The following is a 55,902-nucleotide window of genomic DNA, read 5'->3' as shown; positions in this document are numbered from 1 at the left end:
TCGCCGCCCGCGCGCAGGCGCTGACACACGGCCCCACCACCGGCGGCAAGGGCTCGAAGGTCTTCGGCATCGAAGAGCGGGTGGCCCCCGAATGGGCGGCCTGGGCCAACGGCGTCGCGGTCCGTGAACTCGACTACCACGACACCTTCCTCGCCGCGGACTACTCGCACCCGGGTGACAACATCCCGCCGATCCTCGCCGTGGCCCAGCACGTCGGCTCCTCCGGCAAGGACCTCATCCGCGGCATCGCCACCGGCTACGAGATCCAGGTCAACCTGGTCAAGGCCATCTGCCTGCACGAACACAAGATCGACCACGTCGCCCACCTCGGCCCCTCCGCCGCCGCCGGCATCGGCACCCTGCTGGGGCTCGACGTCGAGACCATCTTCCAGTCCATCGGCCAGGCCCTGCACACCACCACCGCCACCCGGCAGTCCCGCAAGGGCGAGATCTCCACCTGGAAGGCCCACGCCCCGGCGTTTGCCGGCAAGATGGCCGTCGAATCCGCGGACCGTGCCATGCGCGGCCAGACCTCCCCGGTGCCGATCTATGAAGGCGAAGACGGCGTCATCGCCTGGATGCTTGACGGCCCCGACGCCAACTACACCGTGCCGCTGCCCGAAGCCGGCGAAGCCAAGCGCGCCATCCTGGACACCTACACCAAGGAACACTCCGCCGAATACCAGGCGCAGGCCTGGATCGACCTCGCCCGCAAGCTGCACGGCGAGCATCCTGAGCTGAAGGACCCCGCCAACGTGGAGTCGGTGCTGATCAAGACCAGCCACCACACCCACTACGTGATCGGCTCCGGCGCCAACGATCCGCAAAAGTACAGCCCCACGGCCAGCCGCGAAACGCTGGACCACTCTATCCCGTACATCTTCACCGTCGCGCTGCAGGACGGCGCCTGGCACCACGTCGATTCCTACGCCCCCGAACGCGCGGCGCGTCCGGACACCGTGGAACTCTGGCACAAGGTCACCACGGTCGAGGACCCGGAATGGACCCGGCGCTACCACTCCCTCGACATCGCCGAGAAGGCCTTCGGCGGTTCCGTGGAGATCACGCTCAAGGACGGCACCGTCGTCACCGATGAGATCGCCGTCGCCGACGCGCACCCGCTGGGCGCCCGGCCGTTCGCCCGGGAACAGTACGTCAACAAGTTCCGCACCCTCGCCGCCGGCCTCGTGGCCGACGAAGAAATCGAACGCTTCCTCGCCGCCGCCGCCAGGCTGCCCGAACTCGCCGCCGGTGAACTGGACCAGCTGAACATCCAGGCGGCCGACGGCGTGATCGATTCCGCCGCCGCACCGAAGGGGCTCTTCTGATGCTGTACTCGAAGGTCACGCCGGAGCAGAAGCGGCTCCGCTTCCGCGAGCTCCTGGCCTCCGGAACCATCCAGCAGTTCCCGGGCGCGTTCAACCCGCTCTCGGCACGGCTGATCGAGGAGAAGGGCTTCGCCGGGGTCTACATTTCCGGCGCCGTCCTGGCCAACGACCTCGGCCTGCCGGACATCGGCCTCACCACCCTCACCGAGGTCGCCACCCGCGCCGGGCAGATCGCCCGGATGACGGACCTGCCCAGCATTGTCGACGCCGACACCGGCTTCGGGGAGCCGATGAACGTGGCCCGCAGCGTGCAGGAACTCGAGAACGCCGGCCTGGCTGGCTGCCACATCGAGGACCAGTTCAACCCGAAGCGCTGCGGCCACCTGGACGGCAAGAACGTGGTGGACCTGGACACCGCCACCAAGCGCATCCGCGCGGCGGCCGACGCACGGCGTGACCCCAACTTCCTGATCATGGCACGGACCGACATCCGCGCCACCGACGGGCTGCAGGCCACCCAGGACCGGGCGCGGGCGCTCGTCGACGCAGGGGCGGACGCCATCTTCCCCGAGGCGATGAAGGACCTCAGCGAGTTCCAGGCGATCCGCGACGCCGTCGACGTGCCGATCCTGGCCAACATGACCGAATTCGGCCAGAGTGCACTGTTCACGGTGGAGCAGCTGGCCGGCGTCGGGGTCAACATGATCATTTATCCGGTGACGCTGCTCCGTAGTGCCATGGGCGCTGCGGAGCGTACTCTGGAATCGATTAGGGCCGACGGAACGCAAGAGGCACAGGTTGGAAACATGCTGACCCGTGCGCGTTTGTATGACCTTGTGGACTATGAGGCCTACAACCGCTTTGACACCGGGGTCTTCAATTTCCAGATCCCCGGTAAGTGATCCCCGCATCCAATTTCCGGCTCCGGCCGGCACACAGGCGACAGGAACAAAGGAGTTTCAGCATGGCTGAACAAGACATCAAAAAGGGCCTCGCCGGCGTCGTAGTGGACTACACCGCGGTGTCCAAGGTAAACCCGGACACGAATTCGCTGCTCTACCGTGGCTACCCCGTGCAGGAGCTGGCCGCCAGGTGCAGCTTCGAGGAAGTTGCCTACCTGCTGTGGAACGGCGAGCTGCCCACCCCGGAGCAACTGGCGGAATTCTCGGCCAGGGAACGCGCCGGACGTGCGCTTGACCCGGTGGTCAAACAGGTGATCGACGCCCTGCCCATCACCTCGCACCCGATGGATGTCTGCCGGACGGCGGCCTCCGTGATGGGTGCCCGGCACTCCCTCGCAGAGGACTCCTCCCGCGAGGCCAACCTGGCCAAGGCCATTGATCTGTTCGCGGCAATGCCCGCCGTGGTCGCCTACGACCAGCGCCGCCGTCACGGCCAGGACGTGGTGGAACCCCGCGAGGATCTGGGTTACGACGCCAACTTCCTCTGGATGACGTTCGGCGAGGAGTCCGTCCCCGAAGTAGTCGACGCATTCAATGTCTCCATGATTTTGTACGCCGAGCACTCCTTCAATGCCTCGACTTTCACGGCGCGGGTGATCACGTCCACGCTCTCGGATCTTCATTCGGCCGTGACCGGTGCCATCGGTGCACTCAAGGGCTCGCTGCATGGTGGAGCGAACGAGGCCGTCATGCACACCTTCGACGAGATCGGCATCCGGCCGGAGGAGTCACTGGAGGAGGCAGCCACCCGGGCCAAGGCCTGGATGGAAAACGCCCTGACCCAGAAGAAGAAGGTCATGGGCTTCGGCCACCGCGTCTACAAGCACGGCGACTCCCGCGTGCCCACCATGAAGTCCGCCCTGGACAAGATGATCGCGCACTACGGCCGCCCCGAACTGCTGGGCCTGTACAACGGGCTGGAAGCGGCGATGGACGAGGCCAAGGCGATCAAGCCGAACCTCGATTATCCGACCGGTCCCACCTACCACCTCATGGGTTTCGACACCGCGACCTTCACTCCCCTGTTTGTCGCCAGCCGCATCACCGGCTGGACCGCGCACATCATGGAGCAGCTGGACGCGAACTCGCTGATCCGTCCGCTGAGCGAATACAACGGCGTCGAGGAACGGCACGTGCCGTAGCAACAGGGCCGCTGAACGGACGACACCGCTGAACGCACGACGGCGGGCCGGTCACCTGGACGAGGTGGCCGGCCCGCCGTCGTATGTCCCAACCGAGGCCACGGTCTCGTTGTCATCGTTCAGGACCACCACGATATCGAGCATCTCACCTGCCAGCGCCGCCGGCAGCCAGTGATCGGCATCCTGCCACATGCGGTCAACCGGGAGGGACGCCGTGTCGAACCACTCCGGGGCGATCTCCGCGCTCTCGGATGGCTCGCCCTGCCAGCTGCGGGTAATGAAGAGACGTGTGGACATGTCCCACTCCGGCCGCGCGGGAAACCGGAACTCCACCACGCCCGCGTCGCTCAGGTCCGCCAGCCGAACGGTCACGCCGGCTTCTTCGTCGACCTCCCGGCAGGCTGCCTCGGCATCGCTCTCGCCGGGCTCAACGTGGCCTCCGAGTCCCACGATCTTGCCTTTGCCGAATCCGGTCTTTTTCAGGCCCAGCAGAACCTCAGTTCCGCCGTCGGGCGTATCCCGAAGCAGGAAGCACAGCGTGACGGGGGCGGAGGTCATGAGTCCAAGACTAGCGTGGCAGGGGCCCCGCACCGCTGCCCCCATTCGCGTGGGTCTGGCCCCCGAGGGCGTGCGCCGCGGCCATCGAGGAGAGGTCCTCTGGACCGACGTCTACCTCGATCGGTCTCCGCCCTACGATTGGAGCGTCACATCAGGCGACGTGGCATTCGTTCCGGTCCATGCACCGATCCAATTGGCAAGGAGATCATGATGCCCGGAGAGCAAATCGGGGAATTCAACGGACAAACCATCAGCACGCGGGTTCTGGAAGACATTGGTCTCGGTCCGCGCAGCGAAGTGACCGATCATCAGGTCGGCACGCTCTGCGGTGTCCAAGTTGACATCACGGTCACCTACCTCGGCACGATTCGTCCCAGCGGCACGGTCGCCGGCATCGGAAACGGTTTTGTCGTCACCGCAAGCGGGCAGACTGCGACCTTCACCGGCAGCGGCGTTGGTAGATTCACCGGTCCGGGCCAACTCACCTGGCGGGGTGCATTGTTCTACGAAACCACCTCCGACGAGTTGAGTAGCCTCAACGGGATCGCGGTCTTGTTCGAGTACCAGGTGGCCGACGGCAAGTCCGAAGGCCGCCTGTTCGAGTGGAAGTAGCGCTGCACACTCGGAAATCGACGCAGTAGGGCCCGGATTCCCGCGGCGGAGCAGCTGGCCGCCTGGGGACAGCGCCTCGGCTTTCCGACGGTGAAGTCCGACGTCGACGGTGCCGATCGGGGACAGCGGCAGTGGAGCTCGGTGCTGCCCCGGAGGGGCGTCACGGACCTTGAAATGCAAGTGACCTGCCTGACCCCCGAACGCTTCGAGTTCGAGGACGGCGCCAGCGGCTGGGCCCGGAACACAGCCCACCAGCGCAGCCATGGCACTAGGGGCCGCCCTCTGCCCTCCGAGGGTTGGACTTACGCCCCGGGAACTTCCATCTCGACCTGTGTGCAGAGGACTTCGAACATTCCGTGCAGACGACTTCGAAAAATGACAAACGACGCGGCGGCCGATTCTCGATTCGCAGCCTTCCCGGAATCCTTCGTTATCGAGAACGCCAAGTAGTGCCGGTCACTGGCCTTCCCGGACGCCCGCGACAGCCTGGACGGCACGGCGGACCTCGATCGGGGCGTCGGAACCCGTCAGGAAGCCAATCCTGCCGACCGACCGTTACGATTTCGGGTTACCCCGCACCGCCGCGCAGGTGCTGAACATCGCCTATCTGAACCCGAAGGGTTCTTCCCCGACGTAGTCAACGGATCCATCAACAGAAGTCTCGGCCATCGACCTGCCCCCAGACCGCATCATCCACCGCAACAGTTAGCAGCGTGCCTGATCCCCGGATGGATCTGTCGGCGTGAAGTTCGCTCTCAGCCCTTCGAACTCGGTGCCATGGGCGCGGCCGTCCTTTCCCGGGCGATTTGCGTGGGGCGATGAGCCAGGAAGAACGAATGAATAGCAGGTAAATTCGTCCTCTTTTGTGGAAGGACGACGATGCTTAGCCCGCCGTCGCCCGATCTGTCGTCCGGCGGCGGGTGTGGTCAGTGGCTGGGGTCCGGGCCGGGGCTGATGGCGTGACCGAGGATGTGGGTGACTGGTGGTGCCAGCGGGTGGCCGGAGAAGCCGAACCGCTGGCGGTCCTGGACGCGGAATCCGGCGGCGGTGATGGCCTGCAGGGTGTCCCGGTTGGGGTGGCAGCCCCCGGCCATGTGCTGCCAGGCGGGGGTCAGCAGGTCCTGGGCTGCGGCGAGGATGCGGTGGCCGGAGCGGACGTGTTCGTAGAAGGCCAGCGTTCCGCCGGGCCGCAGGACCCTCTGGATTTCGGCCAGGACCGTGGCCTGGTCGGCGACGCTGCACAGGACGAGGCTGGTGACCACAGCGTCGGCGCTGGCGTCGGGGGCCGGGATCCGTTCGGCGGCTCCCGGCACGACCCGGACGGGAACCGGGGCGGACGCCGACCTGCCCCGCGCCAGGCTTCTGAGGTAGTCGTCGGGTTCCAGGGCCAGGACGTCCGTGACCGCGTCGGGGTAGAGCTCGAACGTGGAGCCGTCGCCGACGCCGATTTCGATGACACGACCGTGCAGGCCGGCAAGCAGGCTGCGCCGGTGTTCGGTGCCGCCGCGGCGGTTCATCCCGGCGACCGCCCGGGCGTAGGCACGCGCAAATCGGGGGTGTGCTGCAGTTCCGCGGGGCCCGCCGGGTCCTGGCCGGTCATCGCGGGGCATCCGCGGTACTGGAGGCCGGCGCGACGCGGAGGCCGGAGTCGTCGGCGATGCCGGCCATTTCCGGGCCGGTGCTGGGCTGGACCGCACCCCGGGGGCCGATGGCCTCGACGGCAGTGTGCCGGGACCGGGTCCCACGGCGGATCGCGACGTTGCAGGGCGGCAGCGGCCGGGTGCAGGGATCCGCGGTTATCGGCCGGCGGGCGAGCGTCGGGTTGCAGACGGCCCGGATCAGGTAGTCCCCTACCTGGGCCGCTGCCTCGTCCCCGGGCTGGGCGGCAAGGGCCGCTTGGATGTCGATTTCGGTCAGGATCCCGGGTTCTTCCCTGGCCGGGGCGGCACGGGTCTGTGCGGCCGCCTGGTTGGGTGGGATCCGGACAGGCCGGCTGTCTCCGCAGGGCATGTGGTGCTCCTAGCTCGGTATACGGGGCGCTGGTCCAGTTACTACAGTGTCGGCCCAACCCGTGTCCGTCAATGGCGGCCCCCGCGCGTGAGGGCGGTGGCGGTGTTAGGGGACGGGTTCGCCGGCCTGACGCAGGACTTATCCGCTCACTCACCCTCGAGGCTCCGGTAGAGGCGGGGCTGGTTTGCTGGTTGTGGCATGGGTCCGCCGTCCGGGTGTTCAGCTGACCCGTGCGAGGAATGAGACGCTCATGACACCGTATTTCGCGGCCGCGGCGCGGGCGCTGTCGGACAGGAATTCGTACTGGTTCCTCCTCAGTTGTTCAAGGACGAACCCGCTGTCAGTGATCGCCTGTTGGTAGGTATCGGTCTGGGCGGCGCCGCCGATGCAGGCGGCCCACAGGTCGGCATTGCAGACGATCTGTGGGGTAAGTTGCCTTTCGGTGACGATGTCGGTGATGGCGAGGCGTCCGCCGGGGCGCAGAACGCGTGCCGCTTCACGGAAGACCGCTGATTTGTCCGGGGAGAGGTTGATGACGCCGTTCGAGATGACGCAGTCGAAGCTTGCATCCGTGAAGGGGAGTTCTTCGATGTGGCCCTGGGTGAACGTGACCTGGGGAAAGTCCGCCGATTTCCGGAGGCCTTCGGCCTTCGCGTTCTGCTCCTCGGTCATGTCCAGGCCGACCACCCGCCCGCGGGGGCCCACCTTGACGGCTGCGACGAAGGCGTCCATGCCGGAGCCGGAGCCCAAGTCAAGGACTTCTTCGCCCTGGTTCAGGTCTGCCAGATCGAAGCTGTATCCCACGCCGGCGAAGGACTCGATGGCCCCGGCGGGGATCAGGTCGAACAACGCGAGAGGGTAGCCCAGCCGTTCGGCGAGGCTGCGCCCCATGGGGAAGTGGTAGCGGCCGGCGGGGTTCTGGGCGACCGCCCGGTAGATCTGCTTGACTTTGGTCTCAAGCTCGGCGCGGTCGATGGTTGCGGCCTCGGATGGTGTGCTCATGTCGTTGCCGGCGCTTCAAACGACTTCGAGGGTGGTTTCGACCGGGACCGGGTTGGCCAGGCAGTCACGGACCGGGGAGCTGTCCTGAACGTACTGGCATAGTGACTTCAGTTGCTCAACGGTGGCGTTCGGGCTCGAGACCCGGGCCCGCGCACGGATCGCCGTGAAGCCCGGCCGCGGGCCTGAGAGCCCCAGGAATTTCCCGACATCCAGGTCCCCTTCAACCTGCATCTGCAATGAGGCGATCTCGATGCCCTGGGCCGCCGCATTCGCGACATAGCCGACCGCGTAGCAAAAGCCCAGAGCCTGCAGGAGAAGCTCGACGGCATTGGGACCCGCGTTGTTTCCCAGGAGCACGGGAGGCTCATCCCCCTCCAGGGTAAAGCTCTGGCTCCGGCCGGTGTCGTCAACACCGGCGTGGGTGAATCCGTGGATCTGCCCGACGTTGTGCGTGCCTTCGCTCCAGGTGCTGGTGGCACTGAAGGTGAAGCTGCCCTGTACGGGATCTGATTCGATCGCCTTGATCGTCTCCAGCAGACGGTCGACGTCGATGCCGTTGCGGACGGTAGCTGTGGTACCCATTGCACTGCGCCTCTTTCCGGTAGTACCCGGGCATTCATCCCGGACAGATCGTTCAAGCAAATGCTTGAATACTTGAATAGCACACCCGGACCGTGTATCTTGTCAAGTACCTACTTGAATTCAGTCGAAGCGAGGGGAAAGCATATGGGTGACAGGGCGGCAAAGGACGCATTGTTCGACGCACTCGCCTCCGTGGCCAAGGTGCTGGGCAGCGGCCGCCGGGCCGAGATCGTGGACGTTCTCGCCCAGGGCGAACGCGCCGTCGACGAGATCGCGGAGGAGATCGGGCAAAGCGTCGCGAACACCTCGCAGCACCTCCAGCACCTGCTGCGGTCCGGGCTGGTGCTTTCGCGCCGGGACGGCACCCGGATCTACTATCGCCTCAGCGGGCCCGGGGTGGCCCAGCTCTGGGCGGCCGTCCGCCTTGTGGCTTCGGATCATGTGGCAAAGCTCAACGAGCTGGCGGCCGCGTACCTCGGAGACCGGTCGGCGCTGAGCACCCTGACCCGGACCGAGCTGAGGGACCGGATGGCGGGAGGCGACATCGTCGTGCTCGACGTCCGGCCCGAGCCTGAATTCCGGTCCGGGCATATCGCAGGCGCGGTCTCGGTCCCGGTGAAGGAGCTGGCGGAGCGGCTGCGGGAGCTTCCGGATGGCCACACCGTCGCCGCCTACTGCCGTGGCCCGTACTGCGTGTTTGCCGACGACGCCGTGAGGACGTTGCGCCGGCACGGCATCCCCGCCGTCAGGCTCGAGGACGGGTATCCCGAGTGGGAAGCGGCGGGCCTTCCGGTAGAGACAAATGTGTCAGAAACGCCTGCGCGCGGCGCCGTTAACCTGACCGAGACGGCGTAGGTCCAGGCTGTGCAGCAGATCCCGGAGGTCCTGGTCCGGTCTTACTCCGTCTCCCCGCAGCGCCGCCAGGCGCTGTATCGGCGCACGCTCGTCGTCGTGATCCTCTCCCAGGTCTTCGGAGGCGCAGGCCTCGCGGCCGGCGTCACCGTGGGGGCGCTCCTGGCCCAGCAGATGCTCGGAACCGCCGGTCTGGCGGGCATGCCAGCGGCACTTTTCACCCTCGGCTCGGCCGGAGCTGCCTTCCTCGTCGGTCGCATTTCCCAGCGTCGCGGCCGCCGGACCGGGCTGACCGCAGGATTCATCGCCGGCGGCATCGGCGCCGCCGGTGTGGTCCTGGCAGCAGTCATGAACAACGTGGTCCTGCTATTCATCGCCCTTCTTGTTTACGGGGCAGGTACGGCGACGAATCTGCAGGCGCGGTACGCGGGAACCGATCTCGCTCCGCCGCAGCGCCGCGCCACAGCGGTCAGCCTGGCCATGGTCTCCACCACCCTAGGGGCAGTCGCCGGCCCGAACCTGGTCACCCCGATGGGCGCCGTCGCCACAGCCCTGGGGATCCCGGCCCTGGCCGGACCGTTCCTGCTCGCCGCGGCCGCCTACACCGTGGCCGGTCTGGTGCTGTTTGTCTGGCTCCGCCCCGACCCGCTCCTGCTGGCCACCGCGATCAGTGCCCAGGACAGGTCAGAGGCTGCAGCGGCGGGGGACGTAGCGCCGGCATCGGAAAGCCACCGGAACGGCCGCGGCGTCACCGTCGGCACCGCGGTCATGGTCCTGACCCAGGTCGCGATGGTCGCCATCATGACCATGACCCCGGTCCACATGCAGGCGCACGGGCACGGTCTCACCGACGTCGGGCTGGTGATCGGCATCCACATCGGTTTCATGTTCCTGCCCTCGCTCGTAACGGGCGTCCTGGTCGATAGAATCGGCCGGTTCCCCATGGCGATCGCCGCCGGTGTGACCCTGCTGGCAGCCGGGATCGTCGCGGCCACGGCCCCGGCGGAGTCCATGACGCAGCTGATGATCGCCCTCGCGTTGCTGGGCCTGGGTTGGAACTTCGGGCTCATCAGCGGCACCGCCCTCATTGTTGACGCGACCCCGCTCGAATCGCGGGCCAGGACGCAGGGGTCCGTTGATGTTCTGATCGCCCTGGCCGGCGCCAGCGGCGGGGCCCTGTCCGGGATGGTCGTCGCCGGCACCAGCTACGCCATCCTGTCCCTGGCCGGAGGAATCCTGTCGCTCCTGCTGGTCCCGGTCGTGATCTGGTCACAGCGCACCGCCCGCACAGTGGGGTGAACCCGTGCACCGGAGCAGCAAGCAAGCCCGGGGCCTCGCGGTGAGCGCCGAAGCACCCCGGCGGAGAGAGAGCATCCGCCAAGGCGAGGGTATCGGGCTGGGGCTGCGCCGGAATATCACCCAGTTCATGCTCCTGGTCGCGGTCAATGCCCTGGTCGGCGGCACGCTCGGCCAGGAACGTACGGTCCTGCCCCTGCTCGCGGACCGGGTGTTCCACCTGGACCTCTATACGAGGGCGCTGACCTTCATCCTGGCCTTCGGACTGGCCAAGGCGTGCACTAACTACTTCGCGGGAACCCTTTCGGACCGGTACGGCCGTAAACCCGTGCTTGTTGCCGGCTGGCTGATCGCCCTGCCCGTTCCGCTGATGCTGATCCTCGGCCCATCCTGGGAATGGATCGTGGCGGCCAACGTCGTCCTGGGCATCAACCAGGGCCTGACCTGGTCCACCACGGTGATCATGAAGATGGACCTCGTCGGTCCGGAGCGCCGGGGCCTGGCCATGGGCTTCAACGAGGCCGCCGGCTACCTCGGCCTGGCCGGGACCGCCGTGGCCACCGGCTACATCGCAGCGGATTACGGGCTCCGGCCCGGGCCGTTCCTGCTAGGAGCCGCCTACATCGCCCTCGGCCTGGGTTTGTCCGTGCTGGCCGTGAAAGAAACCCGCCAGCACGCCAGACTGGAAGCCGCAAGCCATCCCGACGCGCATTCCGTCGCCCCCGCCGAGCTGAGCAACCGGGAAGTCTTGACCCTGACCAGCTTCCGGGACAGATCCCTCTCCGCGTTGAGCCAGGCCGGGCTGGTCAACAACCTCAACGACGGCCTGGCCTGGGGCCTGTTCCCCGTCCTCTTCGCCGCCGGCGGCCTGACGGTCGACAAGATCGGCCTCCTCGCCGCGGTGTACCCGGCCGTGTGGGGCGCCGGCCAGCTGGTCACCGGTGCCCTGTCCGACAGATACGGGCGCAAGCCGCTGATCGTCGCCGGCATGCTCGTCCAGGCCGCAGCCCTGGGCCTGGTCGCCGTCGGAAGCGGCTTCGGGATCTGGCTCATGGCGGCCATCCTGCTCGGGGCCGGAACCGCGATGGTCTACCCGGCGCTGCTGGCAGCGGTCGGCGATGTCGCCCACCCGGCGTGGCGCGCCCGCTCAGTCGGGGTATACCGCCTGTGGCGCGATAGCGGATTCGCCGTCGGCGCCCTGCTCTCCGGACTCCTGGCCGACGCCTACGGCATCCCCGCGGCTGTCGCCGCCGTCGGCGCGCTCACCGCGGCCTCAGGCATCATCGTCGCCGCCCGCATGCGGGGCTCCGACCACACAGCGTCCCCTTCACGGGAAGAATCGCCAGGGAGCGGTGAGCCGTAGCCAAAACCCGGACCGCTGTCAGCTGGCCAGGGTTTCTGTAATGAGCGCCTTCAACGTCGATTTGTCGGCGACCCCCAGGATCCTGGCAGCGACGCGGCCCTGCTTGTCCAGCACAAGCGTTGTTGGAACGGCCTGCGGAGGAACAAAGCTGGCCATCGCCAAAAGGACGCCGCCGTTCCGGTCATAGAAACTGGGGTAGGTCACGCCGAAGGTGCGCTCATAGGCGGTGGCGGTGGGAACTTCATCCCGGATGTTCACGCCGTAGAACTGTGCTCCCTCCGCTTGGAGGGACTGGCTCAGAGCCTGCAGGTCGCGGGCCTCCAGCCTGCACGGGCCGCAGGCGGCGTACCAGAAATTCAACACGGTGACCTTGCCCTGAAATGACCGGGACTCCACCGTTTGACCGTTGAACAGCGGAGCCTGGAAGGTCACCGCGCTCTGGCGTGAGGCAGAAGTGTATTCGCTGACCGAACCGTCGCCAGCGATGTAGTTTTTATTGTCGCCTGCCCGCGCCTGCTGGGCGAGCGGATCGGGGGCCGCGCACGCGCTCAACGAAACAGCAAGAACGGCGACAGCAGCCATGATCGCAAGGGCCGGCCGGCGCGGCCTTGGTCTGGCTTCGCAATCCATGGACTCATTCATCGTCTTCCTCCATTACTTCCGTCGCTCCCGCCACTTTTCCTTTTCCTGGCTGGCGCGGCATAGCTGCCGCGTCTCCAGGAGGAACCGTCGCCGGATTGGGGGAAACCGGCGACGGCTCTTCCCAACCCTATACCTAAACTACTTAGGTTTTTAGGTTCATGCGTCGGCAGGGGTGCGCAGCGGCAGCCATGACCACCGGCCCGGCGCCGATCACGGCAATGGGAAGGTTCTTGATGAATCCAAGACGTCCTCTGTGCATCCGTAGAGGTGGCTGTTCATTTCAGGGGGCCCGCCGGAACCGTAAAGGACCGGCAGGCAGTGGATGTGCTGTCGCAGTAGCCGTCCTAATCGTCGTCGTCGCAGCAATCGTCACAGCAATCGTCGCCGCGACAACCGTCGTCGCAGCATCCGTCGCCGCAGCATCCGGTCTTCATGCAGCTCACCTCCTCTCCTCCACAGGAGACCTAGATTTGGGTGGGTTCCTCTCCCAGGGCCACGGCGAACATTGTCATGTCTTCCGTGACGTGGGGGCTGATCTTGCGCGTCCAGGTCCGGTTCAGCCTGATCGCCTTCGCAGTCGGCGCCGGATCTTGTCTGCGAGGGTGCTGAGCAGTCCCGGCGGCGCGTCAGACTTGCCGGCCCGCCCGAGAGTCAGCGCTTCGTCGTAAGGAAGTGTGGACAGCAGGGCCGGCAGTGACGCGAACTCGCTCACTGCCGCCGCACAATTCGCGCCGCTCGTGTGGATCCAGGGATCCCAGCACGTAAGCGGCAGTCCACTCGCGATACGCGTCTGTCCCGTTGGCTCTCATTACCAGTCTTTCTCACGATTGGGGCCGCGCGGCCCGTCGGCGAAACCGGCAGGGCCGACAGCCGAAGACGGGGTTCCGGATGCCTCGGATGTCCGTTCCCGCCGGACCACGTGCCCGGCCGCCGGCCTGTTCCTGTTTGGTGGCGCGGCCGTCGCTGGGCCCGATGTGCGACAGCTCAACTTGCGCGAGGCGCGGCTAGCCCAGGGCTTCGCGCCGTTTGCGGTATTCGTCATCGTCGATTTCCCCGCGTGCGTAGCGCTCATCGAGGATGCTGCGGGCAGAACCCGGCCGGTCAAAGGGTGCCCGACCATCGCCGCGGGCGAGGCGGACGATTGCCCAGACGAGCGCGGCCAGTCCGGCGATGAGAAGCACCGACCACCCCAGCATCCATGGCCACATCAGCCACATGCCGTCGTATCCGTAACCCATCACTGGCTTTGGTCCTTCCTATCGTTGCTGTGGGATTGCGGGCTTCGAGCCGGAGGCCCGTGGGCCCGCCTCCACCGGTGGTTACTTGACTTTTCCGGGGCCGTCGATGCCGCCGGAGCAGGGTGCGCCAGGCTCCGGTGCCGATTTTGCACTGCGGTATTTCGAGATGAAGTCTTTGATCCGGGGATCATCCACGCCTGCCACCTTCAGCTGCACGCCCCAGGCCGAGGCGATGACCGGCGAGGGAAGTCCGCCGTAGGGCGAGAGGATCGCGTAGGTCGAGGGGATGTCCTTGCGCAGCACATCCAGCTGGGCCCCGCTGACGGCCTTGGGATCATAGGTCACCCAGACCGCCCCGTGTTCAAGGGAGTGCACGGCGTTTTCATTGGGCAACGGTTCGCTGTAGACGGCGCAGTTCAGCGGAACCGCCGAGTGGTTTCCGCCCACGGGTGGGGTCTGTTCGTAGTTGACCGGTGTGTTGACATGGTTGGAGCTCAGCCCCGAAAAAGTCTGCACTCCGTCGACCGCCGCGGGCGGGCTTTTCGGCAGCGTGCTTGTCACGGCGAAGATGACCAGGCCTGCGGTCAGTGCGATGCCGACGGTCCAGGCTGTAATGATGAGGATGAGCCTGTTGCGCCGGGCCTTGTGGTGCTGGAGTTTGAATCCTGCCAGCTTCTGCTGGATCTCCGCGGCCCGTTGCTGCTTCAGCGTGGGCTTGTGTCCCGCGGCCGTCTGGGGCTTGGATTCTGCGGAGCCGGTCCCTGCAGCTCCGCCCGGGTTCTTGGATCGGGCCATGTCCTGGTGTCCTTTGATTCGCCGCGGCACCGTGCCGTGCCCTGAGGCTCCCCCAGTGGCAGGCCGGCATTTCTGCATCAAACCTAACTTACTTAGGTGTTTAGGTGCAATGGTGGAGCAAATCTCCTATTCTTGATAGGACAACACGTGGCCGAGGAGGCAGCATGCCAAAGTTTGGCGATCTTGAGAGCGCCATCATGGAGCAGGTTTGGAAGGCGGACCGGCCGCTTCTGGTCCGGGAGGTCCTGGACGGGCTCGGCCGCGGGCTGGCCTACAACACCGTGCATACCGTGACGGAGATCCTGCACCGCAAGGGGTGGCTGACCAAGGAACGCGACGGCAGAGCCTACCGCTACGGACCGGCCGCCAGCAGGGACAAATACGTTGCCGGGCTGGTGACCGAGGCGCTCTCGCTCACCGATGACCGGACCGCAGCGCTGGTCGGGTTCGTCGAGGGGATCCGGCCCGAGGAGGCCGACGAGCTGCACCGTCTTCTCAGCGCGGCGAGGGAACAGGACCTGCGGGCATGATCGTCGCCCTGTCACTCCTCGCCTACGCCCTGCTGCTGGGTGCGGCCGGCCCCCGGCTGCTGCAGGCCGCATCCTGGGCCGACAGGGCTCCCCGGCTTGCCATCGCGGCCTGGCAGGCCCTCACCGTCACCGTCCTGGCCTCCGTCGCCCTCGCCGGACTGGCCCTGACCTTCCCGACCGTGACCGTCAGCGGTGACCTCGCCGAGCTGCTGCGGGCCTGCGTCATGGCCATCCGCGAGCAGTACGCTTCCCCCGGCGGGGCAGCGGCCGGGGCCACCGGCGCCGTCCTGTCCCTGGCCATCCTCGGCCGCACCGTGTGGTGCATCGGTGCGGGCCTGGCCGGCATGGCCCGGGAACGCGCCCGCCACGGCAGGATTCTTGACATCGTCGGCCACACCGACGCACACCGCGGCGTTGTGGTTCTGGAGTCGGATGAACCGGCCGTCTATTGCCTCCCCGGCCGGCAGCGGCGCACCGTCGTGACAACCGGGGCACTGCAGGCCCTGGATGAGGCGCAGCTCGACGCGGTCCTGGCCCACGAACACGCCCATCTCGCCGAGCGGCACGACCTGATCCTGGGCCTCGCCCGGGCGCTGGCGTCGGCCTTCCCTGCCGTTGCGCTCTTCCGGCTCGCCGCCGACGAGACGGCCCGGCTGATCGAACTGCGTGCCGATGACGCCGCCGCCGCCCGGTCCGGCCGGCTCACCGTGGCCGGTGCGCTGCTGGCCGTCGCCTCCGGCGGCATTGCACTGTCCCCGGCCGTGGCGCTGGCGGCAGGAGGCGCCGGGGCCGCGGCCCGCGTGCGCCGGCTCATTCCGCCGCACAAGCCCCTGGGCAGCGCCAGGACCGCCGCCGGATCCTTTGCCGTTGCCGCGCTGTTCGCCCTGCCGGTGCTGCTGCTGGGAGGTCCGGCGGCTGCCGCGGCCGGCCACAATCTCTGTCCCGACGCGAACGTCTCCGCCAGCACCGCCGCCCTCTGAAGCCAACCGCTAAAGCCGCCCGCCGGGTCCCGCCGCTGGACACCGCCCGGCTATTCTCCTAAACTCCTTAGGAGTATAGTTTTTGAAGCGTCGAGTGGTGTGAAGGGCGAACGTCAATGGAAGATCTGCTGTTCGGCGGGACGCTGCTGACCGCGTTCCTTGGCGGCCTGGTGGCCCTGCTGGCCCCGTGCTGCGTCTCGGTGATGCTCCCCGCGTACCTGGCCACCGGCTTCCGCCGCCGAACCGGCATTCTCGCCGCAACGTTCGTCTTCGCCGCAGGGGTGGCAACCGTCATCGTCCCGATCGGACTCGGAGCAACCTTCCTCGTCAGCCTGGTCTCGGGCCAGCACGTGCTGGTGTTTTCGGCCGCCGCCACGGCCATGCTGGCCGGCGGAACCGCGATGCTGCTCGGATGGAAGCCGCGGCTTCCGATGCTGCCGGGCCGGGCCCCCACCGGGGCAGGGTTCGGTTCGGTCTACGGGCTCGGAGTGTTTTCGGGGGCCGCCAGTTCCTGTTGCGCCCCTGTCCTGGCCGGCGTCGCGGTGCTCTCCGGGGCGACAGCCTCGTTTCCCGCGGCGCTGGCCGTGGCACTGACCTACGTTCTGGGCATGGTCGCACCGCTGGCTGTCTTGGCCCTGGTCTGGGACCGCAGGGACTGGAGCAGGAGCCGGTGGCTTCAGGGCCGGCGGGTCACCCTCCGGCTCGGCCGCCTGCGCCGCACGATGGCGTTCGGGACGGCCGCGTCGGCCTTCCTGCTCATCGCCATGGCCGTACTCACCTACATCCAGGCCGCCTTGGGCCCGGGGATGGGATCGGACGGGATATTCCTGCAGATAACCGCCGGGCTGCAGCACGCCGCCGCCGTCACCGCCGCAGCGCTGGGCTGGCTGCCGGGCTGGGTCCTCGCCGCGGTCCTCACCGCGGGTCTCCTCTACCTGATCACCCAGGCCCGCCGGCACGCCGGACCCCCGGCCCGCCCGGAAAAACCCGTCGATGACGCCGAGGCCGGCCACGGAAACGACTGCTGCGCCCCGGACAACACCGCCGAGCCCATCCCCGCAAAGGACAGCCGATCATGACCACCACCAAAAGCCGGGACCCCAAGTCCCGCCCCGCCCGGGGAACGAACCGCCGCTGGCTCCTCTGGACCCTGGCGGCGGCAGCCCTTGTCCTCATCCTCGTCGCCCTCTACGCCATCTTCTCCGGATCCGCGGCCCCGAAGAACGCCGGGGCCGGGAAGAACTACGATGTCGGCCAGCCGGGCCCCGGCCAGGCCGCGCCCGCATTCACCCTCGAGGACAACAGCGGCCGGCAGGTGTCCCTGGGCGACTACAAGGGGAAAGACGTGCTCCTGTACTTCCAGGAGGGCCTGACCTGCCAGCCCTGCTGGGACCAGCTGAGCAGCCTTGAAAAAGACAGCACCAAGGTCAAGGCCGCCGGCATCGACGCGGTCCTGTCCATCACGACCGATCCTGCCAACCTCATTGCCCGCAAAACCCGGGACATGGGCCTGAGCACCCCGGTTCTTTCCGATCCCAGCCTCACGGTGTCGGAGAAATACAGTGCGAACCGGTACGGGATGATGGGCGCCATGCGGGACGGGCACAGCTTCATCCTCGTCGGACCCGACGGCACCATCCGCTGGCGGGCAGACTACGGCGGCGCCCCGGACTACACAATGTTCGTTCCGGTCGACAAGCTGCTCAATGACCTCAAGGACGGAAGCAGGCCATGATTACACTCACCCTGCTGACCCGGCCCGACTGCACCTGGTGCAGCGACGGCAAGCAGTTGCTGGCAGGGCTTTCCCGCGACTTCCCGCTCAGCGTTGAAGAGGTCGACCTGAACAGCGACCAGGGACGCCGGCTCGCGGCCGAGCACCGCCTCCTCTTCGCCCCCGGACTCATCGCCGACGGCAGGCTCATCGCCCACGGCCGGCTCTCCGCACGCGCCCTCCGCCGCGACCTGACCCGACTCAGCCCCCTCCCCTGACCGCTAAGGACATCCCATGGAACAGTTTTTCCTCATCCTTCCCGCCCTGGTCTGCCCCGTCGGCATGGGCCTGATGATGTGGCTCATGATGCGCGGCCGCGGCCGTAGCGAACAGCCCGCCACACCCGACCAGGAACAGGAACTCGCCCGCCTACGAGCCCAGATCGAGGCCCTCCGCCCGGCGCCGGCAACCTTCGACGGGCGCCACCCGGCACCGCGCCCGGGCGGGAACCCCGCCGCATGAACACCGTACTGATCGCACTGGCCGGCACGGCGGTGGCCATCGCCCTGACCTGGTTCTTCTGCCTGCGCCCCATGCGCCGCCGGGCCGGCACCACGGCCGTCGGGTGCTGCGCAGGCCCGGCCCCGAGCATTGATGACCGGATCCGGGCGGCCCGGGAGGAACTCTCACAACTGCAGAGCGCGCGCCCCGGCACCGGCACCGGCCTCATCCCCCCTCCCCGGCGTGAAGGGTAGGACCCGCCCGCGACGGCACCGTCTCGGCCGTGCCGCCGCACTGCTCGCTGCCACGGTGGGGCTTGTCTTTGCGGGACTGCTGTCGGCGGTTCCTGCTTCCGCGCACTCCAACCTGCTCTTCACCGCACCGGCCGCCGACTCGACCGTCGCCACAGCCCCCGAGACCCTGACGCTGCTATTCGATGAACCGGTCACCACCGCAGGGACACCGGTGACACTGGCCGGCCCGGGCGGCAGCCGGAGCCTGGGCACGCCCCGGCTCACCCATGAGAACCGTGCCCTAGAAATACCCGTTCCCGGCCCGGGTGGCCCAGGCATCTACACCGTCCAATGGCAGGTCACCGCAGGCGACGGGGACGTCATGAGCGGCAGCTACCGCTACGCCGTGGGGCCCTCCGCCGCGGCCCTCGGCGGCGGGCAGACCACCGACACCCAGGGCTCGTGGCAGACGACCATTCTTCGAGCCCTTCTGTTCACCGCCCTCGCCCTGGCCCTGGGCGAACAAGCCGGAACCCGGCTGCTGGCCCGGCTTCGCGGCGCCCCGCCCGGTCCGCGGCCGATCACCCTATGGGCCTGCCTGGCTGGTCTGGCCGCCGTCGCCGGGCTGGCCCTGTTGCTGCTGGGCAACGGCTCCCTGACAGCAGGCCTCACCCGTCCGGTCCCGGAAGCCCTGACCGGCGGCCGGCCGGGAATCCTGACCCTTGTCCAGATCAGCGGCTTCGCCCTGGCAGCAACCGCGGCCGTTGCACGGCGCCGTGCCTGGCTTTGGCTGCCGCTGGCGGCCGTGATCGGCGCCGAGGCTCTGCGCGCCCACCCGCAACTGGCCGACCCGCTCCTCGGCATCCCGCTGACGGTACTGCACCTTGCCGCAGCCATCCTCTGGAGCGGAATGCTCGTCCACATCCTCCGCACCCTCATCCGCTGGCGCCAGCAACGGGACCTTGCCCGAGAAGCACTCGCCCTCTATTCCCGGACTGCCGTGTGGCTGTTCACCGCAGTCGTACTCACCGGCCTGGGAACGGCCCTGATACTTGTCCCGCCCGACAGCCTCCTCACCACCGACTACGGACGGGTCCTGCTGGCCAAAACCGCTCTCGTCGCCGCCGCAGCCGGCCTTGCCCTGGCCGCCCGACGCCTCCTGCGCCGCAAATCCGCCCTGGAAAAAATCAGGCGCCCCGCCCGGGCCGAAGCAGCCGCCCTGTCCGCCGTCCTTGTCGTGTCCGCGGTGCTGACCGTGCTCCCCGTCCCCGGCAGCACGTCCGCGGCCCTGGCGTTTCCCCCGCCTGCCACCGGCCCGGTCGTCCCGGCCGCAGCATTGGCCGGGGAGGTAGGCGTCAACGCACGCGCCAGCTCCGGGCAGCTCGTCATCCAGCTGATGGTCCCGGAGCTTACCGATTCATCGGGCAGGACCGCCGCCGCGCAGCTTGGCCTCACCGGTTCCCTCGCCGGACCCGCCGGCGAGATTACGGACCTGACATTCCGAAGCTGCGGGGAAGGCTGCTTCTTCAGCCCCGCAACATGGGCCGACGGGACCAGCCGGCTCACCATTACCCCGACGTCCGGCACCTGGAACGTCGAACCGGCCGCGATGGCCATCACCTGGCCGGCCCTGCCGGCAGAGGACCTGCTGCGCGAAGCGGTGACGGCCATGAAGGCCGTCCCGGCCTTCACCCTCCACGAACTGGTCACCAGCGACACCGCCCGCGGCCTGGGAACACCGCGGTCCTTCCAGACCACCGGCAACGACTTCATCCGGCGCGCCCTGTATGCCAGCGGCCTCGCCACCACGGCCACCCGGCTTCCCGACGAGGACGGCAACCGCCGCCTCGTCCTGTCCTACCCGGCCGAGAACGCGGTCCTGGAACTCACCCTGGCCCCGGACGGACGGATCCTGCACGAGACGCAAACCGCACCCCACCACCTGGTCACCCGCACGCTCATCTACCCCGAACCCGAGGCCCATCATGACTAAGCACCGAGCCCCTGACAGGCTGTGGCCGATACGACACCGCGGCGGCGCACCCCGCGAACCACGAACGGAGGTCCCGGCATGACGATCGGCGGCTATTTCGCGGAAACCGTGCAGAGCGGCATCCTGTTGATTGCGCTGCCGCTGGCCATGATCGCCGGCCTCGTCTCCTTCCTGTCGCCCTGCATCCTGCCGCTGGTGCCCGGATACCTCGGATACGTCTCGGGCCTGACCAACCCCACACAGCAAGGCAACCGCCGGCGCGTACTGACAGGAGTCGGACTCTTCGTCCTCGGCTTCGCCGCCGTCTTCACCCTCTACGGGGCCGCCTTCGGCGCCATCGGCACATGGATGGCCCGCTGGCAGGACACGCTGATCCGTGTCCTGGGCATCGTCGTGATCCTCATGGGCCTGGCCCTGGCCGGGAAGCTGCCCTTCCTTCAGCGCTCCGCGAAGATGTCGTGGAAGCCCGCGTCGGGCCTGGCCGGCGCACCCGTCCTGGGAGTCGTTTTCGGACTGGGCTGGACCCCCTGCATGGGCCCGACCCTGGCCGCGGTCCTGGCCCTGAGCACCACCACCGGCGACCCGTGGCGCGGAGCGCTGCTGGCCTTCGCCTACTGCATGGGTCTGGGCATTCCCTTCGCCCTGGTCGCCCTGGGCGTCAGCTGGGTCACGCGCGCCCTGGCCTTCGTCCGGCGCCACATCCGGGCGTTCAACATCGCCGGCGGCCTGCTCCTGGCGCTGCTGGGCGTGCTGATGGTCCTGGGAGTGTGGACCTCATGGATCTACCAGCTGCAGAACCTGGCCGGAACCTTCAGGACACCCGTCTGAAAGATAGCCCCCTGCAGCGCACTGCCAACACACCGCGACAAGGACGCGTACCAGGTCGCCGCCGTCGTCGGCATCCACCCCGACGACGTGATTGCCGATGTCCTGCCGCACGAGAAGGTCGAACGGGTCAAACAGCTACAGCAATCCGGGGCCATCGTCGCGATGGCCGGAGACGGCGTGAACGATGCCGCAGCACTGGCCCAAGCCGATCTGGGCATTGCCATGGGATCCGGCACCGACGTGGCAATTGAGGCAGCCGATCTGACCATGATGGGAAATAGTCTGGGCCAGGTCGTCCAGGCAATCGAACTCTCCCGTCGCACCCTGGCCGCGATCAAAATGAACCTGTTCTGGGCCTTCTTCTACAACGCCATCGGCATCCCCGTGGCCGCCCTGGGCCTCCTGAACCCGATGATCGCCGGCGCCGCGATGGCAGCCAGCTCAGTGCTCGTGGTGGCCAACTCGCTGCGCCTGCGCAACTTCGCCCGCTGAGGCTCGTTCGGGTTGACCCGCCGTCTAGCTAGCCGAGCGCCCGGGGATGCGCCGCGGCGTAGATCTCGCGCAGGGTGTCGGCAGTGACCAGCGTGTAGACCTGGGTGGTGGTGACTGAAGCATGGCCAAGCAGCTCCTGGACCACACGGACGTCGGCCCCGCCTTCCAGCAGGTGGGTCGCGAAGGAGTGCCGCAGGGTGTGGGGCGAGACGTCCTTGGTGATGTTGGCCTTCTCCGCGGCCGCCTTGAGGATGGTCCAGGCGCTTTGCCTGCTGATCCGGCCGCCCCTGGCATTCAGGAAGAGGGCAGGCATGCCTTTGCCCTTGGCGGCGAGCAACGGCCTGCCACGGACCAAATAGGCGTCGAGTGCCCTGGCCCCGAAGGACCCCAGCGGGACCAGCCGCTCCTTCGATCCTTTACCGAACAGACGGACGATTGCCGGGCCCGTCCCGTCGGCCTGCTGTTCGCCCTGCTGTTCGCCCTGCAGGGAGATGTCGTCGACATCGAGGCCCACCGCTTCGCTGATGCGGGCACCGGTGGAGTACAGGAACTCCAGCAGGGCCCGGTCCCGCAGACCCGTCGCGGTGTCCGCGCCGGCCGCCTCGAGGATCCTCGTGACTTCGTCGACGCTGATGGCCTTGGGCAGGCGTTTGCCGGGCATGGGCGGGTGGACATCGCTGGCGGGATCCGTGGCGGTGACACCTTCCAGCGCCCAGAACTTGTGCAGGCCGCGAACGGCCACCACTGCCCGGGCGGCAGACCGGATGCCCAGGGCGGAACCGCCGTCGGAGCCGTTGGACAGCGCCTGGACGAAGGAGGTCACGTCGTGCCGCGTGATCTCTGAGGGACGCTGCCACCCCGACTGCGCAAGGTGTTTGGCGTAGCGGGCCAGATCCCGCCGGTACGCCGAGAGGGTGTTGACCGCGAGTCCGCGTTCCACGCCCATGTGCTGAAGATAATCCGTCATCGCGCGGTCAATCGCGGTCGGCGGCCGGGCCGGGGTGCCAGGACGCTCTTGCAGAGCGGAGACCTCGTGCGGGGCGGGTGGCTGCTCCGGGGCGGAGACCTCGTGCGGGGCGGGTGGCTGCTCCGGGGCGGAGACCTCGTGCGGGGCGGGTGGCCCGGTCGCCAGCAGTTCCACCGTCAGCGCTGGCTGGGATGGGCGGGCCACGGCGCGTCGGCCGGGCGGAGGCTCCCGAAGTTGTCGGCGCGGGCCGCAGCGGCGGCCAGGATGCCGACGACGGCCGACGGGTTGTGCAGGCGCCCCTCCAGCACCGCGGCGACGGCGGCGTCGAGCGGCGTCCAGTGCAGCTCGATTTCGGCTTCCTCGTCGGTGCGGACGTGCAGTTCGTGGCCGGGCACATCGCTGAGTCCGCGGGCCAGGTAAATCCGGATGGCTTCGCTGGAGGACCCGGGCGAATTGAAGAAGTCCGCCAGCACATTCCACTGCGACGCGACGAGGTCCGCTTCCTCGGCCAGTTCGCGGGCGGCTCCTGCGACGAAGTCCTCGCCCTCGACGTCGAGCAGTCCCGCCGGGATCTCCCAGAGGTCCATCCCGACGGGGTGCCGGTACTGCTTGATCAGCAATACTTCGCCGGCGTCGTTCATCGGCAAAACCGCCACCGCGCCAGGGTGTTCGATGTAGTCGCGGACGAGGGCATCGCCGTCGTCGGTGAGCTGGAAGCTGTCGCTGACAACATCCCAGATCCGGCCTTCGTAGACCGTCTGGGATGACAAAAGACGGCGCGGGCTCGGTTGATCCGAAACCTGCCGTGCAGCATTGGGGGTCTCAGACCTACCGGGCATCGCGCCGTCCTTTGATTAAGTCGGGAGTTACTTGGACGCTGCAGCCGACGACGGCTTCGCAGCGGCGGCGGCGCCCTTGGCAGGGGCTTCCTCGGCAGGGGCTTCCTCGGCGGCACCCTGCGGGCCGTCGCTGGCCTTCTGGTGATCCAGGGCGGCTTTGACCAGCCCGGCGAACAGCGCATGCGGCCGGGTGGGCCGTGAGCTGAGCTCAGGGTGCGCCTGCGTTGCCACGTAATACGGGTGGACCACGCGGGGAAGCTCCACGTACTCCACGAGCTTGCCGTCGGGCGACGTTCCGGAGAACACCAGGCCCTTGGCGGCGATCTGCTCGCGGTACTTGTTGTTGACCTCATAGCGGTGGCGGTGGCGTTCGCTGACCTTGGTGGTGCCGTACGTCTCGGCGACCACGGAACCTTCATCCAGCTTGGCCTCGTACAGGCCCAGGCGCATGGTGCCGCCCAGATCGCCCTTGCCGTCGACGATGTCCAGCTGCTCTTCCATGGTGGCAATCACCGGGTACTTGGAATCCGGCTCGAACTCGGACGAGGAAGCACCTTCGAGGCCCACCACGTTGCGGGCGTACTCGATCACCATGCACTGCAGGCCCAGGCACAAGCCCAGGACCGGGAGCTTGGTTTCACGGGCGTATTTCAGGGCGCCCAGTTTGCCTTCGAGGCCGCGGATGCCGAAGCCGCCGGGAACGCAAATCGCGTCCACGCCGTCCAGCGAGTTGACCGCGCCTTCGTGCGTTTCGCATTCGTCCGAAGGGACCCAGCGGATCTTGACCTTGGTGTTGTTCGCGAAGCCGCCGGCACGCAGGGCTTCGGTCACGGACAGGTAGGCGTCCGGCAGGTCGATGTACTTGCCCACCAGGGCGATCTCAACCTCGTGCTTGGGGTGGTGGACCGCTTCGAGGAGCTTGTCCCAGCTGGTCCAGTCAACGTCCTTGAAGGGCAGGTCGAGGGCCCGGACGATGTACGAATCCAGCCCCTGGGAGTGCAGGGTCTTCGGGATGTCGTAGATGCTCGGGGCATCGGGGCAGCCGATGACGGCGTCGATGTCGACGTCGCACATGCGGCCGATCTTTTCGCGCATCGGCTGCGGGACTTCGCGGTCCGAGCGGATCACGATCGCCTCGGGCTGGATGCCGAGGGAGCGCAGCGCGGCAACGGAGTGCTGCGTCGGCTTGGTCTTCAGTTCCTGTGAGGGGCCGATGTACGGCACCAGGGAAACGTGGAGGAAGAAGACATTTCCGCGGCCGATGTCCTGGCGGACCTGGCGGGCGGACTCGAGGAACGGCTGCGACTCGATGTCGCCTACGGTGCCGCCAATCTCGGTGATGATGACGTCGGGGGCGTTCTTGCCTTCGGCGGGCAGGCGCATCCGGCGCTTAATTTCATCGGTGATATGCGGGATGACCTGGACGGTGTCGCCGAGGTACTCGCCGCGGCGCTCCTTGGCGATGACCGTGGAGTACACCTGGCCGGTGGTGACGTTGGCCGAGCCTTCGAGGTTTTCATCGAGGAAGCGCTCATAATGGCCGACGTCGAGGTCCGTCTCGGCGCCGTCGTCGGTCACGAAGACTTCGCCGTGCTGGAAGGGATTCATCGTGCCCGGATCCACGTTCAGATAGGGATCGAGCTTTTGCATTGTTACAGACAAACCGCGGGCCCGCAGCAGGTGACCGAGGCTCGAAGCCGTCAGTCCTTTGCCGAGCGAGGACGCCACACCACCGGTAACGAAGATGTGTTTGGTCGTCTTGGACGAGCCCGGGAACCGGGAATTTACACGGGAATTTGATCGCTGCACCACGGAGTTCGAGCCTATCATCGATTCTGCTTGGGAAGGGTCTGTTTTGCGGGCACCTGTGATTGTCATCCCGGCCGCCTGCTTGTCGTTAGCATGTCGTTTGCTGGTCGTTAGGGTTGTCAGGACTGCTGCGGCAGGAGCCGGGCGTCGTCCAGCAGCTCCTGGGCATGCGCCTGGGCGGATTCCGAGTCCTCCTGGCCGGCCAGCATCCGGGCCAGCTCACGGACGCGTTCCGCGGCGTCGAGCAGCTGGACGTCGCTGGAGGTGAAGCCGGTTGCCGTCGCCCCGTCAGCGCCCCGGACGGAGGTCTTCGTGACCCGGATGTGCTGGTCCGCGAAGGCCGCCACCTGCGGCAGGTGCGTGACCACGAGGACCTGGACGTGCCGGGCCAGCATCGCCAGCCGCCGGCCGATCTCGACGGCGGCCCGGCCGCCCACGCCGGCGTCGACCTCGTCGAAGACGAAGGTGGGGACCGGGTCCACCGCGGCGAGGACCACCTCGATGGCGAGCATCACACGCGACAGCTCACCGCCGGAGGCGCCCTTGCCCAGCGGGCGGGCCGGTGCGCCGGAGTGCGGCTGGAGCAGGAAGGAGATGTCGTCGGCGCCGAACGGGCCCAGCTGCTCGCCGGGGTCGACGTTGATGACGAGGGTCGCGTCGGCCATGGCCAGCGCCTTCAGTTCCGCACTGACCCGGGCGGAGAGCTCCTTGGCGGCCTTCTTGCGCGCCTTGCTGAGGGCGGCCGCCAGCTTCCGGAGCCCGGCCTCGGTGCGGGTGACGTCGGCGTCCAGCGCTTCGATCCGGGTCGAGTCGTCCTGCAGCTCCTCGTAGCGGGCCCGGGACTCCTCGGCCCAGACCAGCACCTCGTCGATGCTCGGCGCGTACTTGCGCACGAGTTTTGCCAGCGCCGCCCGCCTGTCCTCGATCTCGGCGAGCCGCTCCGGGCCCTCCGTGTCGAGGGACGCCTGGTAGCTCGCAAGTTCGGTGGCAATGTCGTTGAGCAGGAAGCCGACCTCGGCCAGCCGTGCCGCCGCGGATCCCAGCTCCTCATCGTGTTCGGCCACGTGCTCCAGGGTGCGCTTGGCGGCATCCACCAGGGCGGTGGCGTCGCTGCCTTCGCCGAAGTCCTCCGCAATGAGTGCCTGGTGCGCCGTCGTCGCCGCGATCCGGAGTTCCTCGACGTTGGCAAGCTTGACGGCCTCGGCCTTGAGCGAGTCATCCTCCCCCGGCCGCGGGTCCACGGCGTCGATCTCGGCCAGGGCGGCCTCCAGCGATTCCGCCTCGCGCAGGCGCTCCCGGGCGGCGCTGCGGAGCGAGTCCAGTTCGGCCTGGCTGGCCTTCCAGTGACCGTGCAGGTCTTGGTAGGCGGCCAGGGTCCCGGCGAAGCTCTCCCCCGCAAACTTGTCCAGGGCGCCGCGTTGCGCCACCGGGCTCTTGAGCCGGATCTGCTCGGACTGGCCATGGACCACGACGAGGGTTTCGCCGATCTCGGCGAGCACCCCCACAGGCGCGACGCGGCCGCCGAGGTACGCCCGGCTCCGGCCGTCTGCACCCACGCTGCGCGCCAGCAGCAGCTCGGCACCGCCGTCGAACTCCTCGACGTCCGCCCCGGCTTCACGGGCACGCGCCACCGCGGCGTGCCCGGCGTCGAGTTTTACAATCGCCTCCGCGGAGGCGCTCTTCGCGCCGCTGCGCACGGCGCCGGCGTCGGACCGGGCGCCCAGCAGCAGCCCGACGGCGGTCACCACCATGGTCTTGCCGGCGCCTGTTTCGCCCGTCACGACGCTCAGTCCCGGCCCGAGGGGCAGCGTCGCGTCGGTGATGACGCCGAGGTCGCGGATTCTCAGTTCTTCAAGCATGGGTCACTTCGCAGTCGAGGGATCTGTTGTTTCGCCGGGCCCGGCGTACGGTGGCCCAGCCTGCGGCGGAGTTGGCAGCGGGGGCATGGGTCTCGGGGTCCGGATGACCGGGATCGGCCCGGTGTGGATGGCACCGGCCTGCGGCATGGGGCCGCGCCAGCCCTGGATGGGGAGCTCGAACTTGCGGACCAGCCGTCCGGAGAAGGGGGTCTGGTGGGTGCGGGCCAGCCGGACCGGAGTGGCGGAGCGGGTGACTTCCACGCGGGCGCCGGGCGGCAGGTCCACCGAACGGCGGCCATCGCACCAGAGCACCCCCTGGGCACCGGTCCGGTTCAGGATCTCGACGGCAAGCCTCGAGCGCGGAGACACCACCAGCGGCTTGGCGAAAAGCGCGTGGGCGCTGATCGGCACGATCACCAGGGCTTCGACCTCGGGCCACACCACGGGGCCGCCGGCGGAGAAGGCGTACGCCGTGGAGCCGGTGGGAGTGGCCAGGACCACGCCGTCGCAGCCAAACGAGGTCAGGGGACGCTCGTCGACTTCCGTGACCACCTCGAGCATCCGTTCCCGGTTGCCTTTCTCGATCGCCGCCTCGTTGAGGGCCCAGGTGTGCCAGATTTTCTGCCCGCGGACCCAGACCTGCACGTCGATGGTCATCCGCTCTTCCACGGTGTATTCCCGGCTGGCGACCCATTCGACCGTCTGCGCCAGGTCCGCCCGCTCACTTTCAGCCAGGAACCCGACGTGCCCGAGGTTGACGCCCAGCAGCGGCACGTCCACCTCACGCACCAGTTCCGCCGCACGCAGGATCGTTCCGTCCCCGCCGAGGACCATGACAAGTTCGACGTCGGGCAGCTGCACGTGGTCGTGCAGGACCTCGACGGGGTGGTCCAGGCGGCCGAAGAACCGGACCATGTCGGCGAGCTCGGACTTCTGCATCACCGGAACAATGCCGGACGCGTGGAGCTGGGCACACGCTTCCCAGGCAGCCTTGAGGGATTCCTCGCGGCCGGTGTGGGCAAGGATGAGGACACGCCTGCTCATCGGGTTCCGCCTTCTACTGCTGCTGGTTTGGCCAGATCGTTCCCAGTAACGCAGCAACGGCTGCGTCCCGCTCCTCGATCTTAGGCAGGTCTGTCCGGATCCCGCGCTTTATCCACAGGAAGTACTCGACGTTTCCGTCCTGGCCGGGCAGCGGGCTGTCGGCCAGGTCCTGCAGGTCCAGGCCCGCATCCATCGCGGCTGCGGCAACTTTTCCCACCGCGAGGCGGCGCTCCCGCTCGGAGGTCACGACGCCGGTGCGTCCCAGCCGGTCCTTGCCGATCTCGAACTGCGGCTTGACCATCAGGACGAGGTCCCCGCCGGGCTCGGTGCAGGCGGCCAGGGGCGCAACCACCAGGGTCAGGGAGATGAAGGACAGGTCCGCCACTGTCAGGGCGACTGGCCCGCCGATCTCGGCCGGCGTCATGTAGCGGACGTTGAGGCCCTCATGCACGGAGACCCGCGGGTCGCTCCGGATCTGCGGGACCAGCTGGTCATGGCCTACGTCGACCGCCACCACGTGGTCCGCGCCGCGGCGGAGCAGCACCTCGGTGAATCCGCCGGTGGAGGCACCGGCGTCGAGGCAGCGCTTGCCCGCCACCGCCACGCCGGGGAAGGCGTCCAGCGCGCCGGCCAGCTTGTGCCCTGCCCGGCTGACGTAGTTGTCCTCGTCGGTGGCCGCGACGTCCAGGTGCGTAGCGTCGTTCACCTGGAGGGACGCTTTGGCCAGCACTTCGCCGCCGGAGCTGACCTTGCCCTCGGCAATGAGCCGTGCGGCATGGGTGCGGGACCTCGCCAGCCCGCGGCCGACAAGTGCTTGGTCAAGCCTGCTCATGATGCGGTATCCCCTGCCGGGTTGATGGGTCCTGATACGTCCTCGTTCAACGCTTCCATCAGATCGTCATGCAGGCCTGCGTAGACCTCGCCGTGGACGGCAACGGGCAGCCCGGGCAGTGTGCCGAGCCGTTCGAGCAGGGCGTCCACATCCGGGTCCTGGGCCGCCGCGTCTTGCGAAAACGCTTCCGGAAGGGACGGCCAGTCCACGCGGGCTTCAGGTGCAGGGTTCAGCTCGGTCATGCTTCCACTCTAATGATCCTGCCACTCGATCACGGGAGCCAGGGCGGTGGCGGTCTCCGGGTTGGCGGCCCACCATGCGGAACACGCGGCACGCCAGGCATCGAGATCCTCGGGATCTCCGCTGACGCGGACGGCCTGTCCGTCCACGACGGCGGAGGCGGCGCCGCAGCGGTACCGTCCGGCGTCGTGCTCCACCGCCGGGTAGGGGCGATAGAGGTCCGTGAGGTCGTTGATGAGGTACCTGGGCCGTTCGAGGGTGCGCGCGGCGAGGATGGACTCCCGCGTGTCGACGCCGGTCAGCACGGCCACCGTGGCGAATCCGGCGTTGTTGCCGCCGAGGATGTCCGTGTCGAGCCGGTCGCCGACGACGAGGGGCCGGTCGGCGGCCAGACGCTTGGCGGCCGCGTGGAACAGGGGTGCCTCCGGTTTGCCGGCAACGAGCGGCTTTTGCCCGGTTGCAGCGGTCACCGCGGCGACCAGCGTGCCGTTGCCCGGGGCGATGCCCCGGGCCTGGGGAATGGACATGTCCGTATTGGTGGCCACCCACAGGGCGCCGCCGGCGACGACATACGAGGCCTCCGCGAGGTCCTTCCAGCCGACGTCCGGGTGGAATCCCTGCACGACGGCGACCGGATCTTCCGCCTCACTGCGGACCGGGACCAGCCCCACCAGTTCAATTTCCCGGGCCAGGGCGTCTCCGCCGGTGATCAGCACGCGGGCGCCGCGAGGCAGCAGCGAAGCCAGCAGCTCCCCCGCGGCCTGCGAGGAGCCGACCACCTGATGGTCCTCCGCCGGGGCGCCCAGATCGCGCAGGTGCTGCGCCACCTGCGCGGGCGTCCGGGACGCGTTGTTGGTGACGTAGCCCAGTCCGACGCCGATTCCGGCGAGCCTGCGGAGGGACTCCACGGCTCCCGGGATGGCGTGGGGTCCTGCGTAGACCACGCCGTCCAGATCAGCGAGCAGCGCGTCGAACGTCGAGATCAGGTCCTTGCCGTCCATCCGCGTCTATGCCTCGGTGCGGTCCGGCTGGCCGGAGTCCGTTGCGTGATCCGCGTCGACGTCGTCGTCGGGGTCTGTTGCATCCTCGGACTCGTCCCCGGCCAGAACTTCTGAGCGGTCCAGGGCGTCCTTTTCCACAGAGTCTTCATCGGACTCGGCGTCGTCGGATTCGAAGAAGTCGGACTCGACGTCGTCGGAGCCTTCCTCCAGAGCGGTGAGTCCGGCCTCCGCTGCGGGCGCTTCCGTGATGCCGGCCACTGCTGCGGCCGTGGCAGCACGGGGGGCCGCCTCTTCCGCGGCCGAGGCAGACTGCTGCTTGGCAGCCTGTTGGGTGAGGACCCGGCGCTGCTGCTCTTCCGCGCGGGCTTCCTCTTCCTCGTCCCAGCCGAGGTCGATGATGTCCGGATCCTCTGAGACGTCGAGGCCGAGTGCGTTCTCGGCGACGACGGCCTGGCGCTGCCATTTTTCGGATTCGGCCGTGCGGCCCACTGCTGCCAGGGCATCGGCGTAGGCACGGAAAAGCCGGGGGCTGTAGGAGAAGGCCCGGTTGATATCGAGTTGTGAAATCTCCAATTCGGAGACGGCGGCGTCCAGCTGACCCAGGTCGGTACGGGCGCCGGCAGCCACAATGGCCAGTTCCGCCTTGCCGGGCGCGTCGAGATCCTTGGCTTCGTCCGAGCGTGCCATGTCCAGGGCCCGGTCCGGGCGGCCGAGGCCACGTTCGCAGTCCGCCATGACGGGCAGGTGCATGTTGGAGCCGCTGATCCGCCGGTAGGTGCGGAATTCGCGCAGGGCCTCGCCGTAGTGTCCGGCGGCGTAGGCAGTCAGGCCGACGGCTTCGCGGACTGCCGCGAGGCGTCCGCCGCGGCGGCTGGCCGCAAGGGCATGCTGGAAAGCCAGCTCGGGTTCTTCGTCAATGAGGCGGCCGGCCATGACCAGGTGGCGTGCAACCCACTCGGCGCTGTTGTCTTCCAGGGTCTTGATCTGGTGCTGCGTGGCGCGGTCCAGTTCCTTGCCCGTGACGTCCTCGTCGATCTGGGGTGAACGCTCACGGTCGGGGCGATTGGCGCTGCGAAGGTCACGTGCATTGGGTACACGGACCGGGCGGTCCTCGGCACGGTCCCGGCCGAACTGGCGCGGGCCCGAGTCACCGCGGTCAGAACTGCGGGCCGGACGGTCATCACGGTCGAAGCTGCGGGCCGGACGGTCATCACGGCTGCTGAACGGCTTCCGGTTGTCACCACCGCTGAAAGGCTTACGATCGCGGTCTCCGCCGCTGAAGCTGCGACGCTCTCCGCCACCTTCACGCGGGGCACGGTCACCGAAAGGCTTACGATCACGATCGCCACCACCGCCGTAGGGCGGCTTACGATCACCACCGCTGAACGGCTTACGATCCCCGTCGCGAACAGGACGGTCACCATAGGGCTTACGCTCGCCACCACCACCACTGTAGGGCGGCTTACGATCACGGTCTCCGCCGCTGAAGCTGCGACGCTCACCGCCACCTTCACGCGGGGCACGGTCACCGAAAGGCTTACGATCACGATCGCCACCACCGCTGGGCGGCTTACGATCACCACCGCTGAACGGCTTACGATCCCCGTCGCGAACAGGACGGTCACCATAGGGCTTACGCTCGCCACCACCGCTGTAGGGCGGCTTACGATCACGGTCTCCGCCGCTGAAGCTGCGACGCTCTCCCCCACCTTCACGCGGGGCACGGTCACCGAAAGGCTTACGGTCACGATCGCCACCACCGCTGTAGGGCGGCTTACGATCACGATCGTTGGAGGAGGGTTGGGAGCCCTCGGAGCCGCGGTCGTCCCTGGCTCGGAAGCCTCGGGGGTCGCCACCGGCATTGTTAGTTCCGCGGAACCCGCCACCGCCTGTGTTTCGTCCGCCGCCGAAGTTGCCGCGGTCTTTGCCGCCGCCGTCGTTGTGCTCAGCCATGCTGGATTCCTCCTGTTATGAGCTGACCACTGGCGCAATCGCAGCCGCTCTGTTCCGTGTCTCGTTCCCTACGCAACCCGAAATCAAGCGCTTCGAAGTCCGTACATCTCATCCAATTCTAGGCGAGTACCCAGTGACCGGCTAACGGCTCTGGCCCTTTGAGCCCTCCCGGTGGCAAGTGTCACAGGCCAGGTTCCAGACCGTGCCTTCCGAGGGGTCGCTGACGGCCGGCTAGTCCCACGAGCGCGGCCGTCTCGGCTTCGAACTTGGCCTTGCGGTGATTATCGGCGGCCTGAAGCCCGGCTGCATTGACCGGCCTGCGGGCTGCTCGGGCGCACAGGAGCCTGCCAAGGAAACCGATGCGGCCAGCTGGCGAGGTCCTGCATCCCGTGTTCGCCCTGTTCTCAGTATCGGGCTGCCCGGCTCGGCCGTCGTGACGGCCGATAACAGCGCACGTACGCCGGGTAGATCAGGTGGGAATCGGTTCCGCGTCGCACTGCGTGAGGTCAGAGTCGACAAAGGATGAGGCCCCGATTTTAGAAGCCGCTGGATGAGGGACGGGAGATCCATTGTCCGGCGCGCATGACTGCGAGGACGGTGAGGTTGGGATCGAGTGCGAGGAGGTCGGCGCGTTTGCCGGGTTGCAGGGATCCGACGTCTGTCAGTCCCAGCATGTTGGCGGGGTGCTGTGTCAGTGCTTTGAGGGCTTCGGTGAGCGGGACGCCGGCGGTCTGAACGGCGTACCGGAGTGCTGCGTCAAGGGTGAGCGTGCTGCCGGCGATGCTGCCGTTGCTCGTCAGGCGAGCTTGCCCGTCGTGGACGTCAACGTCCAGGTGCCCGAGCCTATAGCGGCCTTCGGGGGCTGCGGCCGCTGCCATGGCGTCGGTCACGAGGACTGCTTTCGCGGGACTGTTGAAGATGGTCCGGATCATCGCGGGGTGGAGGTGGACGCCGTCGGCTATCAGTTCGACGAACGCTTCCTGGTCTTCCAGTAACGCTATGGCCGGTCCGGGCTGCCGGTGGTGGACGGGCCGCATCCCATTGAAGATGTGGGTTCCCGCGGTGGCCCCGGCACGGATGGCTGCCTGGGTTTGCTCGTAGGAGGCGTCCGTGTGTCCGATGGCAACGATGGCTCCGTGGTCCAGGATCTGGCGTAGGGCATCGAGGCCCCCTTCCAGTTCGGGAGCAAGGGTCACCATGCGCACGGTTCCGGCGCCTGCCTGCAGGAGCTGTTTGATTTCGTGCGGGTCCGGGGTGCGCAGCAGTTGCGGCGCGTGCGCTCCTTGGTGTGAACGGCTGAGCCAGGGCCCTTCGAGATGGATGCCGGCTAGTACGCCGTTGCGGACTTTTGGTGCAAGGGCCCGGACGTGTTCTTCCAGTTGATCCAGAGGCGCGGTAACCAAGCTTGCCATGATCGAGGTGGTTCCGTGGCGCAGATGGGTTTCAGCGATTCGGTCTGCAGCGTCCGGGTCCGTGTCGTTGAAGCTGTACCCTCCGCCTCCGTGCACGTGGGCGTCTATGAATCCCGGAACGAGGGCCGTTTCCAGCCTGATGTCGGGTTCGCGGGCCGGCTTCCCCCGGCCGATGGCCTGGATGAGTGTCCCGGATATTTCGATCCACCCGGGTTCCAGCCATTGGCCGGCGCTGAAAATGCGTGCTGCTTCGATGATCATGACGTCATGCTTTCGTTCGTTGGCCCAGCTGCGGCGTGTCAGGTGCGCTGCAGTTTACTTGCGGCTGCCTCGTCGAGGATGACGGTGACGTGGGGGTGGAGTTGGATCATGGATGCCGGGAACTGCTCGGTGACGGGCCCTTCGATGGCCCGCGCCGCGGCCTCGGCTTTGCGCTGGCCGTGGGCGATCAGCAGCAGGTGCCGCGCTTCGGAGATGGTGCCCAGGCCTTGGGTGATGGCGTGGGTGGGAACGTCCTCCAGCGAGTCAAAGAACCGGGCGTTGTCTGTTCGCGTGCTGTCCGCCAGTTCAACCACGCGGGTCCGGGAGGTAACTGAGGAGGGTGGTTCGTTGAAGGCCAGGTGTCCGTTGGAACCGATGCCGAGGATCTGGATGTCGATGCCGCCGGCGGTGCGGATGCGGGCTTCAAAGTCTGAAGCCTCCAGGGCGGCGTCCTGCGATTGTCCGTCCGGGGTGTGGATGAGGGAGGGGGTCAGACCGAGCCGGTCGATGACTTCGCGGTGGATGACCTGGGCGTAGCTGTGCTTGTGCGTGGAGCCCAGTCCGAGGTATTCATCGAGGGAGAATCCGCGCACGTTCCGCACATCGAGATTCTCCCGGGCGAGTGCCTCGTACAAGGGCAGGGGTGAGGAGCCGGTGGCCAGCCCCAGGACTGCATCGGGTTTTTCCCGTATCAGGGCGGCAACGATCCGGGCGGCGCGGACACCGGCTTGGGCGGAGGTGCCGGTCTTGATGATTTTCACGTGAGTTTCGTTGTTCCTGTCGTGGAACCGGGGAGGTTCCCGGCGTCGGATGGCTTGGAATGTCGTGGCGTTCTGCCGGTGTTCACTTCACGCTGCCGGCGGTCAGTCCGCCGATCAGCCGTTTTTCGATCAGCATGAACAGGATCACCACGGGCACGACGGCGACGATGGAGACACCGAATACGTACTGCCATGCGGAGTCATACTGCCCGACGAATTTGGTCAGGGCGACGGAGAGCGGCTGGTTTCCGGCGGTCTGCAGGATCACGAGGCTGGCCGCGAACTCGTTCCAGCAGGAGACGAAGGTGAAGATGATGGCGGTGACGATGCCCGGCCACACCAGGGGGAGGTTGATTTTGAACAGGACACTGAATCTGCCGGCACCGTCAATCTGCGCCGCCTCATCGACTTCCTTCGGCACACTGGCGAAGAAGCTGTGCATGATCCATACGGCGAAGGAGAGGTTGAAGGCGGCGTTGACAAGGATCATGGCGAGCCAGGTGTCGGCAATGTTCAGGGCGAGCATCTCCCGAAAGAGCCCTGCGGTCAGTACTGCCGGTTGCAGCATCTGCGTCACGATCACCAGGAACATGAAGACCATTTTCCCGGGGAACTTGAACCTGGCCGTGTAATACGCGGCGGGGGTGGCGACCAGCAGCACCAGGATGGTGGCGCAGGAGGCGATGACGATGGTGGAGATCAGGTTTTGCGGCAGTGGTGTCTCCGGCGTTGACCACATGGTGGCGTAGTTGTCGAAGTGGGCCGTGGCCGGGAGGTATTTCGGGGGGACGCCAAGGATCTCCGGGCGGCTCTTTAGCGAGCCGATGGCCATGATCACATAGGGGGAAATGAAGATCAGCGCGATGATCAGGCCCGCCGCCATGCGCAGGGCCACGCGAGGGCCGCTGGCCTGGTCGCTGCCGTAGCGCGTCTTTCGCGGTGCGGTGGTGACGACGGCGGGACCGGCCGGTGTCGTCCCAGCCACGGGCGGGAGCGTCGAATGTGCCACTAGTTCACTTCCTTCATGGGTTTGACGATTTTGATGTAGGCGGCCACGATCACCAGGACAATGGCGAAGTTGACAACGCTCATGGCGCTGGCGACATCCAGCCGCTGGTCGACCTGGATCCACTTGAACATGCGGGTGATGAGGGTGTCGGCGTCGTATCCGGGCAGGGAGCCGGTAATGAGTTTCAGGATCGCGAGGTTATTGAAGACGTTGATGATATTGATCAGCACTGCCACGGCCAGGCTGTCGCGAAGCTGCGGCAGGATCACACTGAAATAGGTTCGGGCAGGGCTGGCGCCGTCCATTTTTGCGGCCTCAAGTACCTCCCCGGGTACGCCCTGCAGGCCGGCGAGGATCGTGTAGGAGGTGAAGGGCAGGGAGACAAAGACTGCGGTCAGGATCGCCACGATGAACGCGGAGGGCATGCTTTTGGTGAAGCCGAAGGGGACATCGATCAGGTGCAGGTCCACCATGAATTTATTGATGATGCCGTAGAAGGGGTCCAGGCCGTAAACGAACACGGTAGTGGTCATGACCACGCTGGCCGCCCAGGGCACAATCACAGCCATCCGGACCAGGGTCCGCCCGGGGAAGGGCTTGTTGAGGAACTGTGCCAGCGCCAGGGACAGCACCACGGTAATGATGACCACTGCGGCAACCCACACCACGGTGTTGGTCAGGACGCGGGGCAGGGCAGGGTCGGCGAAGACCAAGGTAAAGTTCTTCAGCCCCGCGGAGCCGGTGTCCGTCCCGTAGCTGCTGATCGAGCGGAACGCGTTGTAGATCATGTAGGCGGCGGGGAACAGGACGATGCCGAAAATCAGCACCAGGCAGGGGGCGATCCAGGGCAGCGCCTTCCAGATGCTGTCCCGGCCACGGCCGGCCTTGGGGCGCCGGGGCGCAGCAGGCCCGGCTGCGGGGGTGTCTTGGGTATCGCCCTTGGCGACTGTTGTACTCATGGGAGATTCTCCGGGGTTTCAGAGGGTGGATCTGTAAGGGGATGGCCGGCGGGTGACATTTCCGTCAATCACCGGCCACCCCCGGGGGCCTAGGAAGCGGCGTCGGCCTTGGCCTGGATGTCCTTCAGCACTGATGCCGGGTCTGTTCCCTGGGCGATCTGACCTATCAGCGACTTCACGGCGCCCTGCGTTGCGGTCCAGGCCTTATTAGTGGACGGGTAGAACCTGGCGTTGGGCAGAAGGTCAAGGAAGGGCTTCGTATCAGGGTTGGATGAGAGTTTTTCGGCGCCTGACTTGGTGGTGGGCAGGAAGCCTTCCGCTGAGACCCACTTGGTGTAAACGTCGGTCGAGTAGAAATTGTCCAGGAACTTCCTGATCGCGTCTTGCTTTTTGCCGTCGTTCTTGAAGGCCATCAGATGGTCAGCGACGCCGAGGGTGAAAGGCGATCCGTCTTTGGTGGGGATGGGGGCCACACCGTATTTCAGCGCCGGGTTCTTTTCCTTGATCTGGCCCACCGTCGGTGGCAGGGCCTCGATCATGCCCAGCTGGCCCTGGATGAAGACGTTGATCAGCGGGGTGCGGTTGGTGGCGCCGGCGTTGGCCTGCGTGACCTTCTCATCGACCAGCTTCTTCATGAAATTGGCGCCTTCCAGGTTCTGCGGAGTGTCCACGGTGACCTTCTCGGCGTCGCCGTAGCCGCCGCCGGCACCATAGAACCAGATGCCGGTTTCGCCCTGGGCCTCCTCGGAACCGAGCGGGAGCCCGTACCCGGGGGTGCCGGCCGCGGTGATCTTCTGCGCAGCCGCTTCCAGCTCATCCCAGGTCTTCGGCGGCGCGGAGATTCCGGCTTTGGCGAAGAGGTCCTTGTTGTAAAAGAGAGCGCGCGCGGAAGCGATCAGTGGCATGCCGTACTGGGTACCGGCTACGGAGGCGTTTTTCACGAATGTGTCCTGGAAGTCCTTCGCCGTGGACTCCGAGAGAACGTCCTTCGCCGGGTACAGCAGCTGGTCCTTGGCGAAGCCGGCGAAAGCATCGATGTTAAGGATATCCGGGGCCTGTTTTCCCTGGATCTTGGTTCTCACGACATCGTTGATGTTGTCCCAGGACTGGACTTCAAGGTTCACCTTGATGGTCGGGTTGTTGGCTTCGAAGTCCTTGATGATGCCTTCCCAGCGGCCCTTGGTGCCGTCGGAATAGCTCGGGACCAAAAGGTTGATGGTGTTTTCGGCGGCGCCGGCGTTGCCGCCGCCGGATCCGCCGAACCCGCAGGCGGAGAGCAGCATGCTGGCCGCCGCGATTGAGGCGAGTGCGCCGGTGCGCAAGGACTTCTTCATGGTCTTCCTTTACTTTCAACGGACGTCACCCGCCTCCGCCGCGGGCCTGAAGCAGGAAAGCCTACGCAAGAAGAAGTAGAGTGACGATATGTGATGTGAGCGCAAAGATTACAATCATTTGCAATCATGCTTCCCGTTGATTGTCTCGTGATCCAGCTCTCAGGTCAACCCTTTTTACGGCGGAACCCTTCTCCTCGGGTGACCGCCGACGCCGTCCCCCACCCAAGGAACGGGCAATTTCGGGTCATTTTTTACGCGGCCAGGATCCAAAGACGTCATTAGCTTGTTAGTGATGTTTACATGGTCAATACAATCAGCAATAATCATCCTGTTGGGTGAGTTTGAACGGCGCCGACTGCTGCATGCGTTCATGTTCCCCGATGACCTGTATCTGATCCCTCTCCAGAAGGAGCCTGTCCTCATGACCGAGCCGCATATCGTCCGTTCCCTGCTTGGTGCCCACATGGAAGCCGAACTGTCTTCCCAGCCCGAGGTCTGGGCGCGGGCTTCCGAGCAGGCCCGTTCCGAAGCCCGGAACCTGGTGCCCGCCGACGGGCAGAAGATCGCCGTCATCGGTTGCGGCACGTCCTGGTTCATGGCCCAGTCCTATGCGGCCCTGAGGGAATCGGGAGGCCGTGGGGTGACGGACGCCTTCGCGGCGTCCGAGGCCTTTGTCAACCGCGGCTATGACGCGGTCGTTGCGATCACGCGCTCCGGGACGACGACAGAGGTCCTTGAAGTCCTGGACCGCCTGCAGGGTACAGTCCCGACCGTGGCCCTCGTCGGTGACACCGGCTCGCCCATCACGGGAGTCGCCGGCTCCGTTGTCGGCCTGCCGTACGCGGATGAAAAGTCTGTCGTGCAGACCCGGTTCGCCACCACAGCGCTGGTTTACCTGCAGACCGCGCTGGGCTTCCCGGTGGATTCGGCCATCACCGATGCAGCTGCTGCCGTGCTGGAACCGGTAGCCCCGGAGCTTATCGACGCTGAACAGTTCACCTTCCTGGGCCGCGGCTGGACCGTCGGTCTGGCCCACGAGGCAGCCCTGAAGATGCGCGAAGCCTCCCAGTCCTGGACCGAGTCCTACCCCGCGATGGAATACCGGCACGGGCCTATCTCCATCGCCGCCCCCAACCGCGTCACCTGGCTCTTCGGAGAGGAGCCGCAAGGATTGGCCTCGGACATGGCAGGCACCGGGGGGTTGTACATCCACCGCGACACGGCACCGCTTGCCGAGCTTGTGCGGGCCCAGAAAGTTGCCCTGGAACGTGCCCGCGCCCGCGGCCTGGATCCCGATCAGCCGCGGAACCTGAGCCGATCCGTCATCCTGGACGCGTAACCAATGAATCATGACGGCGGACGTTTCGGCGCCGAAAGCCAGCCGGCAGTGCTGGCCTTCGATGTCGGCGGAACTGATATGAAGGCAGGCATCGTCCTTCCCTCCGGGCGCATCATCGGCCTGCAGCGGCTGGCCACCCCCAAGCACCCGGAAGGCACGGGAGAAGCCGTGATTCAAAAGATCACTGAACTCGCGGCGGACTTCCGGTACCGGTATGCGGACCATCCCTTTAACGCTGCCGGACTCATCGTCCCCGGCTTGGTCGATGAAGTCACGGGCACAGGCATCCTCTCCGCGAACCTGGGGTGGAAAGACTTCCCCTTCGCTGCACGGGCACAGGCCGCACTCGGACTCCCTGTTGCCTTCGGGCATGACGTCGGGGCAGCGGGGGAAGCCGAGTTCCGGTTCGGGGCAGCACGGGGCACGGCCGACGCGGTCGTCTTGGTGATCGGAACCGGCATCGCCGGGGCAGTATTCAGCGACGGCAGGCGCCTGACCGGCGGCGGATACGCTGGCGAACTCGGTCACGCCCCGGTACCGGATCCCGACCGGCCAGGCTCAACGACCATTCTCGAAGCCGTCGGCTCGGCCGGAGCCGTTGCTGCCCGTTACACCGCCGCCACCGGTCGCAGCGTGGCCGGCGCCCAGCAGGTTCTGGCCCTCGCCTCAGCCGGAGATCCGGACGCAGGCCGGGTCTGGAACGAGGCCATCGACGCGCTTGCGTTCAGCATCGTCCACTGTGTTTCGATCCTGGGGTCCCAGACGATCGTCATCGGCGGCGGTCTCTCCCAAGCCGGCGAGGCGCTGCTCGGTCCCCTGCGGACCCGCGTGGAGGAACTGCTGACCATCCACCGGCGCCCCCTGATCGCTCCCGCGACGCTGGGCCAAAACGCCGGACTGATCGGCTCCGCACTCAAAGCCCGTGAACTCCTGGACACCATCGAATCCGACATCGAGGCCCAATGAACTCCCCGTCAACAGCCCCAAAGCGCCTCATCGTCACGGTCACACCCAACCCCGCAGTGGACATGACCTACCACGTCAATGGCATCCACCCGGGCCGGACGCACCGCGTTTCCCCACCACTGGAGCGGGCCGGAGGCAAAGGACTTAACGTCGCACGCGTTGCCCACCAAATGGGCCACCCCGTCCTCGCTGTGGCACCGGTGGGAGGCACCACCGCAACCGTGTTCCGCACCGAGGTGGAGGCCAGCGGCATGCCCCACAGGCTCATCCCGGTTACCGCAACTACCCGTCGAAGCCTCGCTTTCGTCGACACCGCCCGGGATCTGACCAGCATATTCAACGAACACGGACACCCATTGGAGGCTTCCGAGTGGCAGGCGCTGACCGCCGCCGTCGCACAGGCCCTGGACCGGAGCCCGGACGGCGGCTCACCGCGCTGCGGGGTTCTCGTCGGATCCGGCAGCCTCCCCGCACACGCCCCCGATGATTTCTATCCGGAACTGGTCAGACTCGCGCACAGGCATGACCTGCCTGTGGTCATCGACACCTCCGGCCGGGGAATGCTGGACGCGGCACGGGCAGGAGCGGACCTCCTCAAGCCGAACCACGAGGAACTGATGGACGCCACGGGCCAGAGCGACCTTCCCCGGGCAGCGCGCCACCTCCTGGACCTGGGCGCCCGGATGGTTCTCGTCAGCGCCGGCGCCGACGGCATGTACGCCTTCACGGCCCAAACCCCATGCAGCCATTGGAAAGCGCGGCTGCCCCGGCCCCTGACCGGCAACCCCACAGGTGCCGGCGATGCTGCCGTAGCCGCTGCCGCTGTTGCCCTTGCCTCGGGCGAGAGAGATCCGGAGAAAATCCTGCGCGCGGCCACCGTTTGGTCCGCGGCCGCCGTGCTCATGCCGGCCGCCGGCGAAATTTCACCGCGCCACGCCGAACTGGCACAGGACCTGATCGTCACCCAGGAGGAGAACACGCCATGACCCTTGCACCCACAGCAGAACTCATGGGCAACGCGGTTGCCCGCGGCGTCGGGCAGGGCGCCTTCAACGTCATCCATCTGGAGACAGTTGAAGGCCTGATCGCGGGCGCAGAGAGGGCCCGCCTGCCGCTCATCCTGCAGATCTCCGAAAACTGCGCCAAATACCACGGCGGACTCGAACCGCTGGCCCTGGCGTCGCTGGCCCTGGCACGAACGGCGAGCGTGCCGGTCGCCCTTCACCTCGACCATGCAGAAAATGAGCAACTGGCGATGCAGGCCGTGGATCTGGGCTTCGGCTCCGTCATGTATGACGGAGCCCACCTCGATTACGGGGACAACATCGCGGCCACAGCGCGGGTCACCGAATATGCTCATGCCATGGGCGTATACGTGGAAGCGGAACTGGGCAAGGTGGGAGGCAAGGACGGACCCCACACACCCGGCGTGCGCACAGACCCGACGGAAGCAGCCGATTTCGTGGCCGCAACCGGAGTCGACGCCCTCGCCGTCGCCGTCGGCTCCTCCCACGCGATGACCGAACGCAGCGCCGCGCTCGATCTGGAACTGATCGCCCGCCTTCACCAGACACTCGATGTTCCCCTCGTGCTGCACGGATCCTCCGGCGTTGCCGACAAAGACATCGTCGCCGCGATTTCCGCCGGAATGACCAAGATCAACGTCTCCACCCACCTGAACGGGTTCTTCACCCGGGCCGTCCGCACCTGCCTCGACACCGACCCGGCCCTGGTCGACTCACGCAGATACTTCCGGGCAGGCAGGGACGCGCTCGTGCCCGAGGCGGCCAGACTGCTGACCCTCTTCACCACTCTGGAGCCAGACTCATGAACCGGACCGAGCGGCTTAACGCGATCCTGAACCTGCTTGCCGAAAGCGGACAGGTTGAAGTGGACGAAATCGTTGAAAAGCTGGCCGTGTCGCCGGCCACGGCCCGGCGTGATCTTGACGGCCTGGCATCCCAGAGACTGCTGTCCCGTACAAGAGGCGGAGCGGTCAAGGGCTCCGTCGCCTACGATCTGCCCGGCCGCTACAACCGCGATGACAATTCACAGCAAAAACAGCTCATAGCCCAAGCCGCCAGCAGCCTCATCCCCTACGGCGCCGTGGTCGGCCTCTCCGGCGGCACCACCAACACCGCCATCGCCCAGGTGCTGTCCACCAGAGCGGACCTGAATGTTCCATCGAACCGGCCGGCACTGACGGTCGTGACCAACGCGATTAACATCGCAGCCCAGCTCGCCGTGCGCCCCAACATCAAAATCATGGTGACCGGCGGAATCGTCAACGCCCGCTCGTACGAACTGGTGGGCCCCTTCGCCGACGCGACCCTTCAGAAAGTGGCCCTGGACCTCGCCTTCATCGGCGTCAACGGCGCGGACCCCATACTGGGACCCACGGTGAACGACGAAGGCGAAGCCACCGTCAACTCGCTCATGGCCCGGCGCGCGTCCGAGGCATACATGGTCGCGGACTCGTCCAAGATCGGCCAAAGATCCTTCGCCACCATGAGCGGATTCGTTTTCCGCAACCTCATCACCGATGCCGGCATCACCCCCGCCGACAAGGCCGCCTTTGAAGCCAGCGGCGTCAAAGTCATCATCGCCCGCTGACAAACCCCGGACCCACTGACAACGACAGACCCCAGGTTTCGCGAAGGTCTGGCGGTGTCACCGTGGCTAGATCATTTGCCGTCCTCAGACCTCAGCGGTGACAGGCGTCCATGGCATTGGCTCATCCGCCCTTACCGCCATGGATCTGAGTGTACATTCAGAGGAGTTACGCTAGCCAAGGAGTCTCTGATGCCTCGTCCCCGCTCTCCGCTGTTGTCCGTCGATGCGATCGTCACGGCGGCGTTGGTGCTCGTTGATGAGGCGGGGGACTTCAGCTTCCCGAAGGTGGCGCGCCGGCTCGGCGTAAGCCAGTCCGCCTTGTATAACCACATCGAAAATCGTGAGCACATCATCGAGTTGATGCGGGGGCGGCTATTCGCCTCACAGATTCCGCCCCGGATCGAAAGTCTCCCCTGGGAGGATGCCCTGCGTGCCCTCGTGCGCGCCTACCGTGACAGATTCGCGGCCCACCCGCGTCTCGTCCCTCTGCTGATCACGCAAACGGTCCAGGATCCCGGCGTCGTGAGCTTCTACGAGGATATTGCCGTCACGCTCGAGGGGGCAGGCCTGGGGCAGGGCCAGATCGGCGCGGCGATTGCCACGATTGATTACCTTGCGTTGGGTGCGGCCCTTGACCTGACTGCCCCGGAGGTCGTCTGGTCCCCGCCCGAGGGGCAGTTCCCGGCGCTGCATCGTGCGGTCGCAAATTCCGGCTCCGTTGAGGAGCGGGCAGAGGCGGCCTTCGTTTTCGGCCTCGAGCTGCTCGTCGCCGGGGTGCGGGCCAAGGCGCTCCAGAAGATTTAATGAAAGCCTTTCAGTAACCTCTTGCGGTGAGGCGGAAGATGCTCCACACTAAATGAATGCCTTTCATTTAGTGACGGCATTCACATCCAGTCCATCCCTCGAAGGAAGACCATGTCCAACAACAGCGTGGAGCCAGAGGGCTCCGGCCGCGTCCCGCTGACGGCCAGGCGCGCCGTCTCCGTCTTCGGGATCAGCGTCGTGGGGTTCATGACCGCCAACCTGGTACCGGTCATGATCGTGGCCCTGACCGGCGAGCTCGGGTTCTCCGTCACTGACGCGGGTGTCCTGATCACAGCGTCCCTGCTGGCCTGCGCCGCGTCGTGTCTGTTGACCTCCCGATGGTCCTCAGCCGGTGGAGGCCGGTATGTAGTTGCCCGCGTGGGCCTGGCCTTGACAGCTTTGGGCTTCGGTGCCGCCGCATTTGTTCCGTCAGTACCCGTAGTTATCGCCGGCATCGTCATCGGCGGAATGGGCGCCGGCGGAGCCGTCTCCGCCGGCGGTGCTGCGTTGGGCGCCCTGCGCAACCCTGACCGCGCTTCGGGCATCAACGGTTTCACTAACCGGGCCATCGTGTCGGTCGTCCTGTTCGCGATCCCTGCTCTGGGGGCCGGAATGGGCAGTGCCTTCGGACTGCTTGCCGGTCTCGCTGCCGCTGCCCTGCTGACCACGGCATGGCTGCCGGACCGACCCGCCCCCACATCCACCTCAGGATCCTCCTCGCCCGCAACAACCATTAGGTCCTCCCGCACTACGACATTTGCGGGGGTCGGGCTGTTGGCATGCTTCGCCTTGTGGGCGCTCAGCGAGGACTCGCTGTGGGCCGTGGCAGCCACTATGGGGGCAGACCAGGCCAGCCTCGACGAGACCGGTATGGGCTTGGCATTGAGCCTGTCCGCATTGGGCGGACTGGTTGCCACAGCATTAGTCGGCGTGTTCGGGCGGCGCCTGGGACGCACCATCCCGCTGGCGGTCGCCCTGGTGGCCGGTGGCCTGCTCAAACTTCTCGCCGGGACGGTGACCGACCCGGGCTGGTATCTGATGGTCATCATCGCCTGGAATACGCTCTATGCGGCCGCCTTCGTGTACGTGCTCGCTGTCGCCGTCGCGCTGGATGCTTCGGGACGGTGGTCGGCACCGCTGCTGGGCGTATACCTCATCGGCTCCTCCTTCGCCCCCGTCTTCGGCACTTCCCTCTCGGCCGCGATCGGCTATGCCGGGATGGGCATGGTCCTTGCCGGGATGACCTTTGCCCTGCTGGTTCCCTTCCTCGTCATCTCCCGCACCTCCGTCCGGGCCGAGACCACCCCGGCCGGCCGATCTGCGCCGGAGCCCGAGTTCCCCCAGGCAGCGATCGTCTGATGCTCCCCGCCACTTTCCCACCATCCGAAAGCGTTCCCGTGACCAACCGCACTCTCTACACCAATGCAACGATCTTTACCGCCGACGGCACCGGCGCCGAAGCCTTTATTGTCGAGGAGTCCCGGTTCAGCTACGTCGGGACCGAGGCCGACGCGCGCCGGACCGCAGGGCCCGACGCCGCGGAGGTCGACTTGGCCGGTGGCTTCGTCCTGCCCGGGTTCGTCGACGCCCACACTCACCTGCTGATGATGTGACAGGCCGTGCAAAAGGTGGCCCTGCGCGACGCCTCGGACCTTGCCCACATTCAGCAACGGCTACGTGAGGCGGCCGCGGAGAACCCACAGGCGCCCAGGATCCTGGGCGCAGGCTGGCTTTACAGCGCCTTGGGGGGTGCTGCGCCGACCCGCCAGATCCTTGACGAGGCCGTCGCCGACCGACCCGTGTACCTCGACGCGAACGACCTGCACTCAGTGTGGGTCAACAGCGCAGCACTGGCGGAACTGGGTATCGACGATGCCACGCCAGACCCCATCGGCGGCCGGACCGGCCGCGACCCGGCCACCGCGGCGGCCGACGGAATGCTTTACGAGACAGCCGCGCAGCAGATCGTCTGGCCCGCCCTGGCCCGGGCCGCCACTGACGCGGACCGCGACTCGCACCTCGAGGCGGCCTTCGACCATTACCTCTCCGCCGGTGTCACCAGCGCCGTGGACATGGCCGTTCAGGACGACGACCTCGACACCTTCCGACGAGCCCTGCACCGCCACGGCGGCTCCCTGCCACTGCGGGTAAAGGGCCACTGGCTCGTCTTCCGAAACGAGGCCGACCAGGACAACCTCGCCCAGGTCCACCGGGCCGCAGAATTGGCCGCGGAGCTCTCGGGCGAGTGGCTGCGGATCTGCGGAATCAAGATCGTCATCGACGGCGTCATCGACAGCTGCACTGCAGCCATGAAGGAGCCCTACGCCGACGGCAGCCGCTGTGAACCCATTTGGGATCGGGAGTCCCTGATCCCGGTGGTGGTCGCCGCCGACGCTGCCGGCATGCAGATTGCCCTGCATGCCATCGGCGACGAAGCGTCGGACATCGCCCTGGACGCCCTCGAAGAGGCGCACCGCATCAACGGCCCCATGGACCGCAGGCACCGCATCGAGCACCTTGAGACCGTCACCGACGCCAACGTGCGGCGGCTCGCCGCCCTCGGTGTGGTGGCCTCCGTGCAACCCGTCCACGCCGACCCTGCAATCCAGGACAACTGGAAGGCCGTGCTGGGCGACCACCGAGTCGAACGGGCCTATCCCTGGACCGAATTCGTCGCAGCCGGAGCCACCCTGGCCCTGAGCACGGACGCGCCCACCGCCCCGCACCAACCGCTGCCCAACATGTACATCGCCACGACTCGGAAGTCCGCTATCGACCCCTCGTTGCCGCCAAACCAGCCGGACTAGGGGTGGCTTGTGAATAAGTGAAATATCCGACGCTAGCTGTAGTGCCCTGCTAAAAGTAGGTTGGGCGTCCCGCCTCCTGGCATCGGCCGGGACTAGAAATCCGAGACGTTCTGCCCTTCAGCCGAACTCGACGCCCAGAGGAGGCTGAGCTGGAGTATTCGCGCAAGGCGTCAACGATCGTTCCAGCCAGGGCCAGGACATTCTCATCGGTGAGGTCCAGGGCAGACACCGATGACTTTCACCCCGGGGCGGCGGTGGGTGCGAAGTGTCGCTCGTTATCCGGGTCACTTTTGTGGGTCGCTTCGGCCAGCTTCGATATGACCTGGTGCGGTGTTCACGCCACACCAGCGGGTTTGCTCGCAACCGCGCCGTGAGGTCCTTGTGTAGCGTGGCAGCTACACGGAAACGCAGATCCTACAGCGGGTCTGAATAATTTCAGTTCTGCAAACACGAGGACAAGACCGGAATGGCTGAAATTCGCACGAGGCGCTACGCAGCAGCTCTGGCGGTCGTCACCGTGCTGACCGGACTGAACGCCTACGCGCTGACGACGTTCGACGTCGTGGGTGTCCCGTTTGTCTTCGGGACGGCCCTGCTCGTGCAGCTGCTGCTGATCATTTCATTCGCCTTCAGCCTCGTCATGGCGCTCCATACGCCGCTGAAGATCGTCTTCTCCATCCTGGCCTCCGCCGGGCAGGGCATACAGGCAAATCCATACATCGTCAGTCTGCGAGGGCGTTACCCCCGCCTCACGCGGTGGGCTGGCCAAAGATTCTCCCGTCAGCACCCCTACGGGCTGGTCCTGACGGCCGGCGTCGCGGCCTCAGCCGCCAGCCTGCTGCTTTTCCTAAACATCACCCAGGCAGTCGTGCTCCGGACCTCCTTTGCGGGGCTGGACCAGCGGATCCTCAATCTTGTCCCGCACATCCGCACGTCCGCACAGAACGCTCTCTTCAGCGTCCTGACCTTCGCTGCCAGTTCGGCCTCGTTCGCCGTGTTCGTGATTGTTCTGACGCTGGCATCCTGGCGGGCGCGAAAACTTTGGCTTCCCGTTCTGTTTGCCGGTGCGTTCCTTCTCAGGACCATCGGTTCCACGGCAGCCAAACAGCTGGTCGAACGCCCCCGCCCGGACCGGTCACTGGGCCTGATGACGGAGAACAGCTTCAGTTTCCCCAGCGGACACACGCTGACGGCAACCGTCATTCTCGGTCTGCTGGCCTACCTGCTGGTCCGCGTCATCAGGTCATACGTCGCAAGGCTGCTGATCCTGTTAGCCGCAGTAACAGCCGTATTACTGGTTGGTCTGAGCCGGGTATACCTTGGCGTCCACTATCCGAGCGACGTGTTCGGCAGCTTTGCGTTGGGTCTGTTCATCCTGTCCGTCCTCATCACCGCGATCGAGATTAACGAACGCTTCCGGTTAATGAAGCGGGTGACGGTGAACACTGCCCTCACACGGCCGCTTCTGATCGCATTCGCCGCTGCTGTGCTCTTGGCCGGGACCTTCGGGGTGCCCTTCACACCCCTGACAGCGGTCCAGCCCCAAACACAAACCCAGGCCCTTCCGGCGCTGAACGCGGACGGAGTCAAGCAGTTGCCCGTCTACAGTGAGACGCTGACCGGGGCCAGAATGGAGCCCATCAACTTCATCTACCTCGGCACCCAGGGCCAGGTAGAGGAAACCTTCAACCGGGCCGGATGGTTCAAAGCGGATCCCTCCACGCCGGGGAACACGCTGCGGGCCATCCTTGTGGCACTGCGAAACGAGCAATACCCCACCGCCCCGGTCACCCCGTCATACCTGGATTCCGAGCCAGAGACGGTGGCCTTCGAAAAACCCACCGACGCCAACACCCTGGTGCAGCGCCACCATACACGGCTCTGGAAGACCAGCTTCACCCTGGAGGGCCTGCCCGTCTGGGTTGCCACCGCCAGCTTCGACAAAGGCATCGGACTCGGAACGAAGTCCGGATTGCCGACCCACCATATCGACCCCAACGTCGACTCCGAACGTACCTACATTCTCCAAACACTGAACGTGGCACACCCCGAGCTCGTGCACGTCGTCGACGCCGAACTCGGGCACAACGCCACCGGGGACGGATTCTTCACCGACGGTCAGGCAGCAGTAATCAACCTAACGACTCCGAATCACTGAAGATGAAGCCGTCATGCGCCCCAGCCTGTCCTCCTGAAGGACCCGGGTCTTGACAGGCTTCCTTGGCGCGACGCTGATCCCGACACGAGATCGTCATCATCTCGGCGGGACCCGCAACCGCTGCATAATCAACCCGGCGGCCGGGCATCCAGACACCGGGTTGGTTGTGCGGGCGGGCATCCAGCAGTAGGGGGCCGCCGGGTCATGAATGTCCCGGCCAAACAGGGTTCGGGTGCCCGCGGCGCATTCAGGGCAGATGGCGGCCGGCAGTACGGTTCCGCACTACCTGGCGCAGGGCCGTGGTGGTGGGGACTGCGAGGAGGATCAGCGCCAGCGCACCGTACCCGGCAGTGAGGGTTGTGGCGGTGGCCACGGCCCCGACGAGCAGGGGGCCTCCGGCATCCCCCAGTTCCCGGCCCAGTTCGGCTGTTCCCATGGTTTGCCCGAGCCGTCCGGGATCTGTGACCGCGGCCAGGGAGGCGAAAGCGACAGGGGTGATGATCCCGGTGCCGACACCTATGCACACCGCGACTATCAGCAGTCCCGCAAGTCCGGGCGCCATGGCGGCTGCGAGGCCGGCCGCGGTCAGGGCCAGCCCGAGCCACAGGGCGCGATTGTGGCTGAGAACATCGGCGTCCACAGCCCTGCCGGCCCAGGGCTGGATGATCGCGGCACACACAGCCAGGACGGACACTGCAGCACCGGTTGCTGCCGGCCCCAGCCCTGCCGCAGCTCCGGTCAGGGGCAGGAATCCGACGCCCACGGACAACGCTGCCGTTGCCGCTGCCAGGGCACCGGTCGGCACCAGGAAGGCCCTGTCGCTCAGACGGCGGGCAAGATCGGCCACTGTTTGGCGGACCCGCGGCACCGGCGCTACGGCGGGAACGGCAAGGAAAGCCCACCCGGCCACGGCGGCCGCGGTGCCCGCGGTGCCCGCGGTGCCCGCGAGGACGGTAAAGAGCAGTCCCAGCCCTCCGAAAGCCACCAGGATGCCTCCGAGAAGGGGCCCCGCGGTGTACCCGATGCTTTTGTAGAAGCCGTAGGATCCGAAGGCCCTGCCCTGTCGTGCGGCAGGGTTGAGTCGAGAGATCAGCGTTGAGGCGGCCGGAGAGAACGCGGCCGCTGCCGCGCCCTGGCCCAGACGGGCCGCCCAGAGCAGGGCCGGGGATCCGGCCCAGACGAAGCAGGCGGAAAAGAGGGCGAAGGCCACCAGGCCGCCCAGCAGCACCGGGCGCGCCCCGATCCGGTCAGCCAACATGCCGAAAACGGGTTTGAGCAGAACCTCCGCCCCGTCATAGACCGCCAGGAGCAGCCCGAGCATCAGCAGCGACTCGCCCTGCCCCTGTGCGAAGGACCCCAAATTCGCTGCGACCGCGTGGGCGCCGAAGGCCGTGGTGAACCCGGCCGCGTACAGCGGCCAAAGCTGCCGGCCCGCAGCGCGTCCGGTCCGCGAAGCAGCGGACATGCTCACACCCTTCGGGCCTGTGTGGCCGGGATCGGGGCCGGCCCGCCACCGGTTGTTAGGGGACCGGACATCACCGGGCCTCCGGCGCATCGTCCACGGAATGGTTCTGCGGTCCGGCCGGCGGCCCACCTGTGCGGCGCCGTCCCCGGCGTGACTTTCGAACGCGCCAGATAACGAGAGCGGCGACGGCCGCCAGAGCGATAATGACGGCGATGTCCCGGCCGGCGATTTTGGCCACCACTTCGTAGGAGTTGCCGGCCAGAAAGCCCAGCAGGACAAAACCCACACCCCAAACCAGGCCGCCGGCGGCGTTGAAGGCAAGGAACCGGGGGTAGTGCATACGGGAGGTACCGGCAAGGGCAGGCATGACCGCCCGGAAGAACGCAACGAACCGGCCCAGGAACACGGCCGAGCCTCCACGCCGGCGCAGGAAGTCCTGCGCCTTTTCCAGCTTCGCCCGCCGCCTGTCCATCACCATCAGGTTCAGCACCCGGGGCCCGAAGTGTTTGCCGATCTCGTAACCGACCGTGTCCCCGATGATCGCGGCCAGCACAACCAAGGCCATCATCAGCCACAGCTGCACGTGACCGCGGCTGGCCACCACCCCACCCAGGACCGCCGCGGTCTCTCCCGGGATCACGAACCCCACGAAGAGGGCATCCTCCGCGAACACCAGCAGCCCCACAAGGGTCAACGCCAGGGCAGGACTGACGTTCAGAACGCTGTCCACGAACCCGCTCATCAGCGCCCTCCCGTCAGCTCGGACGGTGCGCGGTACCGCAGCTTGACAGGTCCAGCGACGGCGCCAAACCGTGAGCGCGACGTGGGCCTGAACGGCCCGAACCACAGGCCAGGACGTGCGGGTCTGCGTTTCACTTCGTCTCCTTTGCGGTCCGGCGCGGGCTGGTCGGTGTCCGGGTGCATGCGCTCCTGGCGGAAGGCGGCCGCTCCACGCCGCCACCACGGATGTAACACATGATACATTCCTAATTGTGAGTGATGAGACGTTTTCGTGGGTGCTGGTGCTGGTGCAGATCCCGGCCGAGCCGTCGCGGCACCGGGTCGCGGTCTGGCGTGAGCTGCGCCGCGCCGGGGCGGTACCCGTTTCCCCGGGAACCTGGGTCCTGCCCGCCCTTCCCGCCTTTGAAGCGGCCCTGGGCCGGGCGGGGGAACTGGCACGCCGGGGCTCCGGCACACTGGCCATCGTCGATGCCGCTCCCCGGGATGACGCCGGAACGGCGTTTTTCCGTGACGCGTTCATGGCCGCGAGGGCCGAGGAATGGGCAGAGCTCATTGCCGATTGCGGCAAGTTCGAAGATGAAATAGCCCGCGAGATCGCCAAGTCCAAGTTCACCTTCGGAGAACTCGAAGAAGAAGAACAAAGCCTGGAACGGCTGCGCCGCTGGTACAGGGAACTGAAATCCCGGGATGTGCTGCGCCTGCTCCAGGCCGATACAGCGGAAGAGCGCCTGTCCCGGTGCGCAGAAATCCTCGATGGATACGCCCGGCAGGTCTACGACGCCGTCCTTCCATAAAACACTCCCACCCATGCCGCCCACCGCTGGTTCTCCCCGGGACCCCTCCCTCCCAAGGCGCTGTGAGACAGCAGCGTCCGGATATGTCCCACCGCCCACTGTCCTGTAAGGAAAGTCATGAAGCACTCCGCCCCTCCCGTTCCTCCCTTGGGGCTGCCCCTGCGGTCCTGGTGGTTCGTGCCCATTTCGGTAATCCTGTTCGCCCTCACCCTGACCATCGGCTTCCTGGCGAAGGTCTACGGTTCCCCGGGTCCGGACCTGGCATGGGATGTCAATATGATCCAGGACCGGGCCCCGGTGCTGACAGCTCTTGCCCTGGCGGTAAATGTTGTGCTCTCTCCTGCCGGTAACCTCGCCATCCTCCTGCTGACCTCCCTGGTGCTGTTGGTAGTAGGCCGCAAACCTCTCACGGCCCTGGCATTTGGTTCCACCGCGAGCGTGGGATGGCTCTCCTCGGAAATCGGCAAGTTCACGGTCGCCCGCCTCCGGCCTTCCTCTTCGATCACCCACGCGCTGATCCTGGAAACCGGACACGACAGCTTCCCCAGCGGCCACACCGCCTTCGCCGCCTCCCTGGGGTGGGCCGCGATTCTCATCCTGGCCGGAACCCCCGGGCAGCGCATCATCACCGCCGTCATCGGCGCACTGTTTGCCGTTGCTGTCGCACTCTCGCGGCTGTATCTCGGTGCGCACTATCCCACCGACGTGCTGGGCTCACTGCTGATCAGCACAGCCGGCATCCTGCTCTGGCTACCCCTCTGGAACAGGCTCATCGAGCCCCGGCTCCGCCACACATCACTGATCCGCAAACTGACCCCGCTTCCGCAGCCCTGCCGCACCGCCAACAACTGACTTCAGACCCGGCCCTTCGAATCGCGCAGGACAACGCCTCCCGATTCGGGGTCGCCGTAGTACTCGCCGAAAATCGGGCGGATATTGCTGGGGTAGGCTTCTGAGCTGGGAATTTGTGGGCCCGTTGGAGGTCGTTCTTGGCTACGCAGGTGTTCTCAGATGAAGAGCTGGATCGGCTTCGGGGGTTCCCGGAGATCGGCAGGGACGAGCTGTTCCGGTTCTTCACTTTGACCCCGGTGGATGTGGCGTTCGTCGATCCCGGCCGCGGTGAAAGCTGAGGTCGCCAAGCTGTAGTTCCTGCGCGGCCTGGGCGCGGACACCCTCGACTTGTCGGTGATGCCCACCGAGCGGCGTCGGTTCTTGGCCACGGTCGGGCGCCGGTTGACCGCGCAGGCGCTGGAACGACGCGATCCGCAGGGCCGCTACCCGATCCTGCTTACGGTGCTGGCTCAGTCGGCTACCGAAGCGCTCGACGAGGTCGTGCAACTGTTTGACCAGGCCATTTCCGCGCGGGAGAGCAAAGCTGAGCGCAAGATGCGCGACGCGCTTGCAGCGCGGGGCAGGGCCGGCGAGGACCGGCAGACGCTGCTGGATGACCTTCTGGCCATCATCACCGACCCGGCCGTGCCTGATGAGCAGATCGGCGGGTTGATCCGTGGTGACCGGATCGGGTGGCCCCGCCTGCGATCCGCGGTGGCGCAGGCTGCCGCGCGATCACGGGCACTTCACGGCTTTGGACGGCTCGTAGGGGTATCTGTCTGAATGCTCTCCATGCGACGGTGTCCGGCATTAACGATGGGGCATCCGTCGTGCGCTTCGCCGGGCAGGGACTCGGAGTCGCGCGTGGCGACCAGGGCAGATCTCAGAACTGCCAGGTGGGCGATGGTGTCGTCTATGTCCTGGACGCGTTGTGTGAGAATGCCGCGGACGGTTGCGCAGGGCGGCGTTCCTGATTCTTCCTGCATGGTGAGGATGCCCGCTATATCGTCCAGGGCGAGCCCGAGGGAACGGGCGCGCCGGATGAACGCCATGGTGTCGATATCATCCGCGGTGTACAGACGGTATCCGCCGGAACTTCGCGGCGGGGTCCGGATCAGCCCGCGTCGCTCGTAGAGCCGGATCGCTTTGGGCGTGAGGCCCGTGTCTTTGGCGGCCTGGCCGATCGTGAGCAGGGTTCCCATTATTTCCTCCTTGTATTGACGTTACCCCCGGGTCAAGGTTTTAGCGTGGGACGTACGAGGAGGAGGTGGAGGAAATGGCATTGCAACTAGGTGAGGTCTACCGTTGTCCGGATGCGTCGTGCGCCTGTGAGATCACGGTGACGAAGGGTGCAGCGGAAGGCCACGGAGGGGACAAGAACCCGACGTGCTGCTGCGGGCACAGCATGGAGAAGATCAGCTGAGCGGACGAACGCCAGGCTCGGTCCGGTGGCCGGGATCGTCGTGGACCGATGGAGTGCGGTGCCGGTGATGGTCTGCGCGGATCTGGCGAGGATGGTGTGCCGCGGTTGCGCGTCTTATGTATTCCTTGGGCCTGCGGAAATTCAGCCGTGCAGGACGGGCGCCGGGATCTGGTCGGGTTTAGAGGTAGCTGCAGATGCGTTCAAGGTCGCAGGCGGCGGGGTCCCCTGCCGCCGCGGCGTCATGAAATTCGGCGACGGTTGCACGCAGCGCGGTGAGTTCTGCGATCCGGCCGTCGAGGTCGCGGAGCTGTTCGGCCAGCAGATCCCGCACGTGTACGCAGGGGGCCTGGCCGATGTCCCGGACGGAGAGGATGTCACCGATCTGGGCCAGGGTCAGCCCCGCGGTGCGGCCGCGGCGGATGAATTCCAGCCTGCTGACCGTCTGCTGGGCGTAGTCGCGGTATCCGTTCGGTGCCCTGTCGGCGGCCGGCAGCAGGCCCCGGTCCTCGTAGAACCGCAGGGGTCTTGGCCGTCATGCCGGCGGCTGCGGCGGTTTCGCCGATGCGCATCATGCACCTCTTGTCCCGGGGATTTCCCTCTTGACTTTCCAGTTTAGTGGAAGGTCAAGAACGGATACAGGAAACCGTGTGTGCCGGCTTGGGACAGGGAACGCCCACCCTTTCCGGGTGGCCTTGAGTCCGGTGAGGACTCCGCGGTACTGCGCCCGTGGGCATCGGACTCTTGACCTTCCCCCGTGGTGGAAGGTGCAGACTGGGGGCACACCCATGCACGAGGCACCGTCGCGGGTATTGCGTGACGGCGTTGCTGTACGACTTTGGAGGATTTCATGCCGGAACCAACACCTGGGTTTGATCTGGCCGTCATCGGGTCCGGCGGCGGAGCGTTCGCGGCCGCGATCCGGGCGACCAGCCTGGGCAAACGGGTCCTGATGATCGAGCGTTCCACCGTGGGCGGGACGTGCGTGAACACCGGCTGTGTTCCCTCCAAGGCACTGCTGGCCGCGGCCGCGGCCAGGCATGTTGCCCTGGACGCGTCAGGCCGGTTCCCCGGCATCAGCACCTCCGCCGGGGAAGTGGACATGGCCGGGCTGATCGGCGGGAAGCGTTCCCTGGTGGAGACGATGCGTTCGGATAAGTACGCGGACCTGATCGCGGACTACGGCTGGGAGCTGCGCCAGGGCAATGCTGTGTTCGCCGGCACCCAGGACGATCCGGTCCTGGAAATCACCGGAGGCGACGGGGCCCGGGAATCCGTGAGGGCCGCGCACTATCTGGTGGCCACCGGGTCGGCCCCGTGGGCGCCCCCGATCGAGGGGCTGCAGGACACGGGCTACCTGACCTCGACCACGGCGATGGAACTCGAGGAGGTCCCTGACTCCCTGCTGGTGATCGGCGGCGGGTACGTGGCCCTGGAACAGGCCCAGCTCTTCGCCCGGCTCGGGTCCAGGGTCACCATGCTGGTCCGCTCCCGCCTGGCCTCGGCGGAGGAACCGGAGGCCTCGCGTGCCCTGATGGGTGTCTTCGCCGACGAGGGGATCCGTGTCGTCCGCCGGGCGGCCGTGGCCTCGGTGCGCACGGACCCGGCCACCGGCGGGATCGTTGCGACCGCGGCCGTCTCCGGCGGGCAGGAGGAATTCCGGGCCGCCAGGGTGCTGGTCGCCACGGGACGCCGGCCGGTCACGGAGGGCCTGAACCTGGCCGCGGTCGGCGTCAAGACCGGGGACGGCGGCGAGATCCTGGTCGACAGCCGGCTGGCCAGCTCCAACGCACGGATCTGGGCCGCCGGGGACGTGACCGGACACCGCGAATTCGTCTACGTCGCAGCCTCCCACGGCTCCCTGGTGGTGGAGAACGCCTTCAACCAGGCGGGCCGCGGGGTCGACTACCGGCACCTGCCCCGGGTCACCTTCACCTGCGGCCGTATGGTTTTGTGAGACAGCTTGTTAGGAGCCCTTCTTCACAATGACCGACCGTAAGATGTATAGCCAGAAGTACAAGGACGACGCCG

55 protein-coding genes and 3 pseudogenes (1 of these 58 only partly in view) are annotated in these 55,902 nt (G+C 66.8%); 31 read left to right on the top strand and 27 right to left on the bottom strand.

Annotated elements, in window-relative coordinates:
* From ABIB26_RS13545 to ABIB26_RS13535, 3 genes are all read left to right on the top strand, one after another.
* On the top strand, window positions 1-1,328 hold the 3' portion of the coding sequence (locus ABIB26_RS13545) for an MmgE/PrpD family protein (RefSeq protein ID WP_354243873.1). It extends 193 nt beyond the left edge of the window; the window shows 1,328 of its 1,521 coding nt (coding positions 194-1,521); its start codon lies beyond the left edge, outside the window; the stop codon is at window positions 1,326-1,328.
* Window positions 1,328-2,230 carry a methylisocitrate lyase gene (gene prpB / locus ABIB26_RS13540; RefSeq protein ID WP_354243870.1) on the top strand — a complete coding sequence of 301 codons (903 nt, stop codon included), beginning with the start codon at window positions 1,328-1,330 and terminating at the stop codon, window positions 2,228-2,230. Before ABIB26_RS13545 ends, prpB begins: the two co-directional genes overlap by 1 nt.
* Window positions 2,231-2,292: 62 nt before the next feature.
* Entirely contained in the window at window positions 2,293-3,432 is a 1,140-nt protein-coding gene (locus ABIB26_RS13535) for a bifunctional 2-methylcitrate synthase/citrate synthase (RefSeq protein WP_354243867.1), read from the top strand.
* Window positions 3,433-3,483: 51 nt separating this feature from the next.
* On the opposite strand, the gene ABIB26_RS13530 is transcribed toward ABIB26_RS13535, so the two are convergent.
* Window positions 3,484-3,990, bottom strand: coding sequence for an 8-oxo-dGTP diphosphatase (locus ABIB26_RS13530; protein ID WP_354243864.1), 507 nt, complete (start codon window positions 3,988-3,990; stop codon window positions 3,484-3,486).
* 207 nt (window positions 3,991-4,197) lie between these two features.
* Between ABIB26_RS13530 and ABIB26_RS13525 the strand changes: the two genes are divergently transcribed.
* Window positions 4,198-4,602 carry a hypothetical protein gene (locus tag ABIB26_RS13525; RefSeq protein ID WP_354243862.1) on the top strand — a complete coding sequence of 135 codons (405 nt, stop codon included), beginning with the start codon at window positions 4,198-4,200 and terminating at the stop codon, window positions 4,600-4,602.
* A 926-nt stretch (window positions 4,603-5,528) separates the two neighbouring features.
* Here ABIB26_RS13525 and ABIB26_RS13520 read toward each other — a convergent pair.
* From ABIB26_RS13520 to ABIB26_RS13505, 4 genes are all read right to left on the bottom strand, one after another.
* Entirely contained in the window at window positions 5,529-6,212 is a 684-nt protein-coding gene (locus tag ABIB26_RS13520; RefSeq protein ID WP_354243860.1) for a class I SAM-dependent methyltransferase, read from the bottom strand.
* A complete protein-coding gene (locus ABIB26_RS13515) occupies window positions 6,199-6,612 on the bottom strand; it encodes a DUF302 domain-containing protein (protein WP_354243857.1) in 414 nt (137 codons plus the stop codon). The genes ABIB26_RS13520 and ABIB26_RS13515 overlap by 14 nt, the downstream gene beginning before the upstream one ends.
* Before the next feature lie 219 nt (window positions 6,613-6,831).
* Window positions 6,832-7,614 (bottom strand): methyltransferase domain-containing protein, encoded by a 783-nt coding sequence (locus ABIB26_RS13510; protein ID WP_354243855.1) that lies wholly within the window; start codon window positions 7,612-7,614, stop codon window positions 6,832-6,834.
* A 15-nt stretch (window positions 7,615-7,629) separates the two neighbouring features.
* On the bottom strand, window positions 7,630-8,196 hold the full coding sequence (locus tag ABIB26_RS13505; RefSeq protein ID WP_354243852.1) for an OsmC family protein: 567 nt from the start codon (window positions 8,194-8,196) through the stop codon (window positions 7,630-7,632).
* A gap of 144 nt (window positions 8,197-8,340) precedes the next feature.
* Between ABIB26_RS13505 and ABIB26_RS13500 the strand changes: the two genes are divergently transcribed.
* The 3 genes from ABIB26_RS13500 (at window position 8,341) to ABIB26_RS13490 (ending at window position 11,707) form a co-directional block, all read left to right on the top strand.
* Window positions 8,341-9,051 (top strand): ArsR/SmtB family transcription factor, encoded by a 711-nt coding sequence (locus tag ABIB26_RS13500; RefSeq protein ID WP_354243850.1) that lies wholly within the window; start codon window positions 8,341-8,343, stop codon window positions 9,049-9,051.
* Window positions 9,052-9,060: 9 nt separating this feature from the next.
* On the top strand, window positions 9,061-10,347 hold the full coding sequence (locus ABIB26_RS13495) for an MFS transporter (RefSeq protein ID WP_354243847.1): 1,287 nt from the start codon (window positions 9,061-9,063) through the stop codon (window positions 10,345-10,347).
* Window positions 10,348-10,474: 127 nt separating this feature from the next.
* A complete protein-coding gene (locus tag ABIB26_RS13490) occupies window positions 10,475-11,707 on the top strand; it encodes an MFS transporter (RefSeq protein ID WP_354244124.1) in 1,233 nt (410 codons plus the stop codon).
* An 18-nt stretch (window positions 11,708-11,725) separates the two neighbouring features.
* Here the strand turns inward: ABIB26_RS13490 and ABIB26_RS13485 are convergent, their stop codons facing one another.
* From ABIB26_RS13485 to ABIB26_RS13475, 3 genes are all read right to left on the bottom strand, one after another.
* On the bottom strand, window positions 11,726-12,337 hold the full coding sequence (locus ABIB26_RS13485) for a TlpA family protein disulfide reductase (RefSeq protein WP_354243846.1): 612 nt from the start codon (window positions 12,335-12,337) through the stop codon (window positions 11,726-11,728).
* Between the two features lie 1,016 nt (window positions 12,338-13,353).
* Window positions 13,354-13,587 (bottom strand): SHOCT domain-containing protein, encoded by a 234-nt coding sequence (locus ABIB26_RS13480; RefSeq protein WP_354244121.1) that lies wholly within the window; start codon window positions 13,585-13,587, stop codon window positions 13,354-13,356.
* Between the two features lie 81 nt (window positions 13,588-13,668).
* Complete coding sequence (locus tag ABIB26_RS13475; RefSeq protein WP_354243843.1) at window positions 13,669-14,382, bottom strand: thioredoxin-like domain-containing protein; 714 nt, start codon at window positions 14,380-14,382, stop codon at window positions 13,669-13,671.
* A gap of 164 nt (window positions 14,383-14,546) precedes the next feature.
* Here ABIB26_RS13475 and ABIB26_RS13470 point away from each other — a divergent pair, with 164 nt between their 5' ends.
* The 10 genes and pseudogenes from ABIB26_RS13470 to ABIB26_RS13425 form a co-directional block, all read left to right on the top strand.
* On the top strand, window positions 14,547-14,912 hold the full coding sequence (locus ABIB26_RS13470; protein ID WP_354243841.1) for a BlaI/MecI/CopY family transcriptional regulator: 366 nt from the start codon (window positions 14,547-14,549) through the stop codon (window positions 14,910-14,912).
* Window positions 14,909-15,892, top strand: coding sequence for a M56 family metallopeptidase (locus ABIB26_RS13465; RefSeq protein ID WP_354243838.1), 984 nt, complete (start codon window positions 14,909-14,911; stop codon window positions 15,890-15,892). The genes ABIB26_RS13470 and ABIB26_RS13465 overlap by 4 nt, the downstream gene beginning before the upstream one ends.
* 116 nt (window positions 15,893-16,008) lie before the next feature.
* Complete coding sequence (locus tag ABIB26_RS13460; protein WP_354243835.1) at window positions 16,009-16,971, top strand: cytochrome c biogenesis CcdA family protein; 963 nt, start codon at window positions 16,009-16,011, stop codon at window positions 16,969-16,971.
* Window positions 16,968-17,627, top strand: coding sequence for a peroxiredoxin family protein (locus tag ABIB26_RS13455; protein ID WP_354243832.1), 660 nt, complete (start codon window positions 16,968-16,970; stop codon window positions 17,625-17,627). Before ABIB26_RS13460 ends, ABIB26_RS13455 begins: the two co-directional genes overlap by 4 nt.
* Entirely contained in the window at window positions 17,624-17,884 is a 261-nt protein-coding gene (locus ABIB26_RS13450; protein WP_354243829.1) for a thioredoxin domain-containing protein, read from the top strand. The genes ABIB26_RS13455 and ABIB26_RS13450 overlap by 4 nt, the downstream gene beginning before the upstream one ends.
* Before the next feature lie 16 nt (window positions 17,885-17,900).
* Window positions 17,901-18,128, top strand: coding sequence for a hypothetical protein (locus tag ABIB26_RS13445; RefSeq protein WP_354243827.1), 228 nt, complete (start codon window positions 17,901-17,903; stop codon window positions 18,126-18,128).
* Entirely contained in the window at window positions 18,125-18,361 is a 237-nt protein-coding gene (locus ABIB26_RS13440) for a hypothetical protein (RefSeq protein WP_354243824.1), read from the top strand. The genes ABIB26_RS13445 and ABIB26_RS13440 overlap by 4 nt, the downstream gene beginning before the upstream one ends.
* A 55-nt stretch (window positions 18,362-18,416) precedes the next feature.
* Window positions 18,417-20,333 carry a copper resistance CopC/CopD family protein gene (locus tag ABIB26_RS13435; protein WP_354243821.1) on the top strand — a complete coding sequence of 639 codons (1,917 nt, stop codon included), beginning with the start codon at window positions 18,417-18,419 and terminating at the stop codon, window positions 20,331-20,333.
* A 78-nt stretch (window positions 20,334-20,411) separates the two neighbouring features.
* Window positions 20,412-21,161, top strand: a complete 750-nt coding sequence (locus ABIB26_RS13430) for a cytochrome c biogenesis CcdA family protein (protein ID WP_354243820.1) — start codon at window positions 20,412-20,414, stop codon at window positions 21,159-21,161.
* 45 nt (window positions 21,162-21,206) lie between these two features.
* A pseudogene (locus tag ABIB26_RS13425) lies at window positions 21,207-21,653 on the top strand (HAD-IC family P-type ATPase); the annotation flags it as partial.
* Between the two features lie 28 nt (window positions 21,654-21,681).
* Here ABIB26_RS13425 and xerD read toward each other — a convergent pair.
* The 14 genes from xerD to ABIB26_RS13355 form a co-directional block, all read right to left on the bottom strand.
* Window positions 21,682-22,620 carry a site-specific tyrosine recombinase XerD gene (xerD, locus tag ABIB26_RS13420; RefSeq protein ID WP_354244118.1) on the bottom strand — a complete coding sequence of 313 codons (939 nt, stop codon included), beginning with the start codon at window positions 22,618-22,620 and terminating at the stop codon, window positions 21,682-21,684.
* A gap of 176 nt (window positions 22,621-22,796) precedes the next feature.
* Complete coding sequence (locus tag ABIB26_RS13415; protein ID WP_354243817.1) at window positions 22,797-23,459, bottom strand: NUDIX domain-containing protein; 663 nt, start codon at window positions 23,457-23,459, stop codon at window positions 22,797-22,799.
* Window positions 23,460-23,486: 27 nt separating this feature from the next.
* Window positions 23,487-25,289, bottom strand: a complete 1,803-nt coding sequence (gene pyrG, locus ABIB26_RS13410; RefSeq protein ID WP_354243814.1) for a CTP synthase — start codon at window positions 25,287-25,289, stop codon at window positions 23,487-23,489.
* Window positions 25,290-25,387: 98 nt separating this feature from the next.
* A complete protein-coding gene (gene recN / locus ABIB26_RS13405; protein ID WP_354243812.1) occupies window positions 25,388-27,127 on the bottom strand; it encodes a DNA repair protein RecN in 1,740 nt (579 codons plus the stop codon).
* A 3-nt stretch (window positions 27,128-27,130) separates the two neighbouring features.
* Complete coding sequence (locus tag ABIB26_RS13400) at window positions 27,131-28,171, bottom strand: NAD kinase (protein ID WP_354243809.1); 1,041 nt, start codon at window positions 28,169-28,171, stop codon at window positions 27,131-27,133.
* 13 nt (window positions 28,172-28,184) lie between these two features.
* Entirely contained in the window at window positions 28,185-29,003 is an 819-nt protein-coding gene (locus tag ABIB26_RS13395; RefSeq protein ID WP_354243807.1) for a TlyA family RNA methyltransferase, read from the bottom strand.
* Complete coding sequence (locus tag ABIB26_RS13390) at window positions 29,000-29,245, bottom strand: hypothetical protein (protein WP_354243805.1); 246 nt, start codon at window positions 29,243-29,245, stop codon at window positions 29,000-29,002. The genes ABIB26_RS13395 and ABIB26_RS13390 overlap by 4 nt, the downstream gene beginning before the upstream one ends.
* Before the next feature lie 9 nt (window positions 29,246-29,254).
* Window positions 29,255-30,244 (bottom strand): HAD-IIA family hydrolase, encoded by a 990-nt coding sequence (locus ABIB26_RS13385; protein WP_354243803.1) that lies wholly within the window; start codon window positions 30,242-30,244, stop codon window positions 29,255-29,257.
* A gap of 6 nt (window positions 30,245-30,250) precedes the next feature.
* Window positions 30,251-32,197, bottom strand: coding sequence for a hypothetical protein (locus tag ABIB26_RS13380; RefSeq protein WP_354243800.1), 1,947 nt, complete (start codon window positions 32,195-32,197; stop codon window positions 30,251-30,253).
* A gap of 536 nt (window positions 32,198-32,733) precedes the next feature.
* Window positions 32,734-33,870, bottom strand: a complete 1,137-nt coding sequence (gene nagA, locus ABIB26_RS13375; RefSeq protein WP_354243798.1) for an N-acetylglucosamine-6-phosphate deacetylase — start codon at window positions 33,868-33,870, stop codon at window positions 32,734-32,736.
* A gap of 38 nt (window positions 33,871-33,908) precedes the next feature.
* Window positions 33,909-34,631, bottom strand: coding sequence for a glucosamine-6-phosphate deaminase (locus ABIB26_RS13370; RefSeq protein ID WP_354243795.1), 723 nt, complete (start codon window positions 34,629-34,631; stop codon window positions 33,909-33,911).
* Between the two features lie 82 nt (window positions 34,632-34,713).
* A complete protein-coding gene (locus tag ABIB26_RS13365; protein WP_354243792.1) occupies window positions 34,714-35,640 on the bottom strand; it encodes a carbohydrate ABC transporter permease in 927 nt (308 codons plus the stop codon).
* The gene (locus ABIB26_RS13360; protein WP_354243789.1) at window positions 35,640-36,599 is read right to left on the bottom strand and encodes a carbohydrate ABC transporter permease; all 960 of its coding nucleotides are present in this window, start codon (window positions 36,597-36,599) and stop codon (window positions 35,640-35,642) included. Before ABIB26_RS13360 ends, ABIB26_RS13365 begins: the two co-directional genes overlap by 1 nt.
* An 89-nt stretch (window positions 36,600-36,688) precedes the next feature.
* Window positions 36,689-37,933 (bottom strand): extracellular solute-binding protein, encoded by a 1,245-nt coding sequence (locus ABIB26_RS13355; protein ID WP_354243787.1) that lies wholly within the window; start codon window positions 37,931-37,933, stop codon window positions 36,689-36,691.
* 421 nt (window positions 37,934-38,354) lie between these two features.
* On the opposite strand from ABIB26_RS13355, the gene ABIB26_RS13350 reads away from it, so the two are divergent.
* From ABIB26_RS13350 to ABIB26_RS13305, 10 genes are all read left to right on the top strand, one after another.
* Window positions 38,355-39,272 carry an SIS domain-containing protein gene (locus ABIB26_RS13350; protein ID WP_502913666.1) on the top strand — a complete coding sequence of 306 codons (918 nt, stop codon included), beginning with the start codon at window positions 38,355-38,357 and terminating at the stop codon, window positions 39,270-39,272.
* Window positions 39,273-39,275: 3 nt separating this feature from the next.
* Complete coding sequence (locus ABIB26_RS13345) at window positions 39,276-40,238, top strand: ROK family protein (protein ID WP_354243784.1); 963 nt, start codon at window positions 39,276-39,278, stop codon at window positions 40,236-40,238.
* Entirely contained in the window at window positions 40,235-41,224 is a 990-nt protein-coding gene (locus ABIB26_RS13340) for a 1-phosphofructokinase family hexose kinase (RefSeq protein ID WP_354243782.1), read from the top strand. The genes ABIB26_RS13345 and ABIB26_RS13340 overlap by 4 nt, the downstream gene beginning before the upstream one ends.
* Window positions 41,221-42,069, top strand: coding sequence for a class II fructose-bisphosphate aldolase (locus ABIB26_RS13335; protein WP_354243780.1), 849 nt, complete (start codon window positions 41,221-41,223; stop codon window positions 42,067-42,069). The genes ABIB26_RS13340 and ABIB26_RS13335 overlap by 4 nt, the downstream gene beginning before the upstream one ends.
* Window positions 42,066-42,851 (top strand): DeoR/GlpR family DNA-binding transcription regulator, encoded by a 786-nt coding sequence (locus ABIB26_RS13330; protein ID WP_354243777.1) that lies wholly within the window; start codon window positions 42,066-42,068, stop codon window positions 42,849-42,851. Before ABIB26_RS13335 ends, ABIB26_RS13330 begins: the two co-directional genes overlap by 4 nt.
* Window positions 42,852-43,040: 189 nt before the next feature.
* On the top strand, window positions 43,041-43,655 hold the full coding sequence (locus ABIB26_RS13325; RefSeq protein ID WP_354243775.1) for a TetR/AcrR family transcriptional regulator: 615 nt from the start codon (window positions 43,041-43,043) through the stop codon (window positions 43,653-43,655).
* 111 nt (window positions 43,656-43,766) lie between these two features.
* Window positions 43,767-45,014, top strand: coding sequence for an MFS transporter (locus tag ABIB26_RS13320; protein WP_354243773.1), 1,248 nt, complete (start codon window positions 43,767-43,769; stop codon window positions 45,012-45,014).
* Window positions 45,015-45,052: 38 nt separating this feature from the next.
* A complete protein-coding gene (locus ABIB26_RS13315; RefSeq protein WP_354243770.1) occupies window positions 45,053-45,268 on the top strand; it encodes a hypothetical protein in 216 nt (71 codons plus the stop codon).
* Between the two features lie 6 nt (window positions 45,269-45,274).
* Window positions 45,275-46,462, top strand: coding sequence for an amidohydrolase (locus tag ABIB26_RS13310; protein ID WP_354243767.1), 1,188 nt, complete (start codon window positions 45,275-45,277; stop codon window positions 46,460-46,462).
* A gap of 466 nt (window positions 46,463-46,928) precedes the next feature.
* Complete coding sequence (locus ABIB26_RS13305; protein ID WP_354243765.1) at window positions 46,929-48,620, top strand: LssY C-terminal domain-containing protein; 1,692 nt, start codon at window positions 46,929-46,931, stop codon at window positions 48,618-48,620.
* Window positions 48,621-48,867: 247 nt separating this feature from the next.
* Here the strand turns inward: ABIB26_RS13305 and ABIB26_RS13300 are convergent, their stop codons facing one another.
* Both ABIB26_RS13300 and ABIB26_RS13295 read right to left on the bottom strand, forming a co-directional pair.
* Window positions 48,868-50,085 carry an MFS transporter gene (locus ABIB26_RS13300; protein WP_354243762.1) on the bottom strand — a complete coding sequence of 406 codons (1,218 nt, stop codon included), beginning with the start codon at window positions 50,083-50,085 and terminating at the stop codon, window positions 48,868-48,870.
* Window positions 50,086-50,155: 70 nt separating this feature from the next.
* A complete protein-coding gene (locus tag ABIB26_RS13295) occupies window positions 50,156-50,815 on the bottom strand; it encodes a DedA family protein (protein WP_354243760.1) in 660 nt (219 codons plus the stop codon).
* 262 nt (window positions 50,816-51,077) lie between these two features.
* Between ABIB26_RS13295 and ABIB26_RS13290 the strand changes: the two genes are divergently transcribed.
* Together ABIB26_RS13290 and ABIB26_RS13285 are read left to right on the top strand one after the other, a co-directional pair.
* The gene (locus tag ABIB26_RS13290; RefSeq protein WP_354243757.1) at window positions 51,078-51,620 is read left to right on the top strand and encodes a Chromate resistance protein ChrB; all 543 of its coding nucleotides are present in this window, start codon (window positions 51,078-51,080) and stop codon (window positions 51,618-51,620) included.
* Between the two features lie 117 nt (window positions 51,621-51,737).
* Window positions 51,738-52,472, top strand: coding sequence for a phosphatase PAP2 family protein (locus ABIB26_RS13285; protein WP_354243754.1), 735 nt, complete (start codon window positions 51,738-51,740; stop codon window positions 52,470-52,472).
* 155 nt (window positions 52,473-52,627) lie between these two features.
* Here the strand turns inward: ABIB26_RS13285 and ABIB26_RS13280 are convergent, their stop codons facing one another.
* Window positions 52,628-52,759, bottom strand: a complete 132-nt coding sequence (locus ABIB26_RS13280; RefSeq protein WP_354243751.1) for a hypothetical protein — start codon at window positions 52,757-52,759, stop codon at window positions 52,628-52,630.
* Window positions 52,760-52,805: 46 nt separating this feature from the next.
* Here ABIB26_RS13280 and ABIB26_RS13275 point away from each other — a divergent pair, with 46 nt between their 5' ends.
* Window positions 52,806-53,234 (top strand): hypothetical protein, encoded by a 429-nt coding sequence (locus tag ABIB26_RS13275; RefSeq protein WP_354243748.1) that lies wholly within the window; start codon window positions 52,806-52,808, stop codon window positions 53,232-53,234.
* Here the strand turns inward: ABIB26_RS13275 and ABIB26_RS13270 are convergent.
* Both ABIB26_RS13270 and ABIB26_RS13265 read right to left on the bottom strand, forming a co-directional pair.
* Window positions 53,198-53,653 (bottom strand): heavy metal-responsive transcriptional regulator, encoded by a 456-nt coding sequence (locus ABIB26_RS13270; protein ID WP_354243745.1) that lies wholly within the window; start codon window positions 53,651-53,653, stop codon window positions 53,198-53,200. The genes ABIB26_RS13275 and ABIB26_RS13270 overlap by 37 nt on opposite strands.
* 399 nt (window positions 53,654-54,052) lie before the next feature.
* Window positions 54,053-54,443, bottom strand: a pseudogene (locus tag ABIB26_RS13265) (heavy metal-responsive transcriptional regulator).
* A 278-nt stretch (window positions 54,444-54,721) separates the two neighbouring features.
* On the opposite strand from ABIB26_RS13265, the pseudogene ABIB26_RS13260 reads away from it, so the two are divergent.
* A pseudogene (locus ABIB26_RS13260) lies at window positions 54,722-55,807 on the top strand (FAD-dependent oxidoreductase); the annotation flags it as partial.
* Between the last annotated feature and the right edge of the window lie 95 nt (window positions 55,808-55,902).

The organism is Arthrobacter sp. UYEF20, from assembly GCF_040546335.1.
Taxonomy (GTDB): Bacteria; Actinomycetota; Actinomycetes; order Actinomycetales; family Micrococcaceae; genus Arthrobacter.
This window is presented reverse-complemented; position numbering and strand designations above follow the sequence as displayed.

Bases quoted from the DNA above. Each gene is read 5' to 3' on its own strand.
- pyrG (WP_354243814.1), bottom strand. From the start codon at position 25,289: ATGATAGGCTCGAACTCCGTGGTGCAGCGATCAAATTCCCGTGTAAAT.
- ABIB26_RS13525 (WP_354243862.1), top strand. From the start codon at position 4,198: ATGATGCCCGGAGAGCAAATCGGGGAATTCAACGGACAAACCATCAGC.
- ABIB26_RS13395 (WP_354243807.1), bottom strand. From the start codon at position 29,003: ATGAGCAGGCTTGACCAAGCACTTGTCGGCCGCGGGCTGGCGAGGTCC.
- ABIB26_RS13530 (WP_354243864.1), bottom strand. From the start codon at position 3,990: ATGACCTCCGCCCCCGTCACGCTGTGCTTCCTGCTTCGGGATACGCCC.
- ABIB26_RS13300 (WP_354243762.1), bottom strand. From the start codon at position 50,085: ATGTCCGCTGCTTCGCGGACCGGACGCGCTGCGGGCCGGCAGCTTTGG.
- ABIB26_RS13350 (WP_502913666.1), top strand. From the start codon at position 38,355: ATGACCGAGCCGCATATCGTCCGTTCCCTGCTTGGTGCCCACATGGAA.
- ABIB26_RS13460 (WP_354243835.1), top strand. From the start codon at position 16,009: ATGGAAGATCTGCTGTTCGGCGGGACGCTGCTGACCGCGTTCCTTGGC.
- ABIB26_RS13355 (WP_354243787.1), bottom strand. From the start codon at position 37,933: ATGAAGAAGTCCTTGCGCACCGGCGCACTCGCCTCAATCGCGGCGGCC.
- ABIB26_RS13360 (WP_354243789.1), bottom strand. From the start codon at position 36,599: ATGAGTACAACAGTCGCCAAGGGCGATACCCAAGACACCCCCGCAGCC.
- ABIB26_RS13450 (WP_354243829.1), top strand. From the start codon at position 17,624: ATGATTACACTCACCCTGCTGACCCGGCCCGACTGCACCTGGTGCAGC.
- ABIB26_RS13330 (WP_354243777.1), top strand. From the start codon at position 42,066: ATGAACCGGACCGAGCGGCTTAACGCGATCCTGAACCTGCTTGCCGAA.
- ABIB26_RS13485 (WP_354243846.1), bottom strand. From the start codon at position 12,337: ATGGATTGCGAAGCCAGACCAAGGCCGCGCCGGCCGGCCCTTGCGATC.
- ABIB26_RS13335 (WP_354243780.1), top strand. From the start codon at position 41,221: ATGACCCTTGCACCCACAGCAGAACTCATGGGCAACGCGGTTGCCCGC.
- ABIB26_RS13415 (WP_354243817.1), bottom strand. From the start codon at position 23,459: ATGCCCGGTAGGTCTGAGACCCCCAATGCTGCACGGCAGGTTTCGGAT.
- ABIB26_RS13505 (WP_354243852.1), bottom strand. From the start codon at position 8,196: ATGGGTACCACAGCTACCGTCCGCAACGGCATCGACGTCGACCGTCTG.
- ABIB26_RS13305 (WP_354243765.1), top strand. From the start codon at position 46,929: ATGGCTGAAATTCGCACGAGGCGCTACGCAGCAGCTCTGGCGGTCGTC.
- ABIB26_RS13500 (WP_354243850.1), top strand. From the start codon at position 8,341: ATGGGTGACAGGGCGGCAAAGGACGCATTGTTCGACGCACTCGCCTCC.
- ABIB26_RS13455 (WP_354243832.1), top strand. From the start codon at position 16,968: ATGACCACCACCAAAAGCCGGGACCCCAAGTCCCGCCCCGCCCGGGGA.
- ABIB26_RS13325 (WP_354243775.1), top strand. From the start codon at position 43,041: ATGCCTCGTCCCCGCTCTCCGCTGTTGTCCGTCGATGCGATCGTCACG.
- recN (WP_354243812.1), bottom strand. From the start codon at position 27,127: ATGCTTGAAGAACTGAGAATCCGCGACCTCGGCGTCATCACCGACGCG.
- ABIB26_RS13320 (WP_354243773.1), top strand. From the start codon at position 43,767: ATGTCCAACAACAGCGTGGAGCCAGAGGGCTCCGGCCGCGTCCCGCTG.
- ABIB26_RS13445 (WP_354243827.1), top strand. From the start codon at position 17,901: ATGGAACAGTTTTTCCTCATCCTTCCCGCCCTGGTCTGCCCCGTCGGC.
- ABIB26_RS13515 (WP_354243857.1), bottom strand. From the start codon at position 6,612: ATGCCCTGCGGAGACAGCCGGCCTGTCCGGATCCCACCCAACCAGGCG.
- ABIB26_RS13285 (WP_354243754.1), top strand. From the start codon at position 51,738: ATGAAGCACTCCGCCCCTCCCGTTCCTCCCTTGGGGCTGCCCCTGCGG.
- ABIB26_RS13430 (WP_354243820.1), top strand. From the start codon at position 20,412: ATGACGATCGGCGGCTATTTCGCGGAAACCGTGCAGAGCGGCATCCTG.
- ABIB26_RS13490 (WP_354244124.1), top strand. From the start codon at position 10,475: ATGCTCCTGGTCGCGGTCAATGCCCTGGTCGGCGGCACGCTCGGCCAG.
- ABIB26_RS13510 (WP_354243855.1), bottom strand. From the start codon at position 7,614: ATGAGCACACCATCCGAGGCCGCAACCATCGACCGCGCCGAGCTTGAG.
- nagA (WP_354243798.1), bottom strand. From the start codon at position 33,870: ATGATCATCGAAGCAGCACGCATTTTCAGCGCCGGCCAATGGCTGGAA.
- ABIB26_RS13380 (WP_354243800.1), bottom strand. From the start codon at position 32,197: ATGGCTGAGCACAACGACGGCGGCGGCAAAGACCGCGGCAACTTCGGC.
- ABIB26_RS13270 (WP_354243745.1), bottom strand. From the start codon at position 53,653: ATGGGAACCCTGCTCACGATCGGCCAGGCCGCCAAAGACACGGGCCTC.
- ABIB26_RS13480 (WP_354244121.1), bottom strand. From the start codon at position 13,587: ATGGGTTACGGATACGACGGCATGTGGCTGATGTGGCCATGGATGCTG.
- ABIB26_RS13475 (WP_354243843.1), bottom strand. From the start codon at position 14,382: ATGGCCCGATCCAAGAACCCGGGCGGAGCTGCAGGGACCGGCTCCGCA.
- ABIB26_RS13400 (WP_354243809.1), bottom strand. From the start codon at position 28,171: ATGAGCAGGCGTGTCCTCATCCTTGCCCACACCGGCCGCGAGGAATCC.
- ABIB26_RS13520 (WP_354243860.1), bottom strand. From the start codon at position 6,212: ATGCCCCGCGATGACCGGCCAGGACCCGGCGGGCCCCGCGGAACTGCA.
- xerD (WP_354244118.1), bottom strand. From the start codon at position 22,620: ATGACGGATTATCTTCAGCACATGGGCGTGGAACGCGGACTCGCGGTC.
- ABIB26_RS13340 (WP_354243782.1), top strand. From the start codon at position 40,235: ATGAACTCCCCGTCAACAGCCCCAAAGCGCCTCATCGTCACGGTCACA.
- ABIB26_RS13385 (WP_354243803.1), bottom strand. From the start codon at position 30,244: ATGGACGGCAAGGACCTGATCTCGACGTTCGACGCGCTGCTCGCTGAT.
- ABIB26_RS13535 (WP_354243867.1), top strand. From the start codon at position 2,293: ATGGCTGAACAAGACATCAAAAAGGGCCTCGCCGGCGTCGTAGTGGAC.
- ABIB26_RS13345 (WP_354243784.1), top strand. From the start codon at position 39,276: ATGAATCATGACGGCGGACGTTTCGGCGCCGAAAGCCAGCCGGCAGTG.
- ABIB26_RS13465 (WP_354243838.1), top strand. From the start codon at position 14,909: ATGATCGTCGCCCTGTCACTCCTCGCCTACGCCCTGCTGCTGGGTGCG.
- ABIB26_RS13390 (WP_354243805.1), bottom strand. From the start codon at position 29,245: ATGACCGAGCTGAACCCTGCACCTGAAGCCCGCGTGGACTGGCCGTCC.
- ABIB26_RS13470 (WP_354243841.1), top strand. From the start codon at position 14,547: ATGCCAAAGTTTGGCGATCTTGAGAGCGCCATCATGGAGCAGGTTTGG.
- prpB (WP_354243870.1), top strand. From the start codon at position 1,328: ATGCTGTACTCGAAGGTCACGCCGGAGCAGAAGCGGCTCCGCTTCCGC.
- ABIB26_RS13440 (WP_354243824.1), top strand. From the start codon at position 18,125: ATGAACACCGTACTGATCGCACTGGCCGGCACGGCGGTGGCCATCGCC.